The sequence below is a fragment of the Bacteroides ihuae genome (assembly GCF_900104585.1).
Lineage (GTDB): Bacteria > Bacteroidota > Bacteroidia > Bacteroidales > Bacteroidaceae > Bacteroides > Bacteroides ihuae.
Genome location: NZ_FNVX01000006.1, coordinates 1,326,445 through 1,381,573, shown reverse-complemented (window position 1 = coordinate 1,381,573; position 55,129 = coordinate 1,326,445). Strand labels below are relative to the sequence as shown.

Below are 55,129 nucleotides of genomic sequence, written 5' to 3'. Positions count from 1 at the left end.
GTAATTGCTTCGTTTTAAAAGCGGGTGCAAAGATAAGAGCTTTAAATCCAACTACCAAATGTTTCTGGAAGTTTTTTTTAGTTTTATTTTTTGGATGCTTCTCGTGAGAAAAGAACCGCCAAATAAACTGGCCCCGTATTTGCGAATCGGAGGGCAAAGATAACAACTTTTAGTATCATCATCCAAATTATATAGGAAGATTTTTCTAAATGTCTTGAAACTCTTTTGATCTCGAACCGCTTCTATCAGAATGTCAATCAGAACGCCTTGTGTCTCTTACAAAGCGGGTGCAAAAGTAGAGATTACATCAACGCAATCCAAACTTATGTGACTCTTTTTTTGAAAGAAATATCTGAAGGAGACATAAACACCTGATTATGAATTGATCAGGGGGAAAAGTTTTTTTTCAGTGGAGATGCAGATGGATATGACGAACCGATTGCGTCATACAGGAAAGAGAGACTTGTGGACTTTGGCATTGCTAATGGAGGAAATGGGAAGAAGTTATCAAGAGAAAGGAGGAAGCAGGGGGATTATTCCATAAGATGTCTATTCTATACTATAGATAGATAGTAGGAAGTTGGTAAAATAAAGCAGGGAAGGACAAGTTCAGAAGATTCAGGTACTATAAAACTTTTGGTTTACATACTAGAAAACAAAGAGTATCAATGAATGAAAACGATTGGTTTTCTAGTGATAAAACAGTTGGTATATCACGAGGAAACTACAGTTTCATCACTAGGAAACGAAATCGTTATATATAAAGAAGGAAAAGAGCCGGCACTAAAGTCACAATTATAATACTTATATTTGCCTGAGTTAAATTCTTAATCAAAATCATTATGCGAACACTTAACCACATGCTCTGCTTTTTGTTTGCCACAATTTCAATTTCCTGCTGGGCAAAAACAAAAGAAGCAAATTATCAAGTTATACCTCTCCCCCAAGAGGTTGTCCTCACAAAAGGTTCTCCTTATATAATGGATAGCCGAACACGTATTTTATATCCCAAAGGAGACAAGATACTCCAGAGTAACGCCATCTTTTTATCTGATTATCTGAAAGAGATTACAGGAAAAACGCTAAGCATTGCCGTTACGAAGAATAACAAAGCTGATAGAAGAGCAATCCTACTAAAGATTGATCGAAACATAACAAATGCCGAAGGGTATGAAATTCAAGTAAATGAAAAGAATGTAATCATTAGCGGTAGAAGTACTAATGGGATTTTTTATGGAATCCAAACACTGAGAAAGTCAATCCCTCTTGACGCCAGAGACGCCAATATTATACTACCGGCAGTGCAGATAAAGGATTATCCTCGTTTTGCTTATCGTGGAATGATGCTTGATGTTGCTCGCCACTTCTTCCCTGTCGATTTTATAAAAAAACACATTGACCTATTGGCTCTACACAACATCAATTACTTCCACTGGCATCTTACCGAAGATCAAGGATGGAGAGTGGAAATCAAGAAATACCCCAAATTAACGGAAATTGGCTCCATAAGAAAGGAAACTGTTGTAGGCAGAAACACCGATAAGTACGACGGGCAGCCATACAATGGATTCTACACGCAGAAAGAGATTAAAGAGATTGTGGCCTACGCACAAAAACGCTTTATTACAATAGTTCCCGAGATCGACCTACCAGGACATATGCTTGCAGCATTGGCTTCATATCCAGAATTAGGATGCACTGGCGGACCTTACGAGGTTTCTCCACGTTGGGGAATATTCAACGATGTGCTTTGCATCGGAAATGAAAAGAGCATGCAGTTCCTTGAAGATGTGTTGGATGAGTTAATCGAATTATTCCCATCGAAGTACATACATATAGGTGGCGATGAGTCTCCACGTAGCAGATGGAAGGAGTGCCCCAAGTGTCAAGCTAAAATAAAAGAAGAAGGTTTGAAAGCAGACGAGCACCATACAGCCGAGGACCGCTTACAGAGTTATTGCATGCAGAGAATAGAGAAATATCTGAATGCCAAAGGACGAAAAATTATCGGATGGGATGAGATCTTGGAAGGTGATGTTGCCCCCAACGCTACAGTGATGTCATGGAGAGGTATGGAAGGAGGTATTAAAGCGGCTCAATTGAAGCACGATGTTATCATGACACCGAACTCTTATGTCTATTTTGACTATTACCAAACCGCAGATGTGGAAAATGAACCGCTGGCTATAGGTGGATTTCTGAATGCAGAACGGGTATATAGCATGGAACCAGTACCCGAAGAACTGAATGAAGAGGATCGCAAGTTCATCATCGGCGTCCAAGCCAATCTATGGAGCGAATATATTCCGACCTCGCAACAAGTGGAATATATGCTGCTACCTCGCATGGCTGCCTTAGCAGAAGTGCAATGGACAGAGGCGAATAAGAAAAACTACAAATATTTCACTTCTCGCCTACCTCATTTACTAGAGCTTTATCACAAAGAAGGATACAATTACGCCAAGCATATTTACGACCTAAAAGCTTCTTTTGCTCCACAATCAAAAGACAAAGCGGTGCAAATACTACTGAGCACAATTGATAATGCTCCTATTTATTATACGATTGATGGTAGCGAACCAAATCAATCGTCAACTAGATACGAGGACCCTATATCTATCACTCAAAGTTCTATTTTTAAAGCGCTTGCTATACGTGATACAAGCAAAAGCAGAATAATAAATGAAGATATTAACTTCAACAAGGCAACAATGTGTCCTATTTCGCTAAGTGTAGCACCATCGGAGAAGTATAGCTTTAATGGAGCCAGAACATTGGTAGACGGCCTAAAAGGAAATGACAGTTACGCTACCGGACGATGGTTGGGTTTCATCTCCGCGGATCCGGAAGCAACAATTGATCTGCTTGAACCGCAGCAGATAAGCCATCTGTCAACACAAGCGGTTGTCGACATGAGTGCATGGATCATGGGGATCACCAGCATTACCATCTCTGTGTCGGATGACAACACAAATTTTCTAGAAGTAGCTACCCGAACATTTCCAAAGGATACAGATATTACGAAGAAAGACATAGGCCATTATAATGTATCATTCACTCCTGTAAAAACGAGATACGTAAGAGTTTTGATTAAAGGTAGTCCATCACTTCCAGCAAAACATGCAGGAGAAGGGAAAAAACCTTATTTATTTATAGATGAGATTTCCATTGAATAACCCCCAATATTACCGGACACCAATAATCAATGGTTGGTTTTGGATAGTAAAATGCAACTATTTAGGACCATCGCCTACAGGCCTTCTGACCTTCTTACATCCGGATTTTAATTCTTATATCATCACCTTATATTATTAAGCTCAGAATTGGAAGTAGATGAAAGGTTGAATTTCGCTACTTTTCATCTGGATAACAACATAGATTAATAACACTAGCAATAATGCCTGGCCTAATAATGGCAAACGAATGACTCCGCTACAACAAGCTCGTTCCCATTTATCCGGTGCAAAATGAAGTAGAAAACCTAATAGCATTAGCGCAAAAACACCCCAATATCCTACCATCAGTTGAGTAAATAACTGTGGGTGGAAAGCGGTGAATATCTGTTCGAGCATTGCCATTGAATTATCAAAACTGGAATTACGAAAGAAAATCCAGCTAAAGCAGACGAAATGAAACGTAATAATCACGCCCAACATACGGCGAGAACCATGTACATCACCCTCCTTTTTCTTTCCGATGATAGCCATCCATCCTTTATGCAAAGCTAAAGCAACTCCATGAAATGATCCCCAAGCCACAAAATTCCAAGAAGCGCCATGCCACAAACCACCGAGAAACATCGTAATAATCAAGTTAAGGTATTGACGAAACTTACCTTTGCGATTGCCTCCCAAAGAAATATAAAGATAATCTCGTAGCCAAGTGGACAACGAGATGTGCCATCGTCTCCAAAATTCAGTAATAGAAGCCGATTTATACGGAGAATTAAAGTTAATATTAAAATGAAATCCCAACAATAAAGCAATACCGATAGCCATATCGCTATAGCCTGAAAAGTCACAATATATCTGAAGGGCGTAGCCATAAACGCCCATCAAGTTTTCTAGACCGGAATAAAGCGTAGGGTTATCAAAAATGCGTTCTACAAAGTTTATACTGATATAATCAGAAATGATTGCTTTCTTAAACAGTCCGCAAACAATAAAGAAAACTCCACGGCCAAACATTTCTTGTGTAACAAAAAGTGGCTGACGTATCTGCGGAATAAAATCGCGCGCACGAACGATAGGTCCGGCAACCAGTTGAGGAAAGAAAGAAACGTAAAATGCGTAGTCGAGTAATCGATTCAGTGGAGAAATCTCTTTGCGATAAACATCAAGTGTATAACTCAGAGACTGGAAAGTAAAAAAAGAGATCCCGACCGGAAGAAAAATGTCGAGAGTATTAAAGTTATGCCCGGTAAGAGAAGCCCAGATATCACCAAAAAAGTTAGTATACTTGAAATAACACAGCAAACCCAAATTAATAAATAGGCTAAGAAACACCAACGCTTTTCGAGCCGCAATATGAACCGTACGATCCATCTTCTTAGCGATGAAAAAATCACTCGCAGTAACTACTGCCAACAGAAAGAAGTAAGTCCCGCTACTCTTATAATAAAAATAATAAGAAAACGCAGTGACGAAAAGAATACGAGCCGTATCCTTTCGTCTAAGCAATGTATAAACAAAAATGAAGCCGGCAAAAATCCAGAGAAATATTCCGCTATTGAAAATCATCGGAGTTTGCGGATCATAAGTAAACACTCTATATAGACGAGTTAGATCAATATCAATGGGAAACATAATTGTTATAGGCTTTAATAATAGCTTCGTATAATAATTCTCCTTGCAGCATATAGCCCTCAGCAAGATAATGCACATGATCAGGACGCATCAATCGGGCAGCAGTCCAGTTCTTACATGCTCGGGTACGACCACCTACCGTCCTATACATATCCCACACAGCCAAGTCATGATCTTTGGCATACCGACAGATTGTTTCTGCAGCAATGGCTGTACGCGGATTGACGGCATATGTCTTTTTCCTTCTGCGCGTTCGAAAACTTTCGTAAGATCCTGGAGGGGTAGTCATTAGCATCGGAACATCAGGCAAGCTATCTCGTAAAAGTTTTACCAATTCGTCCATCTGATGATAATGCACATTTGCATTATATCCCCTACTGTGACTCTCGTTGGTCCCAAAAGAAAAAATCAACAAATCAGGTTTCAATGATGATATATCAGCAATGCGTGCAGGGTGTGTAAACGTAAGACAGGTAGCCCCGTTCACGCCCATATCAGTATATACTACAGCACCGAAAGCTTCAGAAAGATTTGCACCCACTTGTCTAGGAAAGATGTGACCTCGCACATGGCTGTCACCTATATGTACAATCCGAATGGTATCATCAGTAGCCTCAGCCCGAATCAAACGAAGGTGTTCCAACATCGGCAACAGTACTCCTGCACTATCTATAATCTCACTCTTTTGTGTGTGAATAAAAGCACTCGGAAATGTAACGCCAATTGCTATAGTATCAGCGTTTAACTTCAATGTTCGAGTCGGTTTTATTGTCCGAATGGCCTTATCTCTATATGGTTTCTTCGGCAAATGATCTTGTCCCGAAAGTTCTGTTCCATTAATCCATAAAAGCCCTATAAACAAGAGGATGAACCACCTCAACTCCCTACTTTTCCTCATACTCCTTCCTCCTCTCGTATTGTGCCTTTCCGTATATAAGAGTTTCATAGAGCAAATTAGCCAAATACTTACCACCTCTGAAATTAATATGAGTATAGTCATAATTGGCCAATGAAGGTTTAGAATGAACAAGCCTTGCCATACTTTCGTCACCACCCATGGCCTGAAACATATTCCAGAAAGCAATGCCACTCTCGGCAGCAATGCTTTGCTGATAGCGAATCAGGTTTTTAACACCTGGCATAGTGCGAAGGTCACCGGTTTCAGTTTTATAATCGCGATCACCTACACCCAGTAATAAAATACCTGCCTGAGGAAAACATTCTTTAATGTGTTCTACCGATTTGAACATCATCTTGCGATAATGATCATAATTGCGCCCACGCTCCGTAGCAACATTTAATCCATATTGCAATATAATAAGGTCATACGGACGTTTCTCATTAAATTCTTTCATTGTTTTTTCCGGAATAGAAGCTAACGACATGCCTGAATTACCACGCAAAGAAAAGTTATCCACTGCAACACCGTGTGTACCATCTAGAGCCATACCATAAAATAAGGTAGAATCAGCTCTGGCTATTCGCCATTTCACTGATCCAATACGTCCTTTAGCTTGAATTTGTTGCAAAGTTCCTCCGGAAGGCGTTGTAATTATCTCCTGCGGAGTGCCTCTATTGACGCTTACAGAGAGTCTGACGTCACCCTTATTACTAAAAAACAGAGAAGCCCGCGTACAAGTATCAAGCAATGATGCATAGTTTTTTTGCCCACGCAATTCAACGTATGCCCCAGAGTCTGCAACAAAATAATGGCCTGCAACGCCTTGCTTTTTCCGATCAAAATACACCGTATCAGTTATCGAATGGCTATGCCATCCTCCAAATGAATGGCGTACAGTGGGCCTATATCCGCTAGTCATAGAAGTAATCGGGACATAGCCCACACCGCAACCTCCAAACTTTTTCTGAAGCATCTCGCGTAAATCAGCAGTTAGAATATCCGCTTCAATAAAAGAGTCACCAAAAACAGCGATTCGTACTAAGCGATTCACGCTACCTATCTCATCAAGAGCTTTATAGAAGACAGACATACCATGTCCGGTAGAATCACTATAATCTTCAATGCAGGTAAGCCCCGCCTTACATGTATCAATAAATGAAGGCTTTACAATCAAAGGTAGCGGCAGACTATCTTGTTCACTTTCTTCAGGTTCAAGGAGACGAATATCACTAAACAGATCGACTTTGCGAAATTGATGCCCTCCAATAGCTATAGAAGGAAGTAAATGCAAGAGCATAAAGACCGATATTACGATCAAAGTAAGCCATAATGTATGTTTCAAGTAATTTTGCATAAAGCACTTTTTATTAGAGAGCCGCAAAGATAGACAAAAGAGAGAAAACTAAAAGGAGAATCTCTATGTAATTAAAGATTCTCCTTCATCATTATTTAGATTTAGCTTAAATATCAATTTCTCAAAATAGCTAACAATAAAAAAAACAGAAAATAAGCCTCTTCCGCTTCTAGCAATTAATTCAAAGTTTGTTTTGCGATCTATATTCTATCAGAAACTCTTCCAAAATAGCTGCCCCTTTTGCAGTAGAAACACCTCTAAGAAAAGTGAAGGTAATAGATTCATAAACCTCCATAAATGAGTATTGCGTAAAGATTTCACGACCCATAAGCGAGTCGAATTGTTCATGGACAAGTATGTGAACAATGCTGAAGTTTACGTCATCGCGAAAGATACCCTGTTCAACTCCTTTTTTAAAGAACTCTACTGCATCATCATGATCTCTTTTGTGATTACTTCTTACGAGTTCATACACTTTAGGATATTTTTTTATCTCTTGGAGAAAACGAATATTTGTCCCGCGATAGTCTTCAATTGATTTTTTATAACCTTTCAAAATAACCTCAAGAACATTAGAGGATGTTTCTAAAACCTCTCTCATAAAGACTACCATCTGATCATGATGATCGGAAAGGCATTCTATTAGTAGCGTCTCTTTATCCTCAAAAATCTCATACAAGGTGCGCTTAGAAATACCAAGCATCATTGCAACATCATCCATTGTCACGCTCTTTACTCCACGAGTAGCAAAAGCCTCCATCGAAGTTCTAACAATTCGCGTTCTCAAATCAGCCCTTGACGAATTTTCTCTCCCTGAATTAATCATCATCTCTATTACCTTTTTATTAGTCAGCATTACGGTCAATTAATGCCGCAAATATAAAAAGAAAACGTTGTTTGTTGCTATAGTTTTCTTAAGAAGATAAAATATTTGGCTGATATTAGAAACAATACGTGCTATATTAATTATAATTAACCGTTTTTAGCAAGAAAAATCTATTAAAATAAAAATTGCCAATCTACGTTTTGGCAGCATGAGACAGACCCTTGAATATAGATAAAGAAAAAAGGCAGAACGTTAATTTAGACTTCGCTTAAGATATGTCAGTTTTTCTGGAGCAACCGAAGGTACTTACCTACGACTTTAGCAGCTTCACTGTTTTCGGATAGATACTCTGCAAGTAAATCCGGATGACTTTTCAACAAAAAGGACATCTTCTCTTTACTTACAAAATCAACCTTAAGAGTAAGCGAATCTATCTCATAAAAAACACGATCAGATACCATAGAAGAAGAAGCGATAGCCTGTCCAATAGCACCCATTGCATAATTTTTAGCAGGAATAACACTCTTTGCGGCAGAACCTATCGGAGCCGCACAGAAATAGAGATTAGACCCGACCCACATTGCAGCTACATAACAAGTACCAAAACGGAACTTTTTAAATCTTAGCTTTCTGCAATTGAGATACAATGTTCCATCAGAGCATATGCCATAACAACGCTTTCTAATACGCTTATTCAAAGCATCATTGGTTGAAGTTATTTTGTAATCCCCCCCAGCAGTCATCATCATTTGATTGTTTGTCCTCTTTTCAATCTTTAAAAGGCCTAGCGTGTCAGCCTTGTGTGCAAACAAATCTTTCAGACTAGCATAAGCCTGATTTTGGGCAGCAGCACCCAGCGCTATAACTCCCAACAATATGAAGATCCATAACTTTTTCATAAAACCAGCCTCTTAATAAAGAAAACAAAATATATTAATGCTGGAAAGTTACTTATTTTTAAGGAACTAGAGCAAGCTTTCATCTAAAAAGTTTAGATGAAAGAGGTAAAAAAGTATATCTTTGTTTTATTAAAACATAAAAGAGTTATACAACATTCATCATAATAAAAGAAAAAAATCAATGGAAGAGCTAAATAGAATAGAACAGTATTATCTTCAAAATATAAGTATTACCAATGAAAAACTCGATAAGAACAAAAGAAATATCTATTTAATAAGCATTATAAGGCTCTTCTTATTTATCTTAGGGGTAATAGGGATAATCTACTGTTGGAGTAGTGGATGGGAAGTTATAGCAATAGCTGCGATCATAACCTTTGTTCCTTTCTTTATCTTGGTAAAAAAGCACAATACATTGTTTTATAGAAAAGAGTACCTGGAAAAATTAAGCAGAATAAATAAGCAAGAATTAGAAGCCATAAATGGAGATACTTCGTCATTCGAAGATGGTCACGAATTTATAGATGACACCCATTTATACTCTTATGACCTTGATCTCTTTGGCAAACTGTCACTTTTTCAGTGTATTAATCGCACATCGACTCAACTAGGAAAGAATACTTTAGCTAGTTGGTTCATGAATCATTTAGACAAGAAAAAAAATATTGAGACCCGGCAAGAAGCCGTAAAAGAACTAGCACCTAAGATAAAACTAAGGCAAGAGTTCCGAATACTAGGCCTACTTTATGCAGGCACACCCACAGATGAAGGAGAAATAGTAAAATGGGCTCAATCGCCAAGTTATTTTAGAAGCAAAACGATCTTCCAAATGCTCCCTGCTATTGTTTTTGTAACGAATGTTGTGCTGGTTTGCCTCACTATCGCCAATATTATACCAAGTAGCATTTCTGGAATGATCTTTGTTAGTTTTATACTCTCTAGTTTTATCTTCTCTAAAAAAATCACTAAACTACAAGTTATCTATGGAAAAAGGTTGCAAATATTGGGAACCTATGCAAAGCTTATTCGCACCATCGAACAAGCAGAATTACAAAGCAGTTCATTTAAAGAAATAAAGAAACTGATTCACAGTGAACAACGAAACTCTTCCGAAGCTATAAGAGATCTCAGTAAATTAATGAATCAACTCGATCGGCGAAACAATATAATAATCGCAATGGTACTCAATGGACTATTTTTCTGGGAACTGCGACAAATCATGAAGATTGAGAACTGGAAAGAAAGTTATGCTGAAGAGATGCCTAAATGGCTAGAAGCAATTGGGAAAATGGATGCACTCTGCTCACTAGCAACATTCGCATACAACCACCCTGATTACACATATCCCCAAATTAATTCTTCCCCATCATGTATAAAAGGAGAGAAACTTGGCCATCCACTAATGAACCGAGATAAATGCGTAAAGAACGACCTAACGATAGAAAAACAACCTTTCTTTATCATAGTAACAGGAGCCAATATGGCCGGGAAAAGTACATATCTCCGCACAGTAGGAATTAATTATCTGCTAGCCTGTATTGGAAGCCCCGTATGTGCTAGCCAAATGGAAATACACCCTGCCAAGTTAATTACCTGCCTTCATACTAGTGACTCACTGACAGGCAATGAGTCTTATTTCTTTGCAGAATTGAAAAGACTTAAATTAATCATTGATAAATTAAATGCCAATGAAGACTTATTCATCATCCTCGATGAAATATTGAAAGGAACAAACTCTGTTGATAAACAAAAAGGATCGCTAGCTCTTATCAAACAGTTCATGTCTCTACAAACCAATGGCATTATTGCCACACATGATTTAGCCTTGAGCTCGTTACAAAATAGCTTCCCTAATAATATTCGAAACTATTGCTTCGAAGCTGACATCAACAACGATGAATTAATATTTTCGTATAAAATGAAAGAAGGAGTAGCAGAAAATATGAATGCTTGCTTTCTGATGAAAAAAATGGGAATAGCTGTTGTTGAGTAGCCTTTCCACAATTAAATTCTAAATAATTCATGAGAAAAACATACATTTAATACACAAAAAAAGCAGCTACTGTTATGTAACTGCTTTTTAAAAGGTGGTGCCACCAGGAATCGAACCGGGGACACAAGGATTTTCAGTCCTTTGCTCTACCAACTGAGCTATGGCACCTTGCTTGATTGCGGGTGCAAAGATAAATGTTTTTTTTAATACCACAATAGCATGGAGAATATTTTGCAATATTTTCTAGTAAACATTTGGCCTTTTAATTTTTTGCCCTACCTTTGCATCCGCAAACCAGCGGAATGTAGCGCAGTTGGTAGCGTACTACGTTCGGGACGTAGGGGTCGGGCGTTCGAATCGCCTCATTCCGACTATTTGTCAGATAAGCCACTGAAAAACAGTGGCTTATCCTATTTTAAGAGCAACACTAATAATAAATTAAAGTGTACCTAACTTTCTCTACTTAGCGCTGTATGCAGTAAGCATCCACACCATCTTTTCTTGTCCTTTCAAATAATCACTCATCAGAGCTGCCGTCACTTCATCTTTTACTTCAGATGCTAAAGAAAGTAGTTTGCGCTCTTCTGAAATGAAGTAGCTGTATGAATCAAGGATATTTTTCAGTGCCTCTTCTCCATGATTTACTCCATCTATTTCCACCACCCTACTAACTTTAAGGTAATCACTGAATTTACTCACCGGAATACCACCCAGCATTAGTATACGTTCTGCTAGTTCATCTACTTTTTCAGCAGCGTCATTATACAACTCTTCAAATTTACTATGCAAAACAAAAAAATCGTGTCCCTTAATATTCCAGTGAAATCCACGCAGATTAGTATAATAGACTTGGAAGCCTGCCAACAACTGCTGCAATGAGGTTACCACATTATCAACTCCCTCTTCATTCAATTTGATATAATCTAAAGTTTTCATAATCATTCATTTTAATGTTTATACTATTTCTTTTCTTTGCTACAAAGATAGGCTAAAAAGCAATGGATGTCCAACTGATAATTTCTATCTTTGCATAGACGCATTCGATGAACCCTATAAACTCTAAATAACCAATGACCATTCAACAGCTAGAGTATATTTTATCAGTAGATCAGTTCCGCCATTTTGGTAAAGCAGCCGATCATTGCAACATAACACAGCCAACACTGAGCGCTATGATTCAAAAACTAGAAGATGAGCTAGGAGTTAAACTTTTCGATCGTAACGTACAGCCTATATGCCCCACAACTGTAGGAGAAAAGGTGCTGAAACAAGCCCGTATCATACTGGCGCAAGCATCCCACGTAAAAGAGATTATCAATGAGGAGCAACAATTACTTTCGGGAACATTCCGACTAGGAGTGCTGCCAACTATAGCCCCTTACCTCCTACCACGCTTCTTTCCGCAAATAATGGAGCAATATCCCGAAATGGATATACGAGTTACTGAAATGAAAACAAACGACATCAGAAAAAGCTTACTTAGTGAAGAAATTGACGCTGCTATTATAGCCAACTTACCCGAAGAAAACATCTTCTGTGGAGAAACATTGTTTTATGAAGAATTTTACGGGTATGTTTCTCGAAAAGAAGCATTATTTAAACACGACCTAATACGTACATCCGATATAACAGGAGAACGATTATGGTTACTGGACGAGGGACATTGCTTCCGCGATCAATTAATACGTTTTTGCCAGATGGAAACGGTAAAAGTCAGTCAAATGGCTTATAGATTAGGCAGCATGGAAACCTTTATGCGTATGGTAGAAAGTGGCAAGGGAATCACATTTATTCCGGGATTGGCAGTACAACAACTTAGTAGTGAGCAAAAAGAGCTAGTCCGTCCATTCGCAGTTCCACGTCCCACCAGACAAATCGTCCTCGTTACAAATAAGAATTTCATCAGACACGCCCTATTAAAGGTCTTAAAAAAAGAGATACAATCCGCTGTGCCCAAAGAAATGCTTAGTTTACAAGCTGTTCAACACCTTGTATAAGAGAATCCATTTAGAACAATTCAAAAAGGGTAAACAGCTAAGATATTATCCTAGCGCTATTCACCCTTTCTGCATACAAATATGGTTTTCAATACTGAATCAATAAATCCATTTTACAAGTGCATTATAAGTCCCTGACCTCTGTACATTCAAACTTTTAAGGACTGTAGGAAAATCCACTTTATAATATTTCACTCCATCATTAATAGTATTCACACGTATTTTCAATCCCTTTTCTGCATTCAGAACAAGGCTCTCTATTTTAAAAGAAACGATACCATTTCCTAACCCATCTGGGTTGTCATTATAAGCATTATGACGAAATTCAAGATTAATATACCCTTCTTCTGCACTATCGTCAATCATTTCATTCTGCACTAAATTAACCATGTGAAGCTTTTGAGGAGAACTCGTTCCCAATATCTGAAATTCGAGATTCAAGTATCCACCAGCTATCCAGATTTCAGTAACATTAATGCGATCATCACCAATACTATCGGCTGTAGCTGCTGTCAAAGGGATTACTCCCTTTGTCAGAATATTCTCAACGTGCTCTATCTTGGCATTATAATCATAACCCGACACTTTATCCTCTAATAGATTAAAGTAGACAAACGCTCGCTGTCCATCTTTTAGCTTATAGTTATGAATGTTAGTAGTATCTCCGGGGAGCATTTTTTCTCCACCATCAATAGCAAAATAAAAATTTCGACCCTCTATCACTTTTACAGTAGAGATAGCCAATGAATATCCATCTTTATCATCATCAAGACAAGACTGGAGAAACGGCAACATTGCCAAACCTAAAATAAAAATAGCAAATTTAAGTCTTTTCATAAATCATGCAGTTGTTTAATATTATACATTTATCTTTCTGTGTATCTAAAAAATGCATGAATGAAGTGAATATTGCATTAACCTTTGTTAAATAGATAACAAAAAAAAACGTTGCCATCTAATATGCAGTATTTTTGGCTTTGTTACATTTATATAAGTAAACACGTGTCTGAAAGAATGGAAGAATTTGAGCTGGTAGAACATTGCAGGCGAGGAGAAAACTCTGCCCGCAAAGAACTTTATGAGCGCTATGCAGGGCGATTGCTTGGTATCTGCCTGCGATACGTAGGCGATAGAGATACAGCGCAAGATGTGATGCACGATGGATTTATAAAAATTCTCAGCTCTTTCGACAAATTTTCTTGGCGAGGTGAGGGATCTTTGAAAGCCTGGATAGATAAAGTAATGGCAAATACGGCTTTACAGTTTCTGCGAAAAAACGATGTAATGAGTCTGGCTATAAATATTGATGACGTTCCGGAAGTTAGTGAGCAACCAGAAGCCTCAGACATCGAAACTATACCAAAGAAAATATTAATGGAGTTTATAGCTGAACTTTCACCAGGCTATCGTACAGTATTCAATCTCTATATGTTTGAAGAAAAATCGCACAAAGAGATTGCGTTATTAATGGGCATTAACGAAAAGTCATCAGCCTCTCAACTATTTCGTGCAAAACAAGTACTAGCAAAGAGGATTAAAGAGTATATAAATAAGAATAGTTAGCGAAACCAGTATAATATATGGTGAAACAAGATAATGAATTATGGACAAAGAAGCTGCGGGAGTCTCTTAAGGATTATTCCGAACCTTATCCTCCCGATGGCTGGCAACGATTGGAGAAAGAATTACTCCAAACCGTCAGTGAACGACGTATATCTTCCTATAATTGGTGGATAGCCGCTGCAGTAACTTTATTTATTGCAACGTCGGTAAGCATATATTTCCTCAACGCCCCTATTGCAGAAGAAATGCAACAAAGATCACTAACTCTGGCCGAAAGCCCCGACGTACTTCCTCTAGTCTCAGAGCCAAGCATTCCTGTCACAAAAATGACGCCAATGCATAATATAGCACAACTCATAAAGGCTCAGCCAAAGAAAGCTCCAACAAGAGGTTACGAAGAGCATGAAGAGCAAATTCTTTCCATCGAAAAAGGATTGAAACAAAATGCAATGGCAGATGATCAAAGTGCGCAGCAAGAAACAAAGAAGTTAACGCAAAAAGATGGAAATATTACTTCTACTAAGAAACCAGATAAAAACATTAGAAAGCCTTCGGGAAGAGATAAATTTCAAATACCAGTTAATACTTCCTCAGTTAAAAACAGGAAATGGACTATAGGAGTTTCTGTAACGAATATTTCTGGTATATCAAACACCAACGATGATGTGTCAGCTGGGGATAGACTTAACCTATCGATGATGAATGATGGGATGATGGAGGTACCTAATAATCAAACAATAGTATTCAAGGAAGGGGTACCTTATCTGGAATATGATATAGCCAACATAGAACACCACCAGCCAATTACTTTTGGGCTATCAATACGTAAACAATTACTCAGTCATTTTTCGGTGGAAACGGGTATTACGTATACCCTACTTTCTTCTGATGTAAGATTAGCAGAACATACCAGAAGGACTGAACAAAAGTTGCACTACATTGGTATCCCATTGCGAGCCAATTGGGATTTTATGAGTAAGGATAAATTTACCTTATACCTTACTGGTGGAGGATTAGTAGAAAAGTCTGTTTATGGAAAAATTGGATCACAAAAACTAACAGTGAAGTCATTACAATGGTCGTTATCAGGCGGCATAGGAGCACAGCTTAATGTAAGCAAACATATAGGTATTTATGCAGAACCTGGAATAGCTTACTTCTTTAACGATGGTTCCGACGTAGAAACTATTCGAAAAGAAACTCCATGCAATCTGAATATACAAGCTGGAGTTAGGTTTACTTATTAGTGAAGAAGAATTGTTAATTGACATATACAGTTGGAAAATAGCGCTTGAATAAATTGGCTGCATGCTCGATTTGGTCAAGTGTATTTTCTTTTACTTCCTGCAGGAGATACTCTTGTTTCATAGCTTCATACTTATGCACACCAAGCGTATGGTAAGGTAATATTTCAACCCGTTGAATCATTTGATTGCCTCCCAGAGCTTCGCCTAAGCTAATAATGTCTTCTTCAAAATCACTGTAGCCTGGTACCAAAACATAACGCAACCAAAAAGGTTTGCGTTGCTTTTCCAACCAAGATGTTAAGCATAACGTTTGTTCATTGCTGTGTCCTGTCAGTGATCGGTGACGTATTGCATTAAATTGTTTCACATCAAGCAATACCAAATCTGTCAATCCAAACAATTCCTCAACATCTTCGTTCCAGATACTACCATTACTATCCAGACAAGTGTGAATGCCTTCTTCCTTAAGCTTACGAAAAATTGGGATGAGTGCTTTAGCTTGCAATGTCGGTTCTCCACCGGAGAAAGTAATTCCTCCCTTTTTTCCGAAAAAGGGTTTCTGACTAAGAGCCATACGCACAATTTCTTCAGGCTCAGTGACTATTCCTCCACCAACTGAAATTGTATCCGGATTAGCACAATACAAGCAACAGAAGTTGCAACCTTGAAGGAAAACGACGAGCCGAAGACCCGGCCCGTCGAATGTTCCCATTGATTCATATGAATGAACTTTTATCACCATCTTACATTTTATTATGGAAGCTACGGGAAATAACCTCCAACTGATGCTCACGACTCAAACTTACAAAATGAACAGCATAACCTGAAACACGAATTGTAAGTTGTGGATAATTCTCTGGATGCTCCATTGCATCTTCTAACATCTCGCGGTTCAGCACGTTCACATTCAAATGGTGGGCGCCTTTGCTAAAATATCCGTCCATCATTCCTACAAGATTATCTATACGGTCTTCTTCAGTCACACCAAGCGATTTTGGAACAATAGAGAAGGTATTACTTACACCATCTTGTGCATCTTCGTACTTTATCTTTGCTACCGAAGTCAACGAAGCAATTGCGCCTTTAGAATCGCGCCCGTGCATGGGATTAGCACCCGGAGCAAAAGGAACTCCTTTCAGACGACCATCTGGTGTGGCCCCAGTTTTTGAGCCATACATTACATTCGATGTAATAGTCAATATAGATAATGTAGGACGAGCATTTTTATAAATTGGTAATTTACTAAGCTCTTCACTAAATAAATGCGTCAAGCCAACTGCCAATTCATCTACGCGATCATCATCATTACCATAGCAGGGAAATTCGCCATTAATATCAAATGAAGTAGTCAATCCTATATCGTTACGATGTGCAGTCACTTTTGCAAATTTAATAGCAGACAATGAATCTGCCGCAATTGAGAGACCCGCTGCTCCATAAGCCAAATTGATGCGTGGGTTTGTATCTATAAAAGCCATTTGTGCCTTTTCATAATAATACTTATCATGCATATAATGAATGATATTCATCGCATCATTATAAACGCGGGCAATCTCTTTCAATACGACTTTATAATTTGCCATCACTTCATCATAATTCAGCGTATCACTTGTTAACACCGGAATGCCTTTCACCATTACTGTGCCTGTTTTTTCACAACGTCCACCGTTAATAGCAAGTAACAATGCCTTAGCCAAATTGGCGCGTGCACCAAAGAACTGAATCTGCCGACCTATATCTTGGAAAGAAACACAACAAGCAATTCCATAGTCATCAGAATGGCGTACAGAACGCATTAAATCATCATTCTCATATTGAATAGAGGAAGTATCAATAGACACTTTTGCACAGAAAACTTTAAAGCCTTCGGGTAAAGCAGGTGACCAAAGCACAGTTATGTTTGGTTCTGGAGAAGCTCCTAAATTATATAACGTTTGCAAAAATCGGAATGAAGTTTTTGTTACCTTATGGCGTCCGTCATTGAATTGCCCACCGATAGCTTCAGTTACCCAAGTTGGATCACCAGCAAATATATCGTTGTAAGATTGCATACGCAAATGGCGCACCACACGTAGCTTAATAACAAATTGATCAATAAGCTCTTGAGCAAAAGATTCATCAATAAGACCTTTACTCAATTCATATTCTAGATAAATATCTAGAAACGAAGAAACATTTCCCAAAGACATTGCAGCCCCATCTTGTTCTTTTACAGCTGCCAGATAAGCCATATATACCCACTGTACAGCTTCTTGGGCTGAAAGAGCAGGGCGACTAAGATCCAGTCCGTAATATTCACCCATTACCTTCATATCCTTGAGTGCCTTAATCTGTTCGGCCACTTCTTCGCGCAAGCGAATGCGTTGTTCCGTCATCGGCCCCAAAAGATTACGTAAATCCTCTTGTTTAGCCAGAATCAAACGATCAATTCCATAAAGTGCTAATCGACGATAGTCACCGATTACGCGCCCACGTGCATAATTATCGGGTAGTCCAGTAAGAAAACCAAGTGAACGAAATAAGCGAATTTCGTCTGTATAAACATCAAACACACCATCATTATGTGTTTTGCGATAATGAGTAAAGATTTCTTTTACTTTTTCATCTACCTCAACACCATTTTCATGACATGCTCGAGCAACGACATTGATACCACCAAATGGTTTAATAGCACGCTTTAACAATTCGTCAGTTTGTAAACCAACAATTAATTCATTTTCTTTATCAATATAGCCTGCTTTATGAGAAGTAATTGTGGATACAGTCTTATTATCAAGCGAACGAAGACCGTTATTAGCTCTTTCTTCTTCAATAGCTTTAAGGCAAACATCCCATACGTGCATCGTTCTTTCAGTAGGTCCTTGTAGAAAAGAAGCGTCACCATCATACGGCGTAATATTATTACTAACGAAGTCTCTGACGTTGATTTCTTTACTCCAGTCTCCTTCTTTAAAGAGTTTTATTAATTCCATAATGTTATTAGTTAGGGGTTGGTTATCAATTTGAGAGCGCAAAATTACTACCTTTTTGCGAATAATCAACAAAAAAGAGTCTTCTTTTATGTTCTCCAACATAAAAAACATCTATTGGTGTCCGTGCTGCTGTAGGCCGTGACATCAAAAGAATCCTGGCAGTCTGAGGGAAGATATAAAAATAAAACTTCGAGTGAGTTAAGGAGGAGATTTGATTTCATCTGACAAAAATAAGCTTTTTAATCAAATGTTAAATCCTCAAGAAGATAAAGTGACCCTTTAAGAGCCGAATATAAACGCGTACAAAATTAAATCATATCACATGTGCCATAAGTATAGAAAACAAATAAGCAAGAGAGTGCCCTACTTTTGACACAATCTCTTGCTTATTTGAATAACAGCAAATATCCTGAGAGAACATTTAGATTAGGAGATAAGAAAGCTTAAAAGCCTCACTCAAGCCACTAATCAATCTACGTCCGTCTTACTCTCTTCAACTGTTTGAGTAGTTTCTATTTCAAGTACTGCCTCATCAGTCACTTTCTTTGAACGACGAGTACGAATAGATTTCTTTGTTACTTTTTCTTTAGCCATATTATCATCATAATCAACTAATTCAATAAAACACATTTCTGCGTTATCACCTAGACGATTGCCAATTTTAATAATACGCGTATACCCTCCTGGACGATCTGCAATCTTCACTGATATTTCTTTAAATAACTCAGTAACAGCTAATTTATCTTGCAAATTACTAAAAACAACACGACGTGAATTAGTCGTATCATCCTTAGACTTAGTAATTAAAGGTTCAACAAACATTTTCAAAGCTTTGGCTTTGGCAACAGTCGTAGTGATTCTTTTGTGCTTAATCAAAGAACATGCCATATTGGATAACATAGCAGATCTATGAGAAGCAGTACGACCCAAATGATTAAATTTTTTATTGTGCCTCATTTTTTATTATTCTTTTTCTAATTTGTATTTTGAGATATCTGTTCCAAATGAAAGATTCAGACTTTCTAGCAAATCATCAAGCTCAGTAAGCGATTTCTTTCCAAAATTTCTAAACTTTAACAAGTCAGTTTTATTAAACTGAACTAAATCTCCAAGCGTCTCTACATCAGCAGCTTTCAAACAATTGAGAGCACGAACAGATAAATCCATATCAATCAGTTTGGTCTTCAATAATTGGCGCATATGTAAAACTTCCTCATCGAATTCTTCATTACCATCAACATCTGTATTTTCTAAGGTTATTTTTTCATCAGAAAATAGCATAAAGTGATAAATAAGAATCTTTGCGGCTTCTTTCAACGCCTCTTTTGGATGAATAGAGCCGTCTGTTGTAATCTCAATCAGTAGTTTCTCATAGTCAGTCTTTTGCTCTACACGAAAATTTTCTACTAAATATTTAACATTACGTATAGGAGTATAAATTGAATCAATCGGAATTACATTAACATCTGTACAGTACTCACGATTCTCGTCAGCAGGAATATAACCACGACCTTTGTTAATTGTAATATCAATCTGCATCGTTGCTTTAGAATCTAAATGACAAATAACTAATTCAGGATTTAACACTTCAAATCCAGTCAAATACTTTCCTATGTCACCTGCTTTAAATTCACTTGAATTCTCAACTGTAATACTAACCTTTTCACTCTCAAATTCTTCAACAACTTGCTTGAACCTCACCTGTTTAAGACTCAAGATAATGTTAGTAACATCTTCTTTCACTCCAGACACACTAGAAAATTCGTGCTCCACACCCTCTATTCTAATAGTAGTGATAGCAAAACCTTCTAATGAGGAAAGAAGAATACGGCGCAATGCATTACCTACAGTAATACCAAAACCGGGTTCCAACGGACGAAATTCGAACTTCCCGAATTTAGGATCCGCTTCCAACATTAATACTTTATCAGGTTTTTGAAATGCTAATATCGCCATGAAATTAATTATTATTTAGAATATAACTCTACAATCAACTGTTCTTTAATATTCTCTGGGATGTCTGCACGATCAGGTACATGTAATAGCTTACCTAATTTTGAAGTAGTATCCCACTCCAACCAAGCGTATTTGCTATGATTAAATCCAGCGAGGGAATTAGCTATGATTTCCAACGATTTAGACCTCTCACGAACACCTATAATTTGACTTGGCTTCACTGCATATGAAGGAATATTTACAACCTTCCCATCAACTGTAATATGTCTATGACTTACAAGCTGACGCGCAGCGGAACGAGTTGGAGCTATACCTAAACGAAAAACAACATTATCTAAGCGACCTTCAAGTAACTGAAGAAGTATTTCACCCGTAATACCTTTTGCCGATTCAGCTTTTTCAAACAAATTCCGAAATTGCTTTTCTAAAACGCCATAAGTATATTTCGCCTTTTGTTTCTCACGAAGTTGAATTCCATACTCAGACGTTTTCTTTTTTCTGGAATTACCATGTTGCCCAGGAGGATAATTTTTCTTTGATAGAACCTTGTCAGCTCCAAAAATTCCTTCACCAAATTTACGGGCTATTCTCGATTTTGGTCCAGTATATCTAGCCATTTTTTTTATTTTTAATTATTATAATCATAAACTTAATTTGTGCAGCCACGATTACAGAGAAGAATTAATGCAATCCTAAAACAAAATTAAGCATTATTTTAAAGATAAAGTTTAAACTCTACGTCTTTTAGGAGGGCGACATCCATTGTGAGGTAGTGGTGTTACATCAACAATTTCTGTAACTTCGATCCCTGCACCATGGATGGTTCTAATTGCAGACTCGCGCCCATTACCTGGACCTTTGACATAAGCTTTCACTTTCCTAAGACCAAGATCAAACGCTATTTTCGCACAATCTTGTGCAGCCATTTGAGCTGCATAAGGAGTGTTCTTTTTAGAACCTCTAAAACCCATTTTACCAGCAGATGACCATGAGATTATCTGTCCTTCATTATTTGCAAGAGAAACAATAATATTGTTGAAAGATGAATGCACATGTAACTGGCCATTAGCATCTACTTTAACATTTCTCTTTTTCGCTGCGACTGTTTTTTTTGCCATATCAACAATTATTATTTAGTAGCTTTTTTCTTATTAGCAACAGTTTTCTTCCGACCCTTACGAGTACGCGCATTATTCTTCGTGCTCTGCCCTCTAACAGGCAAACCAATACGATGACGTACACCACGATAACAACCGATATCCATCAATCGTTTGATATTCAATTGAACCTCAGAGCGAAGATCACCCTCAACTTTAAATCCTGTTCCGATAATCTCACGAATCATTGCAGCTTGATCATCTGTCCAGTCTTTAACTTTAAGATCTCTATCAACACCAGCTTTTTCTAGGATTTTCGCTGAACTACTGCGCCCTATTCCATATACATAGGTCAACGCTATCTCACCTCTCTTGTTCTGAGGTAAATCTACACCAACTATTCTTATAGCCATATACTAAATTATTTTTCTTCTAAAAATAACGAATTATCCTTGACGTTGTTTATACTTAGGATTTTTCTTGTTGATAACATACAAACAGCCATTACGCCTTACTATTTTACATTCCGGCGTACGTTTTTTTAATGATGCTCTAACTTTCATATCTTTTATTTATATCTAAATACAATTCTCCCTTTCGACAAATCATAAGGAGACATTTCTACTCTAACTTTATCTCCTGGCAAAATTTTAATATAATGCATTCTCATTTTGCCAGATATATGAGCCGTAATTTCATGCCCATTTTCCAATTCAACACGAAACATTGCATTTGACAATGCCTCAACTATAATTCCATCTTGTTCTATTGCAGATTGCTTTGCCATATAATTATATTCCTTTTATCGCCTAAAACCTCATCTTTAAAATCAAATGTGGAAAGGAATTCAACTTCACCATCCCTGATTGCAACGCATACTCAAAATGAGCAGAAAAATTACAATCTATTCTATTAGCCCATCCATCATTTTTCAACAGAATCTAACAGTTACTTAAAGTATCATAGGTTCAATAGCAATAAAAATCCTCTTTAAAAATGCCATATCCTCTTTTCCCTTAATAATAACGTAATAAGAATGAACTCCACAATACAATTGAATCAAGTAATCTTATATCATCCACCAACTCCTTGCTCCTGAGTAGCATATTAAACACCTATATAAAGAGCCTATACCAACTAACCCTTTAACTTTGGCATTAACATCACCAACAGAGAGAGTACAAGCTGAACCGCGGCAAAAGCTGTTCTAATAAATTCCACAGTCAACAGATACAATATTCCATACTTGCAACACAAGACTGCTGAAAGAATATGATGAATAATTTACTCTTATCAACAGGAGTACATCTTGAACAATAAGAGAAATTATTCTATTGACTTAGTGAACAAGAACATTCAAAAGTTGGAATAGCTATATTACTAACAGGCTCTTCTTCAATCCTATCCAAGTGCCGCCTAGTAGACCCTCCAAGTTTTATCAACTCAGCAACCTCACCTTTAAGCAAAGAGATTACTCTAACAAAAGTTTTATCTTCGGTTATAATAAATATCATTCCAGACTGTTAGTATGCAGCAATTCCACTGCCAGTAGTACGCCCTTTTATTCTTCCTGATTTTAATAAACCATCATAATGACGCATTAATAAATGGCTTTCTATTTGTTGCAAAGTGTCAAGAACAACACCCACAAGAATTAACAAAGATGTACCACCAAAGAATTGAGCAAACTCAGCTTTAACTCCAAAAACGCCTGCAAAAGCGGGCATAATTGCAACTAGAGCAAGAAAGAAAGAACCAGGCAGAGTAATACGAGACATAATATCATCAAGATATTCAGCAGTATTCTTGCCAGGCTTTATTCCTGGAATAAAACCATTATTCCTTTTCATATCTTCAGCCATTTGAGTCGGGTTGATAGTTATTGCAGTATAAAAATAGGTAAACAAGATAATCATCACCCCAAAAACAACATTATACCACAAACTAGTATGATCAGTAAAAGCGTGAATAAACCCACTCGCAGTATTCGTGTTAGAAAAACCTATGAAAGTTATAGGAATGAACATAATGGCCTGAGCAAATATTATAGGCATAACACCCGCAGCATTTACCTTTAAAGGAATGTATTGTCGCGCACCACCATACTGTTTGTTTCCAACAATCCTTTTAGCATATTGTACTGGAACTTTTCGAGTTCCCTGAACTAAAAGAATAGCAGCTGCAATTACTACTAAAAGAATTACAATTTCAATCAAAAACATAATCAAACCACCAGTCTTATCTGTCATACGAGAAATTAATTCTTGGAATAGAGATTGGGGAAGACGCGCTATAATACCAACCAAAATGATGAATGAGATACCATTGCCAATACCTTTATCTGTTATTCTTTCACCAAGCCAAAGAATGAACATGCTTCCCGCAGCTAAGATAATAGTGGAAGTGAACATGAATAAAGTCCAATCTAATGAAGCATTTAAAGAAGGGCCAGCCTGCATTTTAAGATTAAGCAGATATGACGGTGCTTGTACTAACAATATAAGGATTGTCAAATAACGAGTGTATTGGTTCATCTTTCTCGTACCACTCTCACCCTCACGCTGTAATTTCTGAAAATAAGGAACCGCAATTCCCAATAATTGAACTACAATAGAAGCAGAGATATAGGGCATAATACCTAACGCAAAAATTGAAGCATTAGAAAAAGCTCCTCCAGAGAACATGTTCAATAAAGCCAAAAGGCCTTCACTAGTTTGTTGATGCAATTGCTTTAACATTCCAGGGTTTATCCCTGGAAGTACAATATATGATCCAAAACGGTAAATTGCAACAAACAATACGGTAATGAGGATCCGTTGTCTTAGATCCTCAATTTTCCATATATTCTTTAACGTTTCAATAGCTTTTCTCATTGAATTAAAGTTTTACTACATTTCCACCTACAGCTTCAATAGCAGTTACAGCTGTTTTAGAAAAAGCATGGGCTTCCACTTCAAGGGTAATTGTTAACGATCCATTACCTAAAACTTTGACTAACTGATTAGTCGAAATAAAGCCAGCTTCTATGAAATCACGAAGAACAAGTTTGTTCACCTTGTTTGCTTCTGCTAGCTTCTGAATAGTATCTAAATTAATCGCTTTATACTCTATTCTATTTATATTCTTAAAGCCAAATTTTGGGACACGACGTTGAAGAGGCATTTGCCCACCTTCAAAACCAATCTTTTTTGAATAACCAGATCTAGATTTCGCCCCCTTATGACCTCTTGTTGAAGTTCCTCCTAAACCAGAACCAGAACCACGTCCAATTCTTTTCCGCGTTTTAGTAGCTCCTTCAGCAGGTTTTAAATTACTTAAATTCATATTGTAACTAATTTTTATATTCAAGAAATAATTACTTAACAATAGTAACCAAATGTTTCACTTTATCTACCATGCCTAAAATAGAGAGGGTACATTCATGTTCAACAACTCGGTTAAGTTTGCGAAGTCCTAATGCATCCAAAGTTCTTTTTTGGTCAATTGGTGCACCAATTCTACTCTTAATTTGTTTAATCTTAATAGATGACATAATATCCTCCTTATCCTCTAAATACTTTTTCAACACTAATCCCTCTATTTTGTGCGACCATCCTCGCATCACGCATCTCACTTAATGCCAAAATAGTAGCCTTAACTAAATTATGAGGATTAGATGATCCTTTCGATTTAGCCAAAACATCAGTAATACCAACACTTTCAAGAACAGCACGCATCGCACCACCTGCTACTACACCAGTACCATGAGAAGCTGGTTTGATAAATACCTCAGCACCACCAAATTTAGCAAATTGTTCATGAGGTACAGTTCCTTTTAGCAATGGAATTTTAATCAAATTTTTCTTGGCTGATTCAACACCTTTAGCTATTGCAGCAGTTACTTCACCAGCTTTACCGAGTCCCCATCCAATAATTCCTTCTTCATTACCAACAACAACAATCGCAGAGAAGCTGAATGTCCTACCACCCTTTGTCACTTTAGTGACACGGTTAATGGCAACCAACCTATCCTTTAACTCTAAATCATTAGTAATTTTCATCTTATTATTAATTCCTGACATAATGATTAAAATTTAAGTCCACCGTTACGAGCCGCATCAGCCACTTCTTTTACTCTCCCATGATATAAGTAACCATTGCGATCAAAAATAACGGCTAATACCCCAACTTCCTGAGCTTTTTTCGCAATCAAGCCACCTACTTGTGCAGCTAGTTCCTTCTTCGGCAACTTGTCTTCCAAGCCTAATGATGAGGCAGAGGCCAACGTTTTACCTGAGAGATCATCAATTATCTGCACATATATCTGCTTATTACTCCTAAATATACTCATACGTGGACGTTCGGCTGAGCCAGATATCTTATTACGCACTCTATATTTAATTTTGATTCGTCTTTCTACTTTTGTTGTCATAATACTCACATTTACATAAATTACTTAGCACCAGCCGATTTTCCAGACTTTCTACGAATTTCTTCTCCAACAAACTTAATACCTTTACCCTTATAAGGTTCAGGCTTACGGAAAGAACGTATCTTAGAGCAAACTTGACCTAACAGTTGCTTATCACAAGATTCTAAAAGAATAAGTGGGTTTTTATTTCTCTCTGCTTTTGTTTCAACCTTTACTTCGGGTGGAAGTTGTATGAAAATATTGTGAGTATAGCCTAACGCCAAATCAATAATATTTCCATTATTAGAAGCACGGTATCCAACACCTACTAATTCAAGCTCTTTTTTATATCCTTCAGATACCCCTACAACCATATTATGAATTAATGAACGATACAAACCATGAAAAGCGCGTTCTTGCTTATCATCACTCTGACGACTTAAAACAACATGCCCACTCTGAATATCCACTCCAATAAGTGGATTAATATATTGACTTAACTCACCTTTAGGGCCTTTTACTGTAACACAATCATTCACAAATGTTACAGCAACCCCTACTGGTATACTAATGGGTAATTTTCCTATTCTTGACATTGCTTATTCCTCCTAAATTAATATACATAACACAAAACCTCACCACCTATTTTCAAATCAGCCGCTTCTTTGTTTGTCATTACACCTTTGGAAGTAGATATTATAGCAATACCCAAACCATTAATCACACGTGGCATATCTTTATATCCAGTATACTTTCGCATACCTGGAGAAGATATTCTTTCCATCTTCTTGATTGCGCTAACTTTGTTAATCGAATCATATTTTAAAGCCACTTTTATAGTACCTTGTGGACCATCTTCTACAAACTTATAATTAAGGATGTAGCCTTTTTCAAAAAGAATCTTAGTGATTTCTCTTTTCAAATTCGAAGCAGGAACTTCTACAATTCTGTGCTTAGCACTAATTGCATTCCTCAATCTCGTTAAATAATCAGCAATTGGATCTGTCATAAATGAAAACAATTAAATTAACCAGGACTATCCTGACAATATTTAAATAAAATAGATTATCACCAGCTCGCTTTTTTCACACCAGGGATAAGCCCATTAGATGCCATTTCACGGAACTGAATTCTTGATACACCAAACTGACGGATATAGCCTTTTGGACGCCCCGTCAATTTGCAACGATTATGCATTCGCACAGGCGAAGAATTCTTTGGCAAGGCTTGTAGAGCCTCAAAGTCACCATCTTTCTTCAACTGAGCTCTTTTCTCGGCATATTTTTCTACTAATTTAGCACGCTTAACTTCACGAGCCTTCATTGATTCTTTTGCCATAACAATCAGTCTTTTTTTGCGTTTTTAAACGGTAAACCAAATTCTTTCAAAAGAGCATATCCTTCTTCATCAGTTTCAGCTGAAGTTACAAAGGTAATATTCATCCCTAGAATTCTAGTAATACCATCTATATTAATTTCAGGGAAGACAATCTGTTCCTGGATTCCAAGAGTGTAATTTCCCTTTCCATCAAACTTACTTTCTATACCTTTAAAATCTCGAATACGAGGCAATGCTACGCGAACTAATTTCTCCAAGAACTCATACATCCTCTCTCTACGTAGAGTGACCATTACACCAATAGGCATCTTCTTACGTAATTTAAAATTAGCAATATCTTTACGAGAGATAGTGGCAACAGCTTTTTGGCCCGTAATAGCCGACATTTCATTTATTGCAACCTCGATTATTTTCTTATCTGCAACAGCCATACCTAAGCCTTGATTGATAACAATCTTCTTAAGTACAGGAATTTGCATTACTGAAGAATACTCAAATTGTGATTTCAATGCAGGAGCAATACGCTCTGCATATTCTTTTTTTAGGCTAGCAGTATTACTCATTATTTAATCTCCTCTCCTGTTTTTTTAGAATAACGCACTAAAGTTCCTTCAGAACTTATTTTTCTCCCAATACGCGTAGCCTTACCTGTCTTAGGGTCAACCAAATTCAAGTTTGATAAATGGATAGAAGCTTCCTGCTTAACTATACCACCTTGAGGATTCTTAGCATTAGGCTTAATGCTTTTTGAAACCAAATTAATGCCTTCAACAATTGCACGCAACTCTTTAACAAGAACCTTTAACACTCGACCAGTTTTACCTTTCTCTTCACCTGAATTCACGTAAACTGTATCACCTTTCTTTATATGTAATTTATTCATTACTTAAAACTTTTACAAGATTAAAGTACTTCAGGTGCAAGCGAAACTACTTTCATGTTTGTAGCACGAAGTTCTCTTGCAACAGGACCAAAGATACGACTACCGCGGATCTCACCCGCATTATTAAGTAATACGCAAGCATTATCATCAAAACGTATATAAGATCCATCTACACGACGAATCTCTTTTCTTGTCCGCACGATTAAAGCTTTTGACACTGCACCTTTTTTTATATCACTCGAAGGGATGACGTTCTTTACAGAAACAACTATTACATCCCCAACAGAAGCATAACGACGCCCTGTACCACCTAAAACTCGGATACACAAAGCTTCCTTTGCTCCGCTATTGTCACATACTGTCAGCCTGGATTCTGCTTGTATCATAATTACTTAGCTCTTTCAATTATTTCTACCAATCTCCACCTTTTAGTCTTGCTCAAAGGACGAGTTTCCATAATACATACTGTATCACCAATATTACATTCGTTCTTTTCATCATGAGCATGGTATTTCTTCGTTTTACTAACGAATTTACCATATATAGGGTGCTTTTCTTTAAACTTTGCAGCAACAGTAATCGTTTTATCCATCTTGTTGCTTAATACAACCCCTGTTCTTTCTTTTCTTAAATTTCTTGCTTCCATCAAGCCCATCATTTATTAGTAAGTTCTCTTTGACGTAGTTCAGATTTCATTCTCGCAATGGTTCTACGCAAATATTTAATCTGAACAGGATTATCCAAAGGAGAAATAGAATGATTTAAAACTACTTGGTTATAATTAACCACTTCAGCATTTACTCTTTCTACTAAGTCACCAGTAGACATTTCTTTAATTTCCGAAATTTTCATATACGTTACGCATTTTGATTTTGAACATCGTAATCACGCCTAACTATAAACTTCGTAGTAACAGGAAGTTTCTGCGCAGCTAAGCGCAAAGCTTCCTTAGCGATCTCATACGATACTCCTTCAACTTCAATTATAATTCTACCTGGAGTTATAGGAGCAACAAATCCTTCTGGAGAACCTTTACCTTTACCCATACGCACTTCTGCAGGCTTCTTTGTGATCGGTTTATCTGGGAAAATTCGAATCCAAATTTGCCCTTGACGCTGCATATATCTTGTAACAGCAATACGCGCCGCTTCAATCTGCCTACCTGTAATCCACTTATTCTGCAGGGCCTTTATACCAAAAGAACCAAAAGCAAGCTGATTTCCCCTCTGAGAAATGCCTTTCATGCGCCCCTTCTGTTGTCTTCTGAATTTCGTCTTTTTCGGTTGTAACATAATTCCTAAAATTCAAATTCGTTTAGCGATTATTTTTCTTTCTTTTAAAGTTCTTTCCACCATTATTATTGCTTCCACGAGCATTGTCTTTGCTTTGAGCAAAATTAGGGGCCAAATCTTTTTTGCCAAAAATTTCACCACGACAAATCCAAACTTTTATGCCAAGAAGACCAACTTTAGTCAATGCCTCAGCATGACAATAATCGATATCTGCCCTGAAAGTATGTAGCGGAGTTCTTCCTTCTTTATACATTTCAGAACGAGCCATCTCTGCTCCATTCAAACGTCCTGAAATTTGCACCTTTATACCTTCCGCTCCCATGCGCATAGTGTTAGCTATAGACATTTTTATTGCACGACGATAGGCTATTTTACCTTCAACTTGGCGAGCGATATTATTAGCAACAATAACCGCATCAAGTTCAGGACGCTTTACCTCAAAAATATTAATCTGAATATCTTTATCAGTAATTTTCTTCAACTCCTCCTTCAACTTATCAACTTCTTGTCCACCTTTACCAATTATAATGCCAGGACGAGCTGTACAAACAGTAATAGTAACAAGCTTCAGGGTACGTTCTATGATAATTCGTGACATGCTAGCCTTAGCTAATCTTGCATTAAGATACTTACGAATTTTGCTATCTTCAAGCAATGAATCACCATAATCATTTCCACCATACCAATTAGAATCCCAACCTCTGATAATTCCTAAACGGTTACTTATTGGATTAACTTTTTGTCCCATGTAGCTTAATTTTGATCTTCATTATTACTTTTAGAATCCACGAACAAAGTCACATGATTTGAACGTTTACGAATCCTATATCCTCTACCTTGTGGAGCGGGTCTCATTCTTTTTAAAGTAGATCCGCAATCAACAAAAATCTTAGTAACGAACAATTCGCCACTTTCTGCTTTGCGCTCGTTTTTTTGCTCCCAATTGGCAATCGCAGATCGCAGTAACTTTTCAACTCTCGCAGCAGCTTCTTTTGATGAAAACTTCAAAACGCCAAGAGCTCTGTTAACCTCCATTCCGCGAACCATGTCTGCCACAAGGCGCATCTTACGAGGGGATGTTGGGACATTTTGCAATCTAGCAAAATACATGGATTTAAGGGCTTCCTTTCTTCTGTCTGCCGATATTTTTTTTCTTGCTCCCATTTATTTTAATACTTTATTATTTCTGTAAATTCCATCATTTTTTCTTATTACCAGAATGTCCTTTAAATGTACGAGTTGGAGAAAATTCGCCCAACTTGTGCCCGACCATGTTCTCGGTAATATAAACAGGAATAAATTTATTTCCATTGTGAACTGCAACTGTATGACCTACAAAATCAGGTGAAATCATTGAAGCTCTAGCCCAAGTTTTAACGACAGCCTTTTTACCTGCTTCATTCATAACAAGCACTTTTTTTTCAAGCTTAACATTAATATATGGACCTTTTTTTAATGAACGACTCATAGTTTACTCAATTAATCAGATTACTTTTTTCTTCTCTCAATAATATACTTAGAAGACTGCTTCTTAGGAGCTCTTGTTTTAAGACCCTTAGCATACAGTCCCTTGCGAGATCGTGGATGCCCACCAGAAGCACGTCCTTCTCCACCACCCATTGGGTGATCCACTGGATTCATTACTACACCACGGTTACGTGGACGCCGTCCCTGCCATCTTGAACGTCCAGCTTTACCAGAACATTCCAGTCCATGATCAGAATTACCCACACTACCAACAGTAGCTTTACATGTACTAAGTATCTGTCTTACTTCACCAGAAGGTAATTTTATAACACAATATTTACCTTCTCTTGATGTTAATTGAGCAAAATTTCCCGCAGAGCGAACAAAAGCAGCACCCTGACCAGGACGTAACTCAATATTATGAATTACTGTACCTACAGGGATATTCTGCAAAGGAAGCGCATTACCAATTTCTGGCGCAGCATTTTCACCTGACATCAATGTCACACCTACTTGCAACCCATTGGGAGCAATAATATATCGTTTTTCACCATCTGCATAAAAAAGCAAAGCAATACGAGCCGAACGATTCGGGTCATATTCAATAGTCTTTACTACAGCTGGTACACCGTCTTTATTTCTCTTGAAATCAACAATTCTAATCACCTTCCTTTGGCCACCACCAATGTAGCGCATAGTCATCTTACCTTCACTATTGCGACCACCTGAAGATTTCTTCCCATATACAAGAGACTTCTCTGGTACCCGAGCAGTAATTTCTTCAAAAGTACCAATAATTTTATGTCTTTGCCCCGGTGTTGTAGGCTTAAATTTACGTACTGCCATTTTTCTTAAATATTGCTATAAAAATCAATAGTATCTCCTTCTTTCAAAGCCACGATCGCTTTTTTATATGCGTTAGTTCTGCCATTAATAATACCGGCTTTTGTATAACGGCTTTTATTTTTGCCAGAATACTTAACTGTATTAACACTAATCACCGTAACATTATAAAAAGCCTCAACCTCTTTCTTAATCTCTAATTTATTGGCTTCCGGACGTACAATAAAACCAAAACGATTTAGTTTATCTGTCATTGCAGTCATCTTTTCCGTCACCAACGGTTTAATAATAATTCCCATTACCTAAGCCTCCTTTTTAAATTAAGATATTATCAACAGCCGAAAGAGCACTTTCAGTAAACACAACAACTCCAGCATTCAATACCTTATAAGTATTTAACCCTGAAATCACTTGAACATTAGCGCCTATTACGTTACGAGCCGACAAATATACGTTTTTATTTGCTTCCAATAAAATAACAAGTAGCTTTTTATCAGAAACTTTAAGTTTTTTTGTTATTTCGATAAAATCTTTTGTTCTTGGTGTATCCAAATTAAAATCTTCGACAACAACAATTGCATCATTTTTAGCTTTATACGCCAAGGCTGATTTTCTAGCTAGAACTTTTACTTTCTTATTTAACTTAAAAAAGTAATCTCTAGGCCTAGGTCCAAAAACACGACCACCACCAATAAGCAGCGGAGAGTTCATATCTCCTCGGCGAGCACCACCACCACCTTTCTGACGGCCAATTTTACGCGTAGAGCCACTTATTTCACTTCTCTCTTTAGATTTGTGCGTACCCTGACGTTGATTAGCCATAAACTGTTTTACATCCAGATAAATAGCATGATCATTAGGCTCAATACCAAAGATAGAGTCATTTAACGTAACCTTTCTCCCAGTGTCTTCACCTTTAATATTATATACGTTAACTTCCATTATTTCTCAATTATTACGATTGAACCTTTGCAACCTGGAACAGATCCCTTTACTAACAAAAGATTATGTTCCCCGATCACTTTTAATACCTGCAAGTTTTGAACCGTGACTCTGTCACCTCCAAGTTGGCCACCCATGCGCATACCCTTAAAAACCTTAGCTGGATATGAACAAGCACCGATAGAACCTGGTTTACGGGCACGATTATGTTGACCGTGAGTTGCTTGACCAACACCACCAAAACCATGTCTTTTTACTACTCCTTGAAATCCTTTTCCCTTAGAAGTTCCTATTACATCAACAAACTCGACATCATTGAAGAGATCCACAGTAATAGAATCTCCTAAGCTAAGTTCGCTTTCAAATCCCTTGAACTCGGCCAAGTGTCTCTTTGGTGTTACTCCAGCCTTTTTGAAGTGTCCCATCAAAGGCTTTGTGGTATGTTTCTCTTTCTTTTCTTGGAAACCAACCTGCACGGCTTCGTACCCATCATTTTGATGAGATTTCACCTGCGTAACAACACAAGGACCTGCTTCGATAACAGTGCATGGTACATTTTTACCATCAGCACTGAACACGGATGTCATTCCGATTTTTTTTCCTAATAATCCTGGCATTTCACTTTGTTTTAATTATCAAACTTTAATTTCAACTTCAACACCACTAGGTAGCTCAAGCTTCATCAAAGCATCAACTGTTTTAGCGGTTGAACTATAAATATCGATCAATCTTTTATAAGAAGAAAGTTCAAATTGCTCTCTAGATTTCTTATTAACGAAAGTTGAACGATTCACTGTAAAAATACGCTTATGCGTAGGTAAAGGTATAGGACCACTAACAATAGCGCCGGTACTCTTCACTGTCTTCACGATTTTTTCAGCCGATTTATCGACTAGATTATGATCGTAAGATTTTAATTTAATTCTGATTTTTTGACTCATTATAATTAGATTAATAAATTTATAAATTATCCGGAACAATCGATTAAGAGTCATTCACTAATCAATTGTTCCAGATAGTCATTTAGAGTAAATCAGCACGTCCCTTAACCTCCTCTAAAACAGCTTTAGCTATTGAAGAAGAAACTTGGGCGTGGTGAGAATATGTCATAGAAGACGTCGCACGACCAGAAGAGATTGTTCGTAAAGTCGTTACATAGCCAAACATTTCCGCTAAAGGCACCAATGCTTTTACGATTCTTGCTCCAGAACGACTAGATTCCATTCCTTCTACTTGACCACGACGCTTATTTAAATCTCCAATCACGTCACCCATATTTTCTTCTGGGGTCACAACCTCCAGCTTCATCATTGGTTCTAATAAGACAGGACCAGCTTTAGCACAAGCATTTCTATATGCCTGTGTTGCACAGATCTCAAAAGACAACTGGTCTGAATCTACAGGATGGAAAGAACCATCAATCAGTGAAACCTTTAAAGAATCCAACGAATAACCTGCCAACACACCATTTTTCATCGCTGACTGAAATCCTTTCTGAACTGAAGGTATAAATTCTTTTGGAATGTTACCACCCTTCACCTCATCAACAAATTGCAATCCACCTTGTACAAAATCAGAATCAACAGGCCCTATATTTACTATAATATCAGCGAATTTTCCACGCCCTCCCGATTGTTTCTTATAAACTTCGCGTAGATTTACGGTTTTCGTAATTGCCTCCTTATAATTAACCTGAGGACGTCCTTGATTACATTCAACCTTAAATTCTCTTCTAAGGCGGTCTATAATGATATCAAGATGTAACTCACCCATACCAGAGATTACCGTTTGACCCGTTTGATCATCAGTGTGAACAGTAAACGTCGGATCCTCTTCTGCCAATTTAGCCAAACCATTAGATAATTTATCCATATCTTTCTGGGTTTTTGGCTCAATAGCAATACCAATTACAGTTTCAGGAAAGTCGATAGACTCTAAGATAATTGGCGAATTTTCATCACACAATGTATCTCCAGTGTGAATGTCTTTAAAGCCAACACCTGCACCAATATCACCTGCACCAATAACATCAACCGGATTTTGTTTATTAGAGTGCATCTGGAATAAACGAGATACACGCTCCTTCTTACCTGAACGTGAGTTATATATATAAGAACCGGCCTCAATCTTTCCTGAATACACACGGAAAAAAGTCAAACGCCCCACATAAGGGTCAGTTGCTATTTTAAAAGCCAAAGCAGACGTTTTATCATCCTCACTAGGTTTACGATCCTCTTCAGCACCCGTATCTGGGTTTGTACCGATAACATTTTCAGTATCTAGAGGCGAAGGTAAAAAAGCACAGACATAGTCCAACAACGTCTGAACACCTTTATTTTTAAAAGATGAACCACAAAGCATGGGCACAATAGCCATTTGCACAGTTGCATTACGGAGTGCTCTCAAAACCTCTTCTTCAGTAATAGTCGAAGGATCATCAAAATATTTCTCCATCAACGCATCATCATATTCAGCTACTTTTTCAAGCATCTTATCTCTCCATTCTGCGCATTCATCAAGTAGATTAGCCGGTATCTCTTCTACAGAATAATCAGCACCCATTGTTTCATCATGCCAATAAATAGCCTTCATCTTAATAAGATCCACAAGACCTTTAAAAGATTCCTCTGAACCAATAGGAACAACAATAGGACATGGATTAGCTCCCAAAACAGTCTTCATTTGGCGTACAACTTCAAAAAAGTCAGCGCCGGAACGGTCCATTTTATTAACATACCCAATACGAGGTACACTATATTTATCTGCTTGGCGCCATACTGTTTCAGATTGGGGTTCCACACCGCCTACAGCACAATATGTAGCCACAGCTCCATCAAGCACACGCAGAGAACGTTCAACCTCTGCAGTAAAGTCAACGTGTCCTGGAGTATCAATTAAGTTTATCTTATAAACATCTCCTGCATACTTCCATCGAGTAGTCGTTGCAGCAGAGGTGATAGTGATGCCGCGCTCTTGCTCCTGCGCCATCCAGTCCATTGTTGCCGCACCATCATGAACCTCACCGATTTTATGAGTTAGTCCTGTATAAAACAGGATACGTTCAGACGTAGTGGTTTTCCCGGCATCAATGTGAGCCATAATACCAATATTACGAGTTAAATGTAAATCTTGTCTTGCCATTTTTTCAATCCTTTACTTTAAGTTTTTAATCGAATTAACCTCTCTATAGTATTTAGAATCTGAAATGAGCAAATGCACGATTAGCTTCAGCCATTCTATGCATATCTTCTTTACGCTTATACGAACCACCTTGTTCATTAAATGCATCCATTATTTCAGCTGCAAGTTTATCAGCCATTGATTTCCCACCTCTCTTACGAGCATATAAAATCAAATTTTTCATTGAAACTGACTCCTTACGATCAGGACGGATTTCAGTAGGAACCTGAAAAGTTGCCCCACCTACGCGACGAGACTTCACTTCTACTTGAGGGGTAATATTTTCTAATGCTTTCTTCCATATCTCCAAAGCAGACTTTTCTTCATTAGGAAGTTTATTTTTGACTACCTCTAAAGCAGCATAAAAGATTTCATAAGAAGTATTCTTCTTACCATCATACATTAGATGGTTTACAAATTTGGATACTTTTTGATCATTGAAAACGGGATCAGGAAGAATCACACGTTTTTTTGGTTTGGCTTTTCTCATTTGTTTGAAAAATAATGTTTTTGTTTTTGGCTGCAAAATACTGACTTCAATCTCCCCTCTGGAAAATTTACTCAACCTTTATAGCTTATCCAACAAACTAAAAACGAAAGTTATTACTTATAGTTTAAATTAAATATGTATGCTAATTATTTCTTCTTAGCAGGTGCAGCAGGTTGTCCTGGTTTAGGACGCTTAGTTCCATATTTAGAACGCCTTTGCGTGCGTCCAGCAACTCCTGCTGTATCAAGCGTTCCACGAACGATATGATAACGCACACCAGGCAGGTCCTTTACACGTCCTCCACGCACTAAAACTATCGAGTGCTCTTGCAAGTTATGTCCTTCACCAGGTATATAAGAGTTCACCTCTTTCTGGTTTGTTAAACGAACACGAGCTACTTTACGCATTGCAGAGTTTGGTTTTTTAGGTGTGGTTGTATAAACCCTCACGCAAACGCCACGTCTTTGAGGACACGAGTCAAGGGCAGGAGATTTACTCTTATCCACCAACACAGAGCGTCCTTTTCTTACTAATTGCTGAATTGTAGGCATCTTAATTGTTTTTAATTTATATATTTGTTATATTAATTTCTTTACTATACATTTTGGGCTGCAAAAATACAAATAATATTTGGAAAATTCAACCCATAACGTTTTTTTCTTTTAAGCTTCACCTTTAATCGTTGTAGCAGCAAACAATTCAGGCTCTTCGGGTAAGGAGATACTTCCATTAATTCTTTCATACTCCAGAAGATTTTCCTTTAGAGCCCACAACAAACGCTTTGCATGTTCTGGGGCCATTATAATACGTGATTGTACATTTGCCTTAGGAACACCTGGCATAACACATATAAAATCAAGAACAAATTCCGAACTGGAATGAGTAATAATTGCTAGATTAGCATATTTACCTTGGGCCACTTCATCGCTCAATTCAATTTGCAATTGACCTTCACTTTTTTGATCATTCATATATTTAGTATATTTAGACTCTGTCATAAGCTGAGTATATTGTAGATATTATCCACTTACAAATAAGGAAGAAACATATACATTTAACAATCATAATAACTGGTTCAACTATATATATCCCCAAACAAAGAAAGCTATAGCCGATTGTTTATTAGGAAACAACAAGCATAGCTTTCTTATACTATAAATAGAAGTTAGATTAAACCTCGTTATAATCTAAAACAGTCTTTTTGTTGGCCAAAATCCTATCGTATTCCTCTTTTGAACCAACAATGATTTTTTCAAATTCACGTTGGCCAGTACCGGCAGGAATCAAGTGCCCACAAATAACATTCTCTTTCATTCCTTCAAGCTTATCAATTTTACCATTGATTGCTGCTTCATTAAGAACCTTAGTAGTCTCTTGGAAAGAAGCGGCAGACATGAAACTGGAAGTCTGGAGAGCTGCACGAGTAATACCTTGGAGGATTTGAGTTGAAGTTGCTGGAATAGCATCACGTACTTCCACCAATTTCAGATCTCGGCGTTTCAACATACTATTTTCATCTCTCAATTTACGAGCTGTAACAATCTGCCCAGCCTGTAAGTTCGAAGAATCACCAGCATTTAGAATAACTTTTTTACCCCAGATGCGATCATTCTCTTCCATGAAGTCCAACTTATCAATAATCTGCTGTTCCAAGAAACGCGTATCACCAGGTTCGTTAATCTCAACTTTACGCATCATTTGTCGAACAATAATCTCAAAATGTTTATCATTTATCTTCACTCCTTGAAGACGATAGACATCTTGGACTTCATTAACGATATACTCTTGTACAGCAGTAGGACCTTTTATCGCTAATATATCTGCAGGCGTGGTAGCGCCATCAGATAAAGGTGTACCAGCACGCACATAATCATTCTCCTGTACCAGAATTTGCTTAGACAGAGCTACGAGATATTTCTTTACTTCTCCCGTTTTAGATGTAACTACAATCTCTCTATTACCACGTTTTATTTTGCCCATAGTCACCTCCCCATCGATTTCCGATACAACTGCTGGATTCGATGGGTTACGCGCTTCAAACAACTCAGTAACTCGAGGAAGACCACCAGTGATATCACCAGCCTTACCAACAGCTCTAGGAATTTTTACAATTACCTCACCAGATTTTACTTTTTGGCCATTTTCTACAACGACATGCCCACCAACTGGTAAATTATAAGTTCGAACTAAATTCCCGCTTTCGTCTAAAACATGTGCAGAAGGCAGCTTCGTTTTATCTTTAGATTCTATTATAATAATTTCACGCAAGCCTGTAGCTTCATCAGACTCAACTTTATATGTTATGTTTTCAATAACACCTTCAAATTCAATCTTACCAGTAACTTCAGTTATAATTACAGCATTAAATGGATCCCATTTTGCGATAAGTTTACCTTTATCGGCAACATCACCATCTACAGCATAAAGCTTAGAGCCATAAGGAACATTGTGAGTAGAAAGGACAATACTCGTGTTGACATCAATGAAACGTACTTCAGCCAAACGTCCTACAACAACTTTAGCCGCCTCTCCACTTTCATCAACAATATCTACCGTACGCAATTCTTCGAACTCTAGTCGAGAATTATTCTTAGCTATAATACTTGCATTAGCTGCAATATTTGCAGCTGTACCTCCAGCATGGAAAGTACGCAATGTTAACTGTGTACCTGGTTCACCAATAGATTGAGCAGCAATAACACCTACAGCCTCTCCCTTCTGAACCATACGATTCGTAGCAAGGTTACGACCATAACATTTAGCGCACACACCTTTTTTCGATTCACAAGTCAACACAGAGCGTATTTCAACACTTTCAATTGGCGATTCTTGAATTTTCTTCGCAACCTCTTCAGTGATTTCCTCTCCACCAACAACAAGTAATTCCCCTGTTGTAGGGTGGATGATATCATGTACAGAAACACGCCCCAAAATACGTTCATATAGAGTAGCGATAATATCATCATTATTTTTAAGATCCGTACAGATCAATCCTCGAAGGGTACCACAGTCTTCTTCATTGATGATCACATCATGTGAAACGTCAACTAAGCGGCGTGTAAGATAACCCGCATCAGCTGTCTTTAAGGCAGTATCAGCCAATCCTTTACGAGCACCATGGGTAGAAATAAAATATTCTAATACTGAAAGTCCTTCTTTGAAATTAGATAGAATCGGATTTTCAATAATCTGTCCTCCCTCTGCACCGGCTTTTTGAGGTTTGGCCATCAGACCACGCATACCTGACAACTGACGAATCTGCTCCTTAGAACCACGAGCCCCAGAATCAAGCATCATATAAACCGAATTAAATCCCTGATCATCAGAAGAAATAGTCTTCATCAGAATATTAGATAATTCAGAATTAACATGTGTCCAAATATCAATGACTTGGTTATAGCGTTCATTATTAGTAATGAAACCCATATTATAATTACTGATTACCTGCTCAACCTCATCATATCCTCTCTGAACCAAGACTTCTTTCTCTACAGGAATTATAATATCATCAAGGTTGAATGATAATCCGCCTTTAAAAGCCATCCTATAACCTAAATCTTTTATGCCATCAAGAAAATCAGCTGTACGAGCTACACCACATTTCTTTATTACATCGCCAATGATTTCACGCAAAGACTTCTTTGAAATGATTGTATTTATATAGCCCACTTCTGCAGGAACAATTTCATTAACGATAACACGACCAACAGATGTTTCACGCAAGATATCGACAATATTCCCATTGTCATCAAGATCCTTTACGATAACCTTAATGATAGCATGAATATCCACTTTACCTTCATTATAAGCAATAGTGGCCTCTTCTGGCCCATAAAATATCAAGCCTTCACCTTTTGCGCCCGTACGCAACTTAGTAATATAATATAAGCCCAGCACCATGTCCTGAGATGGGACTGTAATAGGAGCCCCATTTGCAGGATTTAAAATATTATGAGAAGCCAACATTAACATTTGTGCTTCAAGCACAGCTTCATTACTTAATGGTAAGTGAACAGCCATCTGGTCACCATCAAAGTCAGCATTAAATGCAGTACAAGCTAATGGGTGCAATTGGATAGCTTTACCTTCAATCATTTTAGGCTGAAAAGCTTGTATACCGAGTCTATGCAAGGTTGGCGCACGGTTAAGCAAGACAGGATGTCCTTTCATTACGTGTTCCAAAATGTCCCATATAACAGGTTCTTTGCGATCGACTATTTTTTTAGCAGACTTAACCGTTTTTACAATACCTCTCTCTATTAGTTTACGAATAACAAACGGTTTGTACAATTCCGCAGCCATCAATTTAGGAATACCGCATTCATGCATCTTAAGTTCAGGTCCCACAACAATTACCGAACGAGCAGAGTAATCGACACGCTTACCTAATAGATTTTGACGAAAACGCCCCTGTTTACCCTTCAAACTATCTGAGAGTGACTTAAGCGGGCGATTAGCATCAGTCTTCACGGCACTAGATTTACGCGAGTTATCAAATAAAGAGTCAACAGACTCTTGTAACATACGCTTTTCATTACGTAAGATAACCTCAGGTGCTTTAATCTCAATCAGCCTTTTCAAACGATTGTTACGTATTATCACGCGACGATATAAGTCATTTAAGTCTGAAGTCGCAAAACGTCCACCATCTAGTGGAACCAGTGGACGAAGTTCTGGAGGAATAACCGGCACAATACGCACAATCATCCATTCAGGTTTGTTTCGTCCCCTTGAAGAACGAAATGACTCTACAACCTGAAGACGTTTTAGTGCCTCATTTTTTCTCTGTTGAGAAGCATCATTACCTGCGCGGTGTCTTAAGTCGTACGACATTGCATCCAGATCAAGACGTGCCAAAAGGTCATAGATCGCTTCTGCCCCCATTTTAGCGATAAATTTATTAGGATCAGAGTCATCTAAGTATTGGTTTTCTTTAGGAAGAGTATCCAAAATATCCAGATATTCCTCTTCAGAGAGAAGATCAAATACTATGATCCCATCTTCTGCCTTTATACCTGCCTGAATAACAACATAACGTTCATAATAAATTATTGAATCAAGTTTTTTTGTTGGCAGGCCTAACAAATAACCAATTTTGTTGGGAAGCGAACGAAAATACCAAATGTGGGCAACAGGTACTACTAATTGAATATGCCCCATGCGCTCACGACGAACTTTTTTCTCTGTTACTTCTACTCCACATCTATCACAGACAATACCTTTATAACGAATACGTTTATATTTCCCGCAATGACATTCATAGTCCTTAATTGGGCCAAAAATGCGTTCACAAAACAAGCCATCTCGTTCAGGTTTGTAAGTACGATAGTTTATGGTTTCAGGCTTCAGCACTTCACCACTCGAATTTTCAAGGATTTCTTCAGGAGAAGCCAAGCCAATTGATATTTTCGAGAAATTAGTTTTTATCTTATTTTCTTTTCTAAAAGCCATACAATTATATTTTTATAATATACCAACAATTCATTACTCTAGATTAATGCTGAGGCCCAAACCTCTTAACTCATGCAAAAGCACGTTCAAAGATTCAGGAATACCAGGTTGGGGCATAGGTTCCCCCTTAACAATAGCCTCATAAGCCTTGGAACGTCCCACTACATCATCTGATTTTATGGTTAGTATTTCTTGAAGAATATGTGAAGCTCCAAAGGCTTCCAAAGCCCAAACCTCCATCTCACCAAAACGTTGACCTCCAAATTGAGCCTTACCTCCAAGAGGCTGTTGAGTAATCAATGAATAAGGTCCAATAGAACGAGCATGCATTTTGTCTTCAACCATATGACCCAATTTTAACATATATGTTATACCAACAGTAGCTGGTTGGTCAAATTTATCACCAGTACCACCATCGCACAAATAAGTTTTACCAAAACGTGGCAAACCAGCTTTATCAGTCCAACTAGTAATATCATCTAAAGATGCTCCATCAAAAATGGGAGTAGCAAATTTGAGACCCAATTTCTTACCAGCAGAACCAAGTACAGCCTCAAATATTTGTCCTAGATTCATACGAGAAGGCACACCCAATGGATTTAAGACAATATCAACCGGAGTCCCATCTTCTAAGAATGGCATATCCTCTTGACGCACAACCCGAGATACAATACCTTTATTACCGTGGCGACCAGCCATTTTATCTCCAACTCCAATTTTACGCTTCTTAGCAACATAAACCTTAGCCATCTGAATAATCCCAGCAGGAAGCTCATCCCCAATAGTAATACTGAATTTTTTTCTTTTCAATTCAGCATCTAACTCTTTATATTTCTTGAGAAAATTAAGAATCAAATCACGAATCAAATCATTTGTTCGCGATTCAGACGTCCAATTGCTTAACTGAATAGAGTTATAATCTAATGTATCAAAATCCGAAGCAGTAAATTTAGCACCTTTAGCAACAACTTCAGTCCCAAGATAATCTTTTACTCCTAAAGATGTTTTACCCTCAGTAAGAGTGACCATTTTCTTTATTAGTATCAACTTTAATTCAGCAACCTTCGCTTCAAATTCATCATCAATTTTTGGGAGCAAAGCTTTATCTGCTAATTTAGAGCTTCTATTTTTAACAACTCGGGAGAATAGTCTTTTATCAATAACAACCCCCTTCAAAGAAGGAGAAGCTTTTAATGATGCATCTTTAACATCTCCAGCTTTATCTCCAAAGATAGCACGAAGCAATTTTTCCTCAGGAGAAGGATCTGACTCACCTTTAGGTGTTATCTTACCAATAAGAATATCACCAGGTTGGATATGAGCTCCAATTCTAACAATTCCATTCTCATCCAGATCTTTCGTAGCTTCCTCACTTACGTTTGGAATATCCGAAGTTAACTCTTCCATACCACGTTTTGTTTCTCTAACTTCTAGAGAATATTCCTCAACATGGACAGACGTCAACAAGTCTTCTCTAACTACGCGTTCATTTAGAACAATAGCATCCTCATAATTATAACCCTTCCATGGCATGTATGCCACCAAAAGATTCTTTCCTAATGCCAACTCACCATTCTCAGTAGAATAACCTTCAGTAAGTATTTCACCTTTAACAACAGACTGTCCTTTTTCGCAAATAGGTCGAAGATCAATAGTCATATTTTGATTCGTTTTCCTAAACTTCGGAAGCCGATACTCCTTAAGCGCAGGTTCAAAGCTGACAAAATCTTCATCAGGAGTTCTATCATATAAGACCCGAATTGTTGTTGCATCAACGTAATCAACAATACCATCGCCCTCTGCTGCAATCTGCGTACGAGAATCTCTCACTAATTGGTGTTCAATACCTGTACCTACAATAGGAGCCTCACTTTTCAACAATGGAACAGCCTGACGCATCATATTTGATCCCATCAATGCACGGTTAGCATCATCATGTTCTAGGAAAGGAATCAATGAAGCAGCAATTGACGCAATTTGTTGAGGAGCCACATCCATTAGTTGAACTTCATTTGGTGCAACAACAGGATAGTCAGCATCTTGACGAGCTTTGATTCTGCTATTGACAAAGCATCCTTGATCATCCAAAGACGCATTCCCCTGAGCAATGATTTTACCCTCTTCTTCCTCAGCAGTAAAATAAGTGACACTATTTTGTACAATATCGACCTTCCCGTTTTCAACCTTACGATATGGAGTCTCAATGAATCCCAGATCATTGATTTTAGCATAAACGCATAAAGAAGAAATCAATCCAATATTCGGACCTTCAGGAGTTTCTATCGGACATAAGCGGCCATAATGTGTATAATGAACGTCACGCACCTCAAAGCCTGCACGTTCACGAGAAAGGCCGCCAGGCCCTAGAGCCGACATACGCCTTTTGTGGGTAATCTCAGCCAATGGATTCGTTTGATCCATAAATTGAGATAATGCATTCGTTCCAAAGAACGTATTTATTACGGATGAAATGGTTTTTGCATTTATCAAATCAATCGGAGTGAAAACCTCATTGTCTCGCACATTCATACGCTCACGAATAGTACGTGACATACGGGCCAATCCCACTGCGAATTGATTAGAAAGTTGTTCTCCAACAGTCCTGACTCTACGATTACTTAAATGGTCAATATCATCAACATCAGCCTTCGAATTAATTAGCTCTATAAGATACTTTATGATCTCAATAATATCTTCTTTGGTAAGAACCTTAACATCCATATCAGTGGATAGGTTCAACTTCTTATTGATTCTGTAACGACCAACTTCACCTAAATCATAGCGCTTTTCTGAGAAGAATAAATTATTTATAACCTCGCGAGCACTAGCATCATCAGCTGGATCAGCATTTCTTAATTGTCTATAAATATAAAGAACTGCTTCTTTCTCCGAATTACTCGGATCCTTTTGAAGAGTATTATAAATAATAGAATAATCAGATTGATTAGGTTCCTCTTTATGTATAAGAATACTTTGAACACCCGATTCTATAATTTCATCAACGTGCTCAGGTAACAAGACCGTTTCACGATCAATGATAACTTCATTTCGTTCTATGGAAACTACTTCTCCGGTATCCTCATCAACAAAGTCCTCAATCCATGCCTTCAATACACGAGCTGCTAACTTTCGTCCTACGGCCTTTTTAAGGTTAGTCTTGTTTACCTTTACATCTTCAGCAAGATTAAAAATTTCAAGAATATCCTTATCGTTCTCAAAACCTATAGCGCGTAATAGAGTGGTTACAGGTAGCTTTTTCTTACGATCAATATAAGCATACATAACATTATTAATGTCAGTAGCAAACTCAATCCATGATCCTTTAAAAGGTATTATACGTGCTGAATAGAGCTTTGTTCCATTAGCATGGACACTTTGACCAAAGAATACGCCGGGAGAACGGTGAAGTTGTGATACTACAACTCGTTCTGCACCATTTATAACAAATGTAGCCTTTTCCGTCATGTAGGGAATTGGACCAAGAAATACATCCTGTATTACCGTATCAAAATCTTCATGATCAGGATCAGTACAATACAACTTGAGCTTAGCCTTCAATGGAACACTATATGTAAGCCCTCGCTCTATACAATCATCGATAGTATAACGCGGCGGATCAATATAATAATCTAAGAACTCAAGAACAAAATTGTTTCTTGTATCAGCAATAGGGAAGTTTTCAGCAAATACTTTATACAATCCCTCGTTCTTACGCTTTTCAGGTGGGGTATCTAATTGCAAAAAGTCTTTGAATGACTTCAATTGTACTTCCAAAAAATCCGGATATTCAAGCGGATTATTTATAGAAGCGAAATTAACTCGTTGATTTACAGTATTTGAAGACATCTGTCAATGAATTTGTAGAACTTAATTTTAAATATATACACAAAAAGGTTAAGAATCCTTTTTAAAAGGATTCTTAACCGAATTACCTGATTTCCAGGTTAATGTTATTTAAGTTCAACCTCAGCGCCAGCTTCTTCCAATGCTTTTTTCAATGATTCTGCTTCGTCTTTAGCTAAACCTTCTTTTACTACGCTAGGAGCGCTATCTACCATGTCTTTTGCTTCTTTCAAGCCAAGGCCACAAGCTTCCTTCACAGCCTTCACTACTTGAAGTTTAGCTGCACCAGCATTTTTCAACACTACATCAAAAGAAGTTTTTTCTTCTACTACTGCAGCAGCAGCAGGTCCAGCGGCAGCTGCAACAGCAGCAGCAGCAGGTTCAATACCATATTCATCTTTAAGGATAGTTGCAAGTTCATTAACTTCTTTCACTGTCAAGTTAACTAATTGTTCTGCAAAAGCTTTCAAATCTGCCATTTTTTGTATGATTTTAATGTATAATTACTTATTGTGTGGATTAATTATTTTTCACTGAGAGTTTTGAGAACTCCGTGAAGGGTGTTACCACCCGATTGGAGAGCTGAAACAACATTTTTCGCAGGTGATTGCAACAAAGCAATAACATCAGCAATAACCTCATTTTTGCTCTTAATGCTTATTAAAGCATCTAATTGATCAGCTCCTAAATAGAAGCTTTCCTCAGCATAAGCTGCCTTAAGCCCTGGTATACCATCCTTAGTAATGTCTTTCAGCAACTTCGCTGGTGCATTAGCAGCATTACAAAACATTACAGAAGTAGACCCCTTAAGGGAGTTATAAAGAGGAGAATAATCTATGTCCAAAGTGCTAAGCGCCTTATGAAGTAAAGTATTCTTCACAACCAGAAGCTTGATACCTGTTTTGTAACAAGCTCTTCTTAATTCGCTAGTTTTAGCAGCATTCATAGCAGTCATGTCTATCAAATAAAAATGACTATACTCTTTTACTGTATCAGCTATTTGTTCAATAATCGTATTTTTATCTTCCTTTCTCATTGTTCCTCCATTAATTAGATTTCCTCTACTGATTTCGGATCTATCTTAATTCCCGCACTCATAGTACTAGAAAGATAAATACTCTTAATATATGTACCTTTAGCTGCTGTTGGTTTAAGTTTATTCAGTGCAGAAATAAATTCTTTAGCGTTATCGCGAATTTTATCTACATCAAATGAAGCTTTACCAATAGAAGTATGAACAATACCACTTTTATCAACCTTGAAGTCAATTTTTCCTTGTTTTACTTCTTTCACAGCTTTTGCTACATCCATAGTCACAGTACCACTCTTTGGATTAGGCATTAACCCACGAGGACCGAGTACGCGGCCAAGCGCACCAATTTTACCCATAATAGACGGCATAGTAATGATTACATCAATATCTGTCCATCCACTTTTGATCTTATCAATATATTCATCAAGACCAACATAGTCAGCACCTGCTTCTTTTGCAGCAGCTTCAGCATCTGGTGTACAAAGAACCAAAACGCGTATATCCTTACCAGTACCGTGAGGAAGTGAAACAACACCTCTCACCATCTGATTAGCCTTACGCGGATCAACTCCTAAACGTACATCAATATCTAATGAAGCGTCAAATTTCGTAAAAGTAATCTCTTTTACTAAAGATGCAGCTTCCTTCAGTGAGTATGCCTTCCCTGCTTCAATTTTCTCTGCAGCTAACTTTTTGTTTTTTGTCAGTTTACCCATTACAATTGAAGTTTATTAATTATTAACAGGGAATTCCCCTTTTACAACGATACCCATGCTTCTAGCTGTACCTGCAACCATCTTCATAGCTGCTTCAGCAGTAAAGCAATTTAAGTCAACCATTTTATCCTGAGCAATCGTACGAATTTGTTCCCACGTTAATTCGGCAATTTTCTTACGATTTGGTTCAGCAGAACCACTCTTTAACTTAGCCACTTCAAGTAATTGAATGGCAACAGGAGGAGTCTTTATTACAAAATCGAAAGACTTATCCGTATAATAAGTAATAAGTACAGGCAAGATTTTCCCTGCTTTGTCTTGGGTTCTGGCGTTGAATTGCTTGCAAAATTCCATGATATTAATTCCCTTAGAACCCAATGCAGGCCCAACGGGAGGTGATGGATTTGCCGCGCCTCCTTTAATCTGTAATTTGATTATTCCAGCAACTTCTTTAGCCATTTTTTATTAATTTATATATAAACATTAATGAAGAATACTACAGCGTAACACCTGTATTACTCTTTCTCAACTTGCATAAAGCCCAATTCAAGCGGTGTTTTCCGCCCAAATATCTTTACCATAACCTTAAGTTTCTTCTTTTCACTATTAACTTCTTCAATGATGCCACTGAATCCACTAAAAGGACCAAAAGTAACTTTAACCGTTTCACCAACTACATATGGAATAGTAAGTTCCTCACCCGCATCCTGAAGTTCATCAACTGTTCCAAGTATACGATTTACTTCTGACTGCCTAAGTGGCACAGGTTTATCTGAGCCGCCTAAAAAGCCAATCACATTAGGAGTATTTCTAAGATGATGAGAAACCTCACCAACCAAAGCAGCTTCCACTAAAACATAACCAGGCAGATAATTTCTTTCTTTCACAACTTTTTTACCATTGCGCACCTGGTATACCTTTTCTGTTGGAATCAATACCTGAGATACATATTCGCCAAGATCGCTGTTTTTTATATCAGCCTCAAGATATTCTCTAACCTTGGTTTCTTTCCCACTTATAGCACGCAAAACGTACCATTTTTTTTCAACCTCAGACATTTTTACTTCTAATTTTTAATGTGGATAAATAACCTTTTCCATTAGTGTCTGGAAACAGAAGTCCATCGAAAACACCACCAATGCAATAATCAGGGAAGCATACAAAACAACTATTGCACTATTGGTTAGTTCAGAATACGTCGGCCACGATACTTTATGTACAAGTTCGTTGTAAGATTCTTTGATATAAACTACTATTTTCTTCATTTCAAAAATATTAGCACGGGAGGAGAGGCTCGAACTCCCGACACCCGGTTTTGGAGACCGGTGCTCTACCAACTGAGCTACTCCCGTGGATACAAAATCAGTCCTTGACATAAAGTCAAGAACTGACTATATAAATTACAACATTTCAGTGATCTGACCAGCACCTACTGTACGTCCACCTTCACGAATAGCGAAACGAAGACCTACATTCAATGCAACTGGGTAAATCAATTCTACTGTGATAGTCACATTGTCACCTGGCATAACCATTTCAGTTCCTTCAGGAAGTGTAATTTCACCCGTACAGTCCATTGTACGAAGATAGAATTGAGGACGATATTTGTTGTGGAAAGGAGTATGGCGACCGCCTTCTTCTTTCTTCAATATATAAACCTCTGCTTTGAAAGTAGTGTGAGGTTTAATTTGTCCTGGATGGCAAAGTACCATACCACGTTTAATATCATTCTTATCAACGCCACGAAGCAATAGACCAACGTTGTCACCAGCTTCACCTCTATCAAGAAGCTTACGGAACATTTCAACACCAGTAACAATTGATTTTTTGTCTTCACCTAAACCCAAGATTTGGATTTCATCGCCGACTTTAATAATACCTGCTTCAATACGTCCTGTAGCTACAGTACCACGACCTGTAATAGAGAATACGTCTTCAACCGGCATCAAGAATGGTTTATCGATATCACGTGGAGGTAGTGGAATCCAAGTATCAACTGCATCCATTAATTCCATTACTTTCTCTTCCCATTTTTCTACGCCATTCAATGCTCCAAGAGCAGAACCACGAATAATAGGAGTATTGTCACCATCAAAATTATAGAATGAAAGAAGATCTCTCATTTCCATTTCAACGAGTTCCAACATTTCTTCATCGTCAACCATGTCACATTTGTTCATGAAAACGACCAATTTAGGTACATTTACCTGACGAGCCAACAGAATGTGTTCGCGAGTTTGAGGCATAGGACCATCAGTTGCAGCAACTACGATAATAGCACCATCCATCTGAGCTGCACCAGTAACCATGTTCTTCACATAGTCAGCGTGACCTGGACAGTCAACGTGAGCATAGTGACGATTAGCTGTTTGGTATTCAACATGTGAAGTATTAATAGTAATACCTCTTTCTTTTTCTTCAGGAGCATTATCAATCTGATCGAAAGATCTAACTTCTGAAAGGCCTTTCTTAGCTAGCACTGTAGTGATAGCAGCAGTTAAAGTGGTCTTACCGTGGTCTACGTGACCAATAGTACCAATATTAACATGCGGTTTGGTACGTTCAAATTTCTCTTTAGCCATAGCTTTACTTGTTATTTATTTAATTAATAATCAGCACTTACATTTTTATCATGAGCTGTTACCGGGATTTGAACCCGGGACCTCTTCCTTACCAAGGAAGTGCTCTACCGCTGAGCTATAACAGCAAGGAAAGAGCGGAAGACGGGACTCAAACCCGCGACCCTCAGCTTGGAAGGCTAATGCTCTATCAACTGAGCTACTTCCGCATTTCTTGCTAAAGCTTTGCACCTCTCTACAAAAATGTGGGCAAAGATGGATTCGAACCACCGAAGTCGAAAGACAGCAGATTTACAGTCTGCCCCATTTGGCCACTCTGGTATTTGCCCTTATTTTTGAGCCTCTTGTCGGATTCGAACCAACGACCCCGAGATTACAAATCACGTGCTCTGGCCAACTGAGCTAAAGAGGCGAATCTTATATCGAAAACGCAACCGAAACGTTCTATTGCGAGCGAAACGGCTGCAAATTTAGATATTTATTTCTTTTCCACAAAACTTTTGCGAATATTTTATTTATTCCTCAACTTTTCTTTATGCTTTACCAATTGTTTCTCCACAGCCTCTAGCGCTTCATCCACAGCTTGTTCAAAAGAGTCACAAATCTTATTTGCATATAAATCGCCACTGGGAACAATCACTTTAATACCAGCCTCCTTATTAATAGCTGTTTCAGGTTTTACAACCTTCAACATCACCTCAACTGCTTTTATATCATCATGAAATTTCTCCAATTTGGATGTTTTCTTTTGAATAAAAGATTGTAATTGCTCCGTAGCATCAAAATGAATTGACTGAATTTTAACGTCCATAATAACCTCCCTTTTTTAAGACCTTGGATGGGCCTGTTTATACACTTTTTTAAGTTCTTCAAAAGTAGTATGCGTATAAATCTCAGTAGCTGATAAACTACTGTGTCCAAGAAGCTCTTTTACAGCTTCCAACTCAGCTTCGTTGTTTAACATCGAAGTAGCAAAAGTATGTCTCAACACGTGAGGGCTCCTTTTCTTTAGCGTAACTACCTTTGAAAGGTTTCGTTTTACTATATTATAGACCAAACCACTATACAGCGGCTCACCGTTTAATCTAACAAAAAAAGCCCCCGAAAGCCTCTGCATTTCTTCCGTCTTTATGCCTTTATAAGTAAGGATGGATCCTTTTAGTTCATCACCAAAAGGTATTAAGCGCTGTTTATTTCTCTTTCCTGTAACCTTCAACAGACAGCCAGGAATATCCACATCCATATCGTTCAAACCAATTAATTCTGAAAGTCTAATGCCAGTAGCGTAAAACATTTCAATAATCAATCGATCCCGACATGCCACAAAGCCTTTACCGAAGTCTGTTTTATCTAAAAGATCATTCATCTCACCTTCTTTCAAAAAAGAAGGCAATATTTTTTTGTTTTTAGGCCCCACTATTTTGCGCAATGGGTCGACTTCAAGTTCATTTCTCCTAAGGAGAAATTTATAAAGCGAGCGTAAAGAACTTAGTTTACGATTTACAGATGTAGCTGTATATCCTTTATCCATTAAAGACACAATCCAACTACGGACAATCTGTGAATTCACAGATGCCCAGTCAGCCACTTCCACCTCTTCTTGGATAAATTCGCGAAACTGGCATATATCTGAACTATAACTCACAATGGTTTTATCAGAATAATTCCGCTCATACCGAAGATAATCTAAGAAAGCACTTTCTGTTAGCATATTGTTGTCTTATCTATAATATAATAAGGCAACGAATATAAGAAAGAAAAACAATAGATCAAAGAAAACAGAAGATTATTAATCTTCTACTTCCTGAAGTTTTTGAACGTAAACAGCGTGTTCTTTTTTAAGTCTATTAGTAACAGATGGTTTATCGAACTGCTGTCTTCTTCTTAGTTCTTTTACGATACCGGTTTTTTCGAATTTTCTCTTAAACTTTTTCAGCGCTTTTTCGATATTTTCGCCTTCTTTTACAGGTACTACAATCATTTTATTATTATTAATATGTTATGGTTTTAAAAAATCACAGTCTATTGCGCCGCAAAATTACATATACTTTCTTTATTCACAAAACTTTCAGCCTTTTTTTATAAAGATGCCACTCAAAGTAAGGACAAAACAAGGCAATAAAAGCCTAAAATGGTCTAACTAAACCCATTAAGCAAGAGTCTTAGTGAGCAAAACATCTCTTGATAAGTTTTACTCTTATTTCGTTTGTAAAAAATAGATAGACTAAGTGCCAATAGATTAAAGAGCAGCAACTCAATTGAGAGAAACCATATATAGCTATTTAGCCCAAGAGTAACAATACCCATAAACTTAAATTCATTATCTTTGTATAGATAGAGTAAACTTATAATATTTTAATAATGGCAAAGAATATAATCAATCAACGCATTACTTGCCTACGCGAGTTACTTATAGAGCAAGGGTTAGCAGCATTCATCATTCCTAGCGCTGACCCACACCTTAGTGAATATGTATCCTCCCATTGGAAATCAAGAGAATGGATTTCAGGCTTTAATGGTTCTGCCGGAACAATCGTGATAACTCTCAATCAAGCTGGGCTGTGGACTGACTCTCGCTATTTCTTGCAAGCAGCCGAACAACTTGACGGGACTTGCATCGATTTGTATAAAGAGATGTTGCCCCAAACACCAACAATCAAAGAGTTTCTACACGATAAGATTAAAGAAGGAAGTACAATCGGTATAGATGGAAGATTGTTTTCGGCAAACCAAGTCATTGAAATGCAGAATTCATTCTCTAAGATGAACATCAAAATCCAGACATCCCTAGACCCTATGGAAGAGATTTGGAAGGATCGCCCTCCCATGCCTAAAGCACAAGCTTTTATTCATGACGAAGTTTATGCCGGAAAAAGTTGTACCGAGAAAATCAATCTCATACGAAAAGAGATGAAGAGTAAAGAAGTAGATGGGCTTTTCATCTCAGCACTTGACGAAATAGCTTGGTGTCTTAATCTAAGAGGAAGTGATGTAAAATGCACCCCTGTCATCGTCAGCTATCTACTCATAACAAAGGAAGATGTCATCTATTTCATTTCACCAGATAAATTATCACCAACTGTAGAAGCCTATTTACAAACCCATTCAATCAGTGTTTACGACTATAAGAGCGCTAGCAATTATCTTTCTACCTTAAAGATAAAGTCTATACTATTAGATCCAAATAAAACCAACTATTCGATCTATTCATCAGTAAATCCTAAATGCCTGATTACACAAGGAGAGTCTCCTCTTTGTTTATTAAAAGCCATAAAAGACGAGAAACAAATTTTAGGCATTCACAATGCTATGAAGCGTGACGGAATTGCCTTAGTGAAATTTCTAATATGGCTTGAGAAAGTTGTTCCGTCTGAATTAGAAACAGAGGTAAGTATAGATAAGAAACTTCACGAATTCCGTGCTCAACAAGATTTATATATGGGCGAAAGCTTCGATACAATCGCCGGATACAAAGAGCATGCTGCCATTGTCCACTACTCCGCCTCTGAAGAGAGTAAAGCAACCCTACATTCTAAGGGCTTTCTATTGCTTGATTCAGGAGCTCAATACCTTGACGGAACGACTGATATCACCCGCACAATAGCTTTAGGTCAATTAACCACAGAAGAAGCACGTGATTACACTCTAGTATTAAAAGGGCATATCGCCCTGTCCATGGCCAAATTTCCGGCTGGTACACGCGGAGTACAACTAGACGTATTAGCTCATATGCCATTATGGAATTATGGGATGAACTACTTACATGGCACCGGACATGGAGTAGGTCATTTCCTTAGCGTGCATGAAGGGCCACAAAGTATCCGCATGAACGAAAACCCGGTAATTTTGCAAGTAGGAATGGTTATATCCAATGAGCCGGGAGTATATAAGAGTGGGAGCCACGGTGTCCGCACTGAAAATCTGCTATTAGTATGCAAGGATCAAGAGGGCATGTTTGGAGAATATCTCAAATTTGAAACAATCACCCTCTGCCCTATCTGCAAAAAAGGGATTCTGAAAGATCTTCTTACAAATGATGAAATTAATTGGCTAAATGAATATCATCAGACTGTGTACAAAAAACTTTCTCCTTTTCTAAACAATGAAGAAAAAGAATGGTTGAAAGAGAAAACAGAAGAGTTATCAGCATAAGTGATAATTCTAATAGTTAAACAAAGAAATTCTTCTCTTAATATAAAATATATCAGAAACATTATAATTAATATGGCTTTAATAAAATCAGTAAGAGGATTTACACCTGAATTTGGTGACAACTGTTTTCTAGCAGATAATGCCACCATCATTGGTGATGTAAAAATGGGACGTGACTGTAGTATTTGGTTTAGTACAGTACTTAGAGGTGATGTAAACTCTATAAGTATTGGCAACGGAGTCAACATACAAGATGGGAGTGTGCTACACACATTATACCAGAAGTCAACTATTGAGATAGGTAACTACGTCTCTGTAGGACACAATGTGACTATACACGGAGCTAAAATAAAAGATTATGCATTAATAGGTATGGGATCAACCCTATTAGACCATGCAGTAATTGGTGAAGGAGCAATTGTTGCTGCCGGTTCACTTGTATTAAGTAATACAATTATTGAGCCCGGAAGTATTTGGGGTGGGGTACCTGCTAAATTCATTAAGAAGGTAGATCCTGAGCAAGCAAAAGAATTAAATCAGAAAATAGCTCATAACTATCTGATGTATTCAGACTGGTACAAATAACCCCGTTCTTCTCGAAAAGAGTTAAAGAAATATCCTCGTTTCATCGATCAGCTTTATAGCTCTGATAAAACGGGGATATTAAAATTCTATAGGACACAATGGCTAATTCAAAAGTTGATCATTGAGAGTATCTTATCCGTTGCTCCTGCATTACTTGTTACATAATAGCCTGCATTCGTACCGGATTCTCTTAGGAACATTTCGTCGCCAAGTAATCTATCAAATAAAGCTTTTAATTCATCATAATCTTTGATTGAAAATGCTCCTTTGGCATCAATGAGTTGAACTGCCTCCATAAATTTTTGATATTTAGGCCCAATCACAACAGGAATACC

At 37.6% G+C, this 55,129-nt stretch carries 63 protein-coding genes and 7 tRNA genes (1 of these 70 cut by a window edge); 9 read left to right on the top strand and 61 right to left on the bottom strand.

Annotation, left to right across the window (positions count from 1 at the left end):
- Window positions 1–421: 421 nt before the first annotated feature.
- Entirely contained in the window at window positions 422–544 is a 123-nt protein-coding gene (locus BQ5338_RS17140) for a hypothetical protein (protein ID WP_262483089.1), read from the top strand.
- A gap of 298 nt (window positions 545–842) precedes the next feature.
- Window positions 843–3,176: a glycoside hydrolase family 20 protein gene (locus BQ5338_RS16425; protein WP_071147821.1), complete on the top strand. Its 2,334-nt coding sequence runs from the start codon at window positions 843–845 to the stop codon at window positions 3,174–3,176.
- Window positions 3,177–3,317: 141 nt separating this feature from the next.
- On the opposite strand, the gene BQ5338_RS16420 is transcribed toward BQ5338_RS16425, so the two are convergent.
- The 5 genes from BQ5338_RS16420 to BQ5338_RS16400 all read right to left on the bottom strand — a co-directional run bounded on the left by BQ5338_RS16420 (window position 3,318) and on the right by BQ5338_RS16400 (window position 8,785).
- The gene (locus tag BQ5338_RS16420) at window positions 3,318–4,805 is read right to left on the bottom strand and encodes an MBOAT family O-acyltransferase (protein WP_071147820.1); all 1,488 of its coding nucleotides are present in this window, start codon (window positions 4,803–4,805) and stop codon (window positions 3,318–3,320) included.
- Window positions 4,792–5,703, bottom strand: a complete 912-nt coding sequence (locus tag BQ5338_RS16415) for an SGNH/GDSL hydrolase family protein (RefSeq protein ID WP_071147819.1) — start codon at window positions 5,701–5,703, stop codon at window positions 4,792–4,794. The genes BQ5338_RS16420 and BQ5338_RS16415 overlap by 14 nt, the downstream gene beginning before the upstream one ends.
- The gene (locus tag BQ5338_RS16410; RefSeq protein ID WP_071147818.1) at window positions 5,690–7,060 is read right to left on the bottom strand and encodes an SGNH/GDSL hydrolase family protein; all 1,371 of its coding nucleotides are present in this window, start codon (window positions 7,058–7,060) and stop codon (window positions 5,690–5,692) included. Before BQ5338_RS16410 ends, BQ5338_RS16415 begins: the two co-directional genes overlap by 14 nt.
- Window positions 7,061–7,241: 181 nt before the next feature.
- Window positions 7,242–7,886, bottom strand: a complete 645-nt coding sequence (locus BQ5338_RS16405; RefSeq protein ID WP_071147956.1) for a TetR/AcrR family transcriptional regulator — start codon at window positions 7,884–7,886, stop codon at window positions 7,242–7,244.
- A 278-nt stretch (window positions 7,887–8,164) separates the two neighbouring features.
- Entirely contained in the window at window positions 8,165–8,785 is a 621-nt protein-coding gene (locus BQ5338_RS16400; RefSeq protein WP_071147817.1) for a DUF6563 family protein, read from the bottom strand.
- 181 nt (window positions 8,786–8,966) lie between these two features.
- On the opposite strand from BQ5338_RS16400, the gene BQ5338_RS16395 reads away from it, so the two are divergent.
- A complete protein-coding gene (locus BQ5338_RS16395) occupies window positions 8,967–10,778 on the top strand; it encodes a MutS-related protein (protein WP_071147816.1) in 1,812 nt (603 codons plus the stop codon).
- A 95-nt stretch (window positions 10,779–10,873) separates the two neighbouring features.
- Here the strand turns inward: BQ5338_RS16395 and BQ5338_RS16390 are convergent.
- Window positions 10,874–10,946, bottom strand: a tRNA-Phe gene (locus BQ5338_RS16390).
- A gap of 130 nt (window positions 10,947–11,076) precedes the next feature.
- Here BQ5338_RS16390 and BQ5338_RS16385 point away from each other — a divergent pair.
- Window positions 11,077–11,149 (top strand) — tRNA-Pro (locus BQ5338_RS16385).
- Window positions 11,150–11,237: 88 nt separating this feature from the next.
- Here the strand turns inward: BQ5338_RS16385 and BQ5338_RS16380 are convergent.
- A complete protein-coding gene (locus tag BQ5338_RS16380) occupies window positions 11,238–11,714 on the bottom strand; it encodes a Dps family protein (protein ID WP_071147955.1) in 477 nt (158 codons plus the stop codon).
- Window positions 11,715–11,848: 134 nt separating this feature from the next.
- Here BQ5338_RS16380 and BQ5338_RS16375 point away from each other — a divergent pair, with 134 nt between their 5' ends.
- The gene (locus BQ5338_RS16375; protein WP_071147815.1) at window positions 11,849–12,775 is read left to right on the top strand and encodes a hydrogen peroxide-inducible genes activator; all 927 of its coding nucleotides are present in this window, start codon (window positions 11,849–11,851) and stop codon (window positions 12,773–12,775) included.
- A gap of 99 nt (window positions 12,776–12,874) precedes the next feature.
- On the opposite strand, the gene BQ5338_RS16370 is transcribed toward BQ5338_RS16375, so the two are convergent.
- Window positions 12,875–13,612 (bottom strand): NigD1/NigD2 family lipoprotein, encoded by a 738-nt coding sequence (locus BQ5338_RS16370; RefSeq protein WP_078063526.1) that lies wholly within the window; start codon window positions 13,610–13,612, stop codon window positions 12,875–12,877.
- Between the two features lie 177 nt (window positions 13,613–13,789).
- Here BQ5338_RS16370 and BQ5338_RS16365 point away from each other — a divergent pair, with 177 nt between their 5' ends.
- Entirely contained in the window at window positions 13,790–14,338 is a 549-nt protein-coding gene (locus BQ5338_RS16365; RefSeq protein ID WP_071147813.1) for an RNA polymerase sigma factor, read from the top strand.
- A 17-nt stretch (window positions 14,339–14,355) separates the two neighbouring features.
- A complete protein-coding gene (locus BQ5338_RS16360) occupies window positions 14,356–15,585 on the top strand; it encodes a porin family protein (protein WP_071147812.1) in 1,230 nt (409 codons plus the stop codon).
- A 13-nt stretch (window positions 15,586–15,598) separates the two neighbouring features.
- On the opposite strand, the gene pflA is transcribed toward BQ5338_RS16360, so the two are convergent.
- The 52 genes from pflA to rpsU form a co-directional block, all read right to left on the bottom strand.
- Complete coding sequence (gene pflA, locus BQ5338_RS16355; protein WP_071147811.1) at window positions 15,599–16,327, bottom strand: pyruvate formate-lyase-activating protein; 729 nt, start codon at window positions 16,325–16,327, stop codon at window positions 15,599–15,601.
- Window position 16,328: 1 nt separating this feature from the next.
- Window positions 16,329–18,557, bottom strand: coding sequence for a formate C-acetyltransferase (gene pflB, locus BQ5338_RS16350; RefSeq protein ID WP_071147954.1), 2,229 nt, complete (start codon window positions 18,555–18,557; stop codon window positions 16,329–16,331).
- A 468-nt stretch (window positions 18,558–19,025) separates the two neighbouring features.
- Window positions 19,026–19,514, bottom strand: coding sequence for a 50S ribosomal protein L17 (rplQ, locus tag BQ5338_RS16345; RefSeq protein WP_071147810.1), 489 nt, complete (start codon window positions 19,512–19,514; stop codon window positions 19,026–19,028).
- 6 nt (window positions 19,515–19,520) lie between these two features.
- Window positions 19,521–20,513: a DNA-directed RNA polymerase subunit alpha gene (locus BQ5338_RS16340; protein ID WP_071147809.1), complete on the bottom strand. Its 993-nt coding sequence runs from the start codon at window positions 20,511–20,513 to the stop codon at window positions 19,521–19,523.
- A gap of 11 nt (window positions 20,514–20,524) precedes the next feature.
- Complete coding sequence (rpsD, locus tag BQ5338_RS16335) at window positions 20,525–21,130, bottom strand: 30S ribosomal protein S4 (RefSeq protein WP_071147808.1); 606 nt, start codon at window positions 21,128–21,130, stop codon at window positions 20,525–20,527.
- A 111-nt stretch (window positions 21,131–21,241) separates the two neighbouring features.
- On the bottom strand, window positions 21,242–21,631 hold the full coding sequence (gene rpsK, locus BQ5338_RS16330) for a 30S ribosomal protein S11 (RefSeq protein ID WP_071147807.1): 390 nt from the start codon (window positions 21,629–21,631) through the stop codon (window positions 21,242–21,244).
- 11 nt (window positions 21,632–21,642) lie between these two features.
- Entirely contained in the window at window positions 21,643–22,023 is a 381-nt protein-coding gene (gene rpsM / locus BQ5338_RS16325) for a 30S ribosomal protein S13 (protein ID WP_071147806.1), read from the bottom strand.
- A 33-nt stretch (window positions 22,024–22,056) separates the two neighbouring features.
- Window positions 22,057–22,173 carry a 50S ribosomal protein L36 gene (gene rpmJ, locus BQ5338_RS16605; RefSeq protein WP_073402467.1) on the bottom strand — a complete coding sequence of 39 codons (117 nt, stop codon included), beginning with the start codon at window positions 22,171–22,173 and terminating at the stop codon, window positions 22,057–22,059.
- A gap of 5 nt (window positions 22,174–22,178) precedes the next feature.
- On the bottom strand, window positions 22,179–22,397 hold the full coding sequence (gene infA / locus BQ5338_RS16320; protein WP_013617984.1) for a translation initiation factor IF-1: 219 nt from the start codon (window positions 22,395–22,397) through the stop codon (window positions 22,179–22,181).
- A 736-nt stretch (window positions 22,398–23,133) separates the two neighbouring features.
- Window positions 23,134–24,483, bottom strand: coding sequence for a preprotein translocase subunit SecY (secY, locus tag BQ5338_RS16310; protein ID WP_071147804.1), 1,350 nt, complete (start codon window positions 24,481–24,483; stop codon window positions 23,134–23,136).
- 4 nt (window positions 24,484–24,487) lie between these two features.
- The gene (gene rplO, locus BQ5338_RS16305) at window positions 24,488–24,934 is read right to left on the bottom strand and encodes a 50S ribosomal protein L15 (protein ID WP_071147803.1); all 447 of its coding nucleotides are present in this window, start codon (window positions 24,932–24,934) and stop codon (window positions 24,488–24,490) included.
- A gap of 31 nt (window positions 24,935–24,965) precedes the next feature.
- Window positions 24,966–25,142 (bottom strand): 50S ribosomal protein L30, encoded by a 177-nt coding sequence (gene rpmD / locus BQ5338_RS16300; protein WP_071147953.1) that lies wholly within the window; start codon window positions 25,140–25,142, stop codon window positions 24,966–24,968.
- A 10-nt stretch (window positions 25,143–25,152) separates the two neighbouring features.
- On the bottom strand, window positions 25,153–25,671 hold the full coding sequence (rpsE, locus tag BQ5338_RS16295; RefSeq protein WP_071147802.1) for a 30S ribosomal protein S5: 519 nt from the start codon (window positions 25,669–25,671) through the stop codon (window positions 25,153–25,155).
- Window positions 25,672–25,676: 5 nt separating this feature from the next.
- Complete coding sequence (gene rplR / locus BQ5338_RS16290; protein ID WP_071147801.1) at window positions 25,677–26,021, bottom strand: 50S ribosomal protein L18; 345 nt, start codon at window positions 26,019–26,021, stop codon at window positions 25,677–25,679.
- A gap of 20 nt (window positions 26,022–26,041) precedes the next feature.
- Entirely contained in the window at window positions 26,042–26,596 is a 555-nt protein-coding gene (gene rplF / locus BQ5338_RS16285; RefSeq protein WP_071147800.1) for a 50S ribosomal protein L6, read from the bottom strand.
- A gap of 17 nt (window positions 26,597–26,613) precedes the next feature.
- Window positions 26,614–27,009 (bottom strand): 30S ribosomal protein S8, encoded by a 396-nt coding sequence (rpsH, locus tag BQ5338_RS16280; RefSeq protein ID WP_071147799.1) that lies wholly within the window; start codon window positions 27,007–27,009, stop codon window positions 26,614–26,616.
- Window positions 27,010–27,068: 59 nt separating this feature from the next.
- The gene (rpsN, locus tag BQ5338_RS16275; RefSeq protein ID WP_071147798.1) at window positions 27,069–27,338 is read right to left on the bottom strand and encodes a 30S ribosomal protein S14; all 270 of its coding nucleotides are present in this window, start codon (window positions 27,336–27,338) and stop codon (window positions 27,069–27,071) included.
- Window positions 27,339–27,343: 5 nt separating this feature from the next.
- Window positions 27,344–27,901, bottom strand: a complete 558-nt coding sequence (gene rplE / locus BQ5338_RS16270) for a 50S ribosomal protein L5 (RefSeq protein WP_071147797.1) — start codon at window positions 27,899–27,901, stop codon at window positions 27,344–27,346.
- Window positions 27,901–28,221, bottom strand: a complete 321-nt coding sequence (gene rplX / locus BQ5338_RS16265) for a 50S ribosomal protein L24 (protein ID WP_071147796.1) — start codon at window positions 28,219–28,221, stop codon at window positions 27,901–27,903. Before rplX ends, rplE begins: the two co-directional genes overlap by 1 nt.
- Before the next feature lie 20 nt (window positions 28,222–28,241).
- Window positions 28,242–28,607 carry a 50S ribosomal protein L14 gene (gene rplN / locus BQ5338_RS16260; protein WP_071147795.1) on the bottom strand — a complete coding sequence of 122 codons (366 nt, stop codon included), beginning with the start codon at window positions 28,605–28,607 and terminating at the stop codon, window positions 28,242–28,244.
- A gap of 2 nt (window positions 28,608–28,609) precedes the next feature.
- A complete protein-coding gene (gene rpsQ, locus BQ5338_RS16255) occupies window positions 28,610–28,879 on the bottom strand; it encodes a 30S ribosomal protein S17 (protein WP_139265278.1) in 270 nt (89 codons plus the stop codon).
- A complete protein-coding gene (locus BQ5338_RS16250) occupies window positions 28,876–29,073 on the bottom strand; it encodes a large ribosomal subunit protein uL29 (RefSeq protein WP_071147794.1) in 198 nt (65 codons plus the stop codon). Before BQ5338_RS16250 ends, rpsQ begins: the two co-directional genes overlap by 4 nt.
- Before the next feature lie 5 nt (window positions 29,074–29,078).
- The gene (gene rplP, locus BQ5338_RS16245; RefSeq protein ID WP_071147793.1) at window positions 29,079–29,513 is read right to left on the bottom strand and encodes a 50S ribosomal protein L16; all 435 of its coding nucleotides are present in this window, start codon (window positions 29,511–29,513) and stop codon (window positions 29,079–29,081) included.
- 22 nt (window positions 29,514–29,535) lie between these two features.
- Window positions 29,536–30,261, bottom strand: a complete 726-nt coding sequence (gene rpsC / locus BQ5338_RS16240) for a 30S ribosomal protein S3 (RefSeq protein WP_071147792.1) — start codon at window positions 30,259–30,261, stop codon at window positions 29,536–29,538.
- A 5-nt stretch (window positions 30,262–30,266) separates the two neighbouring features.
- Window positions 30,267–30,677, bottom strand: a complete 411-nt coding sequence (gene rplV, locus BQ5338_RS16235; protein WP_071147791.1) for a 50S ribosomal protein L22 — start codon at window positions 30,675–30,677, stop codon at window positions 30,267–30,269.
- A gap of 34 nt (window positions 30,678–30,711) precedes the next feature.
- Window positions 30,712–30,981 carry a 30S ribosomal protein S19 gene (gene rpsS, locus BQ5338_RS16230; protein WP_071147790.1) on the bottom strand — a complete coding sequence of 90 codons (270 nt, stop codon included), beginning with the start codon at window positions 30,979–30,981 and terminating at the stop codon, window positions 30,712–30,714.
- 20 nt (window positions 30,982–31,001) lie between these two features.
- Window positions 31,002–31,826, bottom strand: coding sequence for a 50S ribosomal protein L2 (gene rplB, locus BQ5338_RS16225; protein WP_071147789.1), 825 nt, complete (start codon window positions 31,824–31,826; stop codon window positions 31,002–31,004).
- A 5-nt stretch (window positions 31,827–31,831) separates the two neighbouring features.
- Window positions 31,832–32,122, bottom strand: a complete 291-nt coding sequence (rplW, locus tag BQ5338_RS16220) for a 50S ribosomal protein L23 (RefSeq protein WP_071147788.1) — start codon at window positions 32,120–32,122, stop codon at window positions 31,832–31,834.
- Between the two features lie 16 nt (window positions 32,123–32,138).
- Entirely contained in the window at window positions 32,139–32,765 is a 627-nt protein-coding gene (gene rplD, locus BQ5338_RS16215) for a 50S ribosomal protein L4 (protein WP_071147787.1), read from the bottom strand.
- The gene (gene rplC, locus BQ5338_RS16210; protein WP_071147786.1) at window positions 32,765–33,382 is read right to left on the bottom strand and encodes a 50S ribosomal protein L3; all 618 of its coding nucleotides are present in this window, start codon (window positions 33,380–33,382) and stop codon (window positions 32,765–32,767) included. The genes rplD and rplC overlap by 1 nt, the downstream gene beginning before the upstream one ends.
- A gap of 18 nt (window positions 33,383–33,400) precedes the next feature.
- Complete coding sequence (gene rpsJ / locus BQ5338_RS16205; protein ID WP_024997600.1) at window positions 33,401–33,706, bottom strand: 30S ribosomal protein S10; 306 nt, start codon at window positions 33,704–33,706, stop codon at window positions 33,401–33,403.
- A gap of 82 nt (window positions 33,707–33,788) precedes the next feature.
- Window positions 33,789–35,906 (bottom strand): elongation factor G, encoded by a 2,118-nt coding sequence (gene fusA, locus BQ5338_RS16200; protein WP_071147785.1) that lies wholly within the window; start codon window positions 35,904–35,906, stop codon window positions 33,789–33,791.
- 52 nt (window positions 35,907–35,958) lie between these two features.
- Window positions 35,959–36,435: a 30S ribosomal protein S7 gene (rpsG, locus tag BQ5338_RS16195; protein ID WP_071147784.1), complete on the bottom strand. Its 477-nt coding sequence runs from the start codon at window positions 36,433–36,435 to the stop codon at window positions 35,959–35,961.
- Window positions 36,436–36,581: 146 nt separating this feature from the next.
- Complete coding sequence (rpsL, locus tag BQ5338_RS16190; protein WP_071147783.1) at window positions 36,582–36,986, bottom strand: 30S ribosomal protein S12; 405 nt, start codon at window positions 36,984–36,986, stop codon at window positions 36,582–36,584.
- A gap of 111 nt (window positions 36,987–37,097) precedes the next feature.
- Complete coding sequence (locus BQ5338_RS16185) at window positions 37,098–37,406, bottom strand: DUF3467 domain-containing protein (protein ID WP_071147951.1); 309 nt, start codon at window positions 37,404–37,406, stop codon at window positions 37,098–37,100.
- Between the two features lie 199 nt (window positions 37,407–37,605).
- Window positions 37,606–41,886 (bottom strand): DNA-directed RNA polymerase subunit beta', encoded by a 4,281-nt coding sequence (gene rpoC, locus BQ5338_RS16180; protein ID WP_071147782.1) that lies wholly within the window; start codon window positions 41,884–41,886, stop codon window positions 37,606–37,608.
- A gap of 33 nt (window positions 41,887–41,919) precedes the next feature.
- Complete coding sequence (rpoB, locus tag BQ5338_RS16175) at window positions 41,920–45,732, bottom strand: DNA-directed RNA polymerase subunit beta (RefSeq protein ID WP_071147781.1); 3,813 nt, start codon at window positions 45,730–45,732, stop codon at window positions 41,920–41,922.
- A 104-nt stretch (window positions 45,733–45,836) separates the two neighbouring features.
- The gene (rplL, locus tag BQ5338_RS16170; protein WP_071147780.1) at window positions 45,837–46,208 is read right to left on the bottom strand and encodes a 50S ribosomal protein L7/L12; all 372 of its coding nucleotides are present in this window, start codon (window positions 46,206–46,208) and stop codon (window positions 45,837–45,839) included.
- A 44-nt stretch (window positions 46,209–46,252) separates the two neighbouring features.
- The gene (rplJ, locus tag BQ5338_RS16165) at window positions 46,253–46,765 is read right to left on the bottom strand and encodes a 50S ribosomal protein L10 (RefSeq protein ID WP_071147779.1); all 513 of its coding nucleotides are present in this window, start codon (window positions 46,763–46,765) and stop codon (window positions 46,253–46,255) included.
- Window positions 46,766–46,779: 14 nt separating this feature from the next.
- On the bottom strand, window positions 46,780–47,478 hold the full coding sequence (gene rplA, locus BQ5338_RS16160; protein ID WP_071147778.1) for a 50S ribosomal protein L1: 699 nt from the start codon (window positions 47,476–47,478) through the stop codon (window positions 46,780–46,782).
- 15 nt (window positions 47,479–47,493) lie between these two features.
- Window positions 47,494–47,937: a 50S ribosomal protein L11 gene (gene rplK, locus BQ5338_RS16155; protein ID WP_071147777.1), complete on the bottom strand. Its 444-nt coding sequence runs from the start codon at window positions 47,935–47,937 to the stop codon at window positions 47,494–47,496.
- Between the two features lie 56 nt (window positions 47,938–47,993).
- On the bottom strand, window positions 47,994–48,536 hold the full coding sequence (nusG, locus tag BQ5338_RS16150; protein WP_071147776.1) for a transcription termination/antitermination protein NusG: 543 nt from the start codon (window positions 48,534–48,536) through the stop codon (window positions 47,994–47,996).
- Between the two features lie 15 nt (window positions 48,537–48,551).
- The gene (gene secE, locus BQ5338_RS16600; RefSeq protein ID WP_078063525.1) at window positions 48,552–48,743 is read right to left on the bottom strand and encodes a preprotein translocase subunit SecE; all 192 of its coding nucleotides are present in this window, start codon (window positions 48,741–48,743) and stop codon (window positions 48,552–48,554) included.
- A gap of 14 nt (window positions 48,744–48,757) precedes the next feature.
- A tRNA-Trp gene (locus tag BQ5338_RS16145) sits at window positions 48,758–48,830 on the bottom strand.
- Between the two features lie 48 nt (window positions 48,831–48,878).
- Window positions 48,879–50,060: an elongation factor Tu gene (gene tuf / locus BQ5338_RS16140; protein ID WP_071147775.1), complete on the bottom strand. Its 1,182-nt coding sequence runs from the start codon at window positions 50,058–50,060 to the stop codon at window positions 48,879–48,881.
- A gap of 53 nt (window positions 50,061–50,113) precedes the next feature.
- A tRNA-Thr gene (locus BQ5338_RS16135) sits at window positions 50,114–50,185 on the bottom strand.
- 8 nt (window positions 50,186–50,193) lie between these two features.
- Window positions 50,194–50,266: transfer RNA gene (locus tag BQ5338_RS16130), tRNA-Gly, on the bottom strand.
- A gap of 37 nt (window positions 50,267–50,303) precedes the next feature.
- Window positions 50,304–50,386 (bottom strand) — tRNA-Tyr (locus BQ5338_RS16125).
- A gap of 9 nt (window positions 50,387–50,395) precedes the next feature.
- Window positions 50,396–50,469 (bottom strand) — tRNA-Thr (locus BQ5338_RS16120).
- A 99-nt stretch (window positions 50,470–50,568) separates the two neighbouring features.
- The gene (gene hpf / locus BQ5338_RS16115; RefSeq protein ID WP_071147774.1) at window positions 50,569–50,868 is read right to left on the bottom strand and encodes a ribosome hibernation-promoting factor, HPF/YfiA family; all 300 of its coding nucleotides are present in this window, start codon (window positions 50,866–50,868) and stop codon (window positions 50,569–50,571) included.
- A 15-nt stretch (window positions 50,869–50,883) separates the two neighbouring features.
- Window positions 50,884–51,768, bottom strand: a complete 885-nt coding sequence (locus BQ5338_RS16110; RefSeq protein WP_071147773.1) for a tyrosine recombinase XerC — start codon at window positions 51,766–51,768, stop codon at window positions 50,884–50,886.
- 78 nt (window positions 51,769–51,846) lie between these two features.
- Window positions 51,847–52,038, bottom strand: a complete 192-nt coding sequence (gene rpsU / locus BQ5338_RS16105; RefSeq protein ID WP_071147772.1) for a 30S ribosomal protein S21 — start codon at window positions 52,036–52,038, stop codon at window positions 51,847–51,849.
- Window positions 52,039–52,418: 380 nt separating this feature from the next.
- Between rpsU and BQ5338_RS16100 the strand changes: the two genes are divergently transcribed.
- Window positions 52,419–54,209 carry an aminopeptidase P family protein gene (locus BQ5338_RS16100; protein ID WP_071147771.1) on the top strand — a complete coding sequence of 597 codons (1,791 nt, stop codon included), beginning with the start codon at window positions 52,419–52,421 and terminating at the stop codon, window positions 54,207–54,209.
- Between the two features lie 72 nt (window positions 54,210–54,281).
- Window positions 54,282–54,794: a gamma carbonic anhydrase family protein gene (locus BQ5338_RS16095; protein ID WP_071147770.1), complete on the top strand. Its 513-nt coding sequence runs from the start codon at window positions 54,282–54,284 to the stop codon at window positions 54,792–54,794.
- 107 nt (window positions 54,795–54,901) lie between these two features.
- Here the strand turns inward: BQ5338_RS16095 and BQ5338_RS16090 are convergent, their stop codons facing one another.
- A protein-coding gene (locus tag BQ5338_RS16090; protein ID WP_071147769.1) for a 3-deoxy-D-manno-octulosonic acid transferase crosses the window boundary here: on the bottom strand, window positions 54,902–55,129 show its 3' portion. 993 nt of this gene lie beyond the right edge of the window; only the last 228 of its 1,221 coding nucleotides appear in the window; its start codon lies beyond the right edge, outside the window — the gene reads right to left on this strand; the stop codon is at window positions 54,902–54,904.

Bases quoted from the DNA above. Each gene is read 5' to 3' on its own strand.
- BQ5338_RS16395 (WP_071147816.1), top strand. From the start codon at position 8,967: ATGGAAGAGCTAAATAGAATAGAACAGTATTATCTTCAAAATATAAGT.
- rpsG (WP_071147784.1), bottom strand. From the start codon at position 36,435: ATGAGAAAAGCCAAACCAAAAAAACGTGTGATTCTTCCTGATCCCGTT.
- infA (WP_013617984.1), bottom strand. From the start codon at position 22,397: ATGGCAAAGCAATCTGCAATAGAACAAGATGGAATTATAGTTGAGGCA.
- BQ5338_RS16340 (WP_071147809.1), bottom strand. From the start codon at position 20,513: ATGGCGATATTAGCATTTCAAAAACCTGATAAAGTATTAATGTTGGAA.
- BQ5338_RS16370 (WP_078063526.1), bottom strand. From the start codon at position 13,612: ATGAAAAGACTTAAATTTGCTATTTTTATTTTAGGTTTGGCAATGTTG.
- BQ5338_RS16425 (WP_071147821.1), top strand. From the start codon at position 843: ATGCGAACACTTAACCACATGCTCTGCTTTTTGTTTGCCACAATTTCA.
- rplR (WP_071147801.1), bottom strand. From the start codon at position 26,021: ATGACAACAAAAGTAGAAAGACGAATCAAAATTAAATATAGAGTGCGT.
- rpsC (WP_071147792.1), bottom strand. From the start codon at position 30,261: ATGGGACAAAAAGTTAATCCAATAAGTAACCGTTTAGGAATTATCAGA.
- rpsJ (WP_024997600.1), bottom strand. From the start codon at position 33,706: ATGAGTCAAAAAATCAGAATTAAATTAAAATCTTACGATCATAATCTA.
- rplE (WP_071147797.1), bottom strand. From the start codon at position 27,901: ATGAGTAATACTGCTAGCCTAAAAAAAGAATATGCAGAGCGTATTGCT.
- rpsM (WP_071147806.1), bottom strand. From the start codon at position 22,023: ATGGCTATAAGAATAGTTGGTGTAGATTTACCTCAGAACAAGAGAGGT.
- rpsQ (WP_139265278.1), bottom strand. From the start codon at position 28,879: ATGATGGGCTTGATGGAAGCAAGAAATTTAAGAAAAGAAAGAACAGGG.
- rpsS (WP_071147790.1), bottom strand. From the start codon at position 30,981: ATGAGTCGTTCATTAAAAAAAGGTCCATATATTAATGTTAAGCTTGAA.
- rpoC (WP_071147782.1), bottom strand. From the start codon at position 41,886: ATGGCTTTTAGAAAAGAAAATAAGATAAAAACTAATTTCTCGAAAATA.
- BQ5338_RS16110 (WP_071147773.1), bottom strand. From the start codon at position 51,768: ATGCTAACAGAAAGTGCTTTCTTAGATTATCTTCGGTATGAGCGGAAT.
- rpsK (WP_071147807.1), bottom strand. From the start codon at position 21,631: ATGGCAAAAAAAACAGTCGCAGCGAAAAAGAGAAATGTTAAAGTAGAT.
- BQ5338_RS16185 (WP_071147951.1), bottom strand. From the start codon at position 37,406: ATGAATGATCAAAAAAGTGAAGGTCAATTGCAAATTGAATTGAGCGAT.
- fusA (WP_071147785.1), bottom strand. From the start codon at position 35,906: ATGGCAAGACAAGATTTACATTTAACTCGTAATATTGGTATTATGGCT.
- BQ5338_RS16415 (WP_071147819.1), bottom strand. From the start codon at position 5,703: ATGAGGAAAAGTAGGGAGTTGAGGTGGTTCATCCTCTTGTTTATAGGG.
- BQ5338_RS16380 (WP_071147955.1), bottom strand. From the start codon at position 11,714: ATGAAAACTTTAGATTATATCAAATTGAATGAAGAGGGAGTTGATAAT.
- nusG (WP_071147776.1), bottom strand. From the start codon at position 48,536: ATGTCTGAGGTTGAAAAAAAATGGTACGTTTTGCGTGCTATAAGTGGG.
- BQ5338_RS16410 (WP_071147818.1), bottom strand. From the start codon at position 7,060: ATGCAAAATTACTTGAAACATACATTATGGCTTACTTTGATCGTAATA.
- pflB (WP_071147954.1), bottom strand. From the start codon at position 18,557: ATGGAATTAATAAAACTCTTTAAAGAAGGAGACTGGAGTAAAGAAATC.
- pflA (WP_071147811.1), bottom strand. From the start codon at position 16,327: ATGGTGATAAAAGTTCATTCATATGAATCAATGGGAACATTCGACGGG.
- secY (WP_071147804.1), bottom strand. From the start codon at position 24,483: ATGAGAAAAGCTATTGAAACGTTAAAGAATATATGGAAAATTGAGGAT.
- BQ5338_RS16360 (WP_071147812.1), top strand. From the start codon at position 14,356: ATGGTGAAACAAGATAATGAATTATGGACAAAGAAGCTGCGGGAGTCT.
- rpsN (WP_071147798.1), bottom strand. From the start codon at position 27,338: ATGGCAAAAGAATCAATGAAGGCTCGTGAAGTTAAGCGTGCTAAATTA.
- BQ5338_RS16400 (WP_071147817.1), bottom strand. From the start codon at position 8,785: ATGAAAAAGTTATGGATCTTCATATTGTTGGGAGTTATAGCGCTGGGT.
- secE (WP_078063525.1), bottom strand. From the start codon at position 48,743: ATGAAGAAAATAGTAGTTTATATCAAAGAATCTTACAACGAACTTGTA.
- rpsE (WP_071147802.1), bottom strand. From the start codon at position 25,671: ATGTCAGGAATTAATAATAAGATGAAAATTACTAATGATTTAGAGTTA.
- rpsL (WP_071147783.1), bottom strand. From the start codon at position 36,986: ATGCCTACAATTCAGCAATTAGTAAGAAAAGGACGCTCTGTGTTGGTG.
- rplX (WP_071147796.1), bottom strand. From the start codon at position 28,221: ATGAATAAATTACATATAAAGAAAGGTGATACAGTTTACGTGAATTCA.
- rplD (WP_071147787.1), bottom strand. From the start codon at position 32,765: ATGGAAGTTAACGTATATAATATTAAAGGTGAAGACACTGGGAGAAAG.
- rplA (WP_071147778.1), bottom strand. From the start codon at position 47,478: ATGGGTAAACTGACAAAAAACAAAAAGTTAGCTGCAGAGAAAATTGAA.
- hpf (WP_071147774.1), bottom strand. From the start codon at position 50,868: ATGGACGTTAAAATTCAGTCAATTCATTTTGATGCTACGGAGCAATTA.
- rplK (WP_071147777.1), bottom strand. From the start codon at position 47,937: ATGGCTAAAGAAGTTGCTGGAATAATCAAATTACAGATTAAAGGAGGC.
- BQ5338_RS16420 (WP_071147820.1), bottom strand. From the start codon at position 4,805: ATGTTTCCCATTGATATTGATCTAACTCGTCTATATAGAGTGTTTACT.
- rpsD (WP_071147808.1), bottom strand. From the start codon at position 21,130: ATGGCTAGATATACTGGACCAAAATCGAGAATAGCCCGTAAATTTGGT.
- rplP (WP_071147793.1), bottom strand. From the start codon at position 29,513: ATGTTACAACCGAAAAAGACGAAATTCAGAAGACAACAGAAGGGGCGC.
- rplB (WP_071147789.1), bottom strand. From the start codon at position 31,826: ATGGCAGTACGTAAATTTAAGCCTACAACACCGGGGCAAAGACATAAA.
- BQ5338_RS16375 (WP_071147815.1), top strand. From the start codon at position 11,849: ATGACCATTCAACAGCTAGAGTATATTTTATCAGTAGATCAGTTCCGC.
- rpmD (WP_071147953.1), bottom strand. From the start codon at position 25,142: ATGTCATCTATTAAGATTAAACAAATTAAGAGTAGAATTGGTGCACCA.
- rplN (WP_071147795.1), bottom strand. From the start codon at position 28,607: ATGATACAAGCAGAATCCAGGCTGACAGTATGTGACAATAGCGGAGCA.
- rplO (WP_071147803.1), bottom strand. From the start codon at position 24,934: ATGAATTTAAGTAATTTAAAACCTGCTGAAGGAGCTACTAAAACGCGG.
- rplW (WP_071147788.1), bottom strand. From the start codon at position 32,122: ATGGGAATTATTATTAAACCGTTGGTGACGGAAAAGATGACTGCAATG.
- rpoB (WP_071147781.1), bottom strand. From the start codon at position 45,732: ATGTCTTCAAATACTGTAAATCAACGAGTTAATTTCGCTTCTATAAAT.
- rplL (WP_071147780.1), bottom strand. From the start codon at position 46,208: ATGGCAGATTTGAAAGCTTTTGCAGAACAATTAGTTAACTTGACAGTG.
- rplC (WP_071147786.1), bottom strand. From the start codon at position 33,382: ATGCCAGGATTATTAGGAAAAAAAATCGGAATGACATCCGTGTTCAGT.
- BQ5338_RS16250 (WP_071147794.1), bottom strand. From the start codon at position 29,073: ATGAAAATTTCGGAAATTAAAGAAATGTCTACTGGTGACTTAGTAGAA.
- tuf (WP_071147775.1), bottom strand. From the start codon at position 50,060: ATGGCTAAAGAGAAATTTGAACGTACCAAACCGCATGTTAATATTGGT.
- rplJ (WP_071147779.1), bottom strand. From the start codon at position 46,765: ATGAGAAAGGAAGATAAAAATACGATTATTGAACAAATAGCTGATACA.
- rpsU (WP_071147772.1), bottom strand. From the start codon at position 52,038: ATGATTGTAGTACCTGTAAAAGAAGGCGAAAATATCGAAAAAGCGCTG.
- rpmJ (WP_073402467.1), bottom strand. From the start codon at position 22,173: ATGAAAGTTAGAGCATCATTAAAAAAACGTACGCCGGAATGTAAAATA.
- rpsH (WP_071147799.1), bottom strand. From the start codon at position 27,009: ATGACAGATCCAATTGCTGATTATTTAACGAGATTGAGGAATGCAATT.
- BQ5338_RS16095 (WP_071147770.1), top strand. From the start codon at position 54,282: ATGGCTTTAATAAAATCAGTAAGAGGATTTACACCTGAATTTGGTGAC.
- BQ5338_RS16365 (WP_071147813.1), top strand. From the start codon at position 13,790: ATGGAAGAATTTGAGCTGGTAGAACATTGCAGGCGAGGAGAAAACTCT.
- rplV (WP_071147791.1), bottom strand. From the start codon at position 30,677: ATGGGAGCAAGAAAAAAAATATCGGCAGACAGAAGAAAGGAAGCCCTT.
- BQ5338_RS16100 (WP_071147771.1), top strand. From the start codon at position 52,419: ATGGCAAAGAATATAATCAATCAACGCATTACTTGCCTACGCGAGTTA.
- BQ5338_RS17140 (WP_262483089.1), top strand. From the start codon at position 422: ATGGATATGACGAACCGATTGCGTCATACAGGAAAGAGAGACTTGTGG.
- rplQ (WP_071147810.1), bottom strand. From the start codon at position 19,514: ATGAGGCACAATAAAAAATTTAATCATTTGGGTCGTACTGCTTCTCAT.
- rplF (WP_071147800.1), bottom strand. From the start codon at position 26,596: ATGTCAAGAATAGGAAAATTACCCATTAGTATACCAGTAGGGGTTGCT.
- BQ5338_RS16405 (WP_071147956.1), bottom strand. From the start codon at position 7,886: ATGATTAATTCAGGGAGAGAAAATTCGTCAAGGGCTGATTTGAGAACG.